The sequence below is a fragment of the Clostridium sp. genome (genome assembly GCF_030532265.1).
Lineage (GTDB): Bacteria > Bacillota > Clostridia > Clostridiales > Clostridiaceae > Clostridium.
Genome location: NZ_JAUNLM010000009.1, coordinates 1 through 57,671, shown reverse-complemented (window position 1 = coordinate 57,671; position 57,671 = coordinate 1). Strand labels below are relative to the sequence as shown.

The following is a 57,671-nucleotide window of genomic DNA, read 5'->3' as shown; positions in this document are numbered from 1 at the left end:
CCTTAGCTTCTTTAAGTTCACTTTGTTTAGAAACAACGGTTTTTAAATTTTTAGAGTTTTCATCATTAAGCTTTAATATTTCACTTTTTTGGTTTATCAAATTTTTTATATCATTTTGTAAGTTGTTTTCATTAGTTTTTAGTTCATTAATTGTATCATTATCAGCACTTACAAGTTTTTCAACTGCTTCAATTCTACCAACTAAATCACTTAGCCCTTTTGACTGAAATAGAAAAGTAATATATGATGAAATGGAGTAGCTACCAGATTTATAAGCGGAACGCAATCTTTGTGATAAGATAGCTTGTCCTTTAGCTATATCTTCTTTTGTTTCATCTATTTTACCTTTTGTAGTATCAATTTCTTTTTCGATTGAATTAATTTTTACTTTATTGTTATCAATGCTCGTATTTATTTTATTTATTTCTGAATCTAAATTTGCTATTTTATTATCTAAATTTTTAATTTCCTCACTTAGTTGTTTGTACTCAGCTTTACTTTTTTCTATGTTATCTTTTGGATCTGCAAATGCAGGAAGTGCCAAATTTATAGTTAAAGCTAACATAGCAAAAAAACATATCAATATTTTTTTCATATGAATACCTCCTTTAGAAGAAAACCCGATATTAAGTAGTATTATAGCACAATAATAAAAAATGAGGAAATTAATTTCAATTATTATCTAATGTTTGAAAATATTGCTGTACACCATTCTTGGCTTTGTAACTTTTCATTCATAACAAAACCATTAGCTTCTACAATAGATTTTAAAGAGTCAAAACTCCATTCTACAAGCCCAGAAACTAACAGTTTACCTGATGGTTTTAAATGTTTATTTATAATAGGCATAAACATTTCGGTTTCAGCTCCTCCTATGTTTATATAAATCCAATCAAATAATCCATCAATTTTTACTTCATTTGATATAGCATCTCCAACTAAAACTTTTATAGTATTTATATTATTTAATGATGCATTTAACATAACTTCATCATAAACATCTCTAATATCTAGTGCTACAACTTCACTTGCACCTTTTATAGCAGTTGCTAGAGAAAGAATTCCAGATCCAGTACCAATATCTAAAACTCTTTTATTAGAAAAGTCTTTCTCAAGTATTACAGATAATAAGTCTTGAGTTGTTTCATGAAGTCCTGTTCCAAAGGCCCCTTGAGATATAAAGTTTATTTTATTTTTCCCTTGAACTTCTTCTTCTGGACTTGCTAAAACCCAATTATCATTTATAACAATAGGTGGTATACTAAATTCTTCATATTCATAATTTACTTCTTCGATTGATGATGGTTCTTTATCTAATATTAAATTTATTCTTTTCAAAAATTCATCAAATTTATTAAGTTCTTCATCATATGCTACTTTTAAAATTATAGGTTCATTATCTTTTTCAATGTAACCATATCCAAATTCATCTGTTGTTATTTCTAATGGATTTTCATAAAATACATTAAAAATATCGTTTATTTGTAATTTTGTAATTATGTCATCTACCTCATTATATTTAACTTTATAAGATAAAATTTTCATCATGTCACCTCTTTAATATTATATATTAGTTATAGTATTACAAAAGACTTTTAATGTAAAGGTTAAAGATGTATAATTTATTAATGTGGAATAAATACAAAGGAGAAAGAGATGGACAGATTTAAACTAAAATTATTAATGGTACTATTTATGGTATTGGATAGTATAAGATTTTTCTTTGATGGAGCACCTTTTTGGTTCACTTATGTAGGAAGAGTTGTTATGCCAATATTTTTCTATCTTTTAGTAGAAGGATATTTTAAAACGTCTTCAAAAAATAATTATCAAAAAAGATTATTAGTAGCAGCTGAAATAATGTTTATAGGAAATTTAATATTATCTGTTTTAATATTAAAAGGGGTAGATGGAAACAATCTAATGTATAGTAATTTTAATTTACTATCATATGTAGTTAGTTTATTAGTTTTAATTTTTATGGTGACTATTTTAGTAATAACTTTAAAATCTAAAATAATATCAGATAAAATGGCATCTATAATTATTTTTTTAATAGTATGTGGAGGATATATTTTAAGGTATGCATTCTATAATAAAGTATATATTATGCCAAATAATATGTTTTTAGCTTTATCAGCTGGATTTATAATGTTAAATGGATTAGTAGAATTTAGAGGTAAGGATTTTAAGAAGGCTTTTGTAAAAGTTTTAGTTGGTACATCACTTGGAATATTTACTGAGTCTTTAATATTAGGACCTGCTTTTGTTTTCATTTTTTATAAATGTTTTAATAATAGAAGAGATATGTATCTTGCGATTTTTGTTTTTTCGGCATTATTTTTCCCAGGATTTAATATTGAAGCTTTATTAAAATATCCTCAGTGGATGATTATATTTACTATACCGTTTATATACATATATAATGGAAAAAAAGGAAAAGACTTTAGATGGTTTTTTTACGTATTTTATCCATTGCAACTATGGATTCTATATTTATTATCAGTATTAATTTAAAATTAAAATAAATATTAAAAGCCCAATTAAAAATTTTAATTGGGCTTTTAATTAAACATTAGCTATTAGAAATATTTTATAATTTTTTAGAGAGGTATTGTTATTACTAAGTATACGTTTAAACTTTAAAATTATGAATATAATTTTACATTACCTTCGGCTATTATATTTATGCCTGTATTACAAATATTTTCTTTTATTATATCTCCATTATTTATAGGAGCATTTACAGTTAAATCTTTTAATTCATTTAAAATAGAAAAAATAAGAGATTTTGGAACTCCTAGTTCACTTTTGACTGTTAATGTTTTTGAAGAGCCGTTATTAACTTTAATAATAGTTTTTACTATGCTAGAGGGAACTATACATCTTTTACTAGCATATAACACTCCTTTATTACATTTATTGCCTTCTATACCTATTAATTTAGAGTTTTCTAAAGTTAGTAATAGAGTACAAGAATAATCACATGCTAAACAAACTAATTCTTTATTTTCCATGAAAATATTGCTCCTTTCTATTTGATTTATATTATGATTTTTGTCAAAAATTTATTTTTTTACACATATGTTTGAAATTTATTCAAAAAAATATGGTAAAATAAAGTTAAAATTCATAAATGAATTGGAGTGATAATTTTTGAAGAGTATAGTAGTTTTAGATGGGAATACTTTAGGAAATATGAACTACAGCTTGCTTGAGGAATTTGGTAGCCTTAAAGTATATGGAATGACTAAAGAGGATGAAGTATTAGAAAGAATTAAAGAGGCTAATATAATTCTTACTAATAAGGTAGTTTTGAATGAAGATAATTTGAAAGAATGTAAAAATTTAGAGCTTATATGTGAAATGGCAACAGGGTTTAATAATATAGATATTGAATATGCTAAAAATACAAATATAGCGGTTACAAATGTAGCTGGTTACTCAACTAATACTGTTGTTCAACATACATTTGCTACATTGTTGCATTTATACGATAAAATAAATTATTATGATGAATTTGTAAAGTCAGGCAATTACTCAAATTCAGGAATGTTTACAAATCTAGATAAACCATATAATGATTTATCAGGAAAGACATGGGGAATAATAGGGCTTGGAGCAATAGGAAGAGGAGTTGCAAAAGTTTGTGAAGCTTTTGGAATGAATGTAATTTATTATTCAACATCAGGTAAAAATAATAATTCATCTTATAAAAGAGTGGAGTTTGAGGAACTTTTGAAAACTTCAGATATAATTTCAATACATGCACCATTAAATGAAAACACAAAAGGATTAATGAATTATGAAAATATATCAAAAATGAAAAGAGAAGCTTTTCTAGTTAATATGGGAAGAGGACCAATTATTGTAGAAGAAGATCTAGCAAGAGCAATTGATGAGGAAAAAATTGCAGGAGCTGCATTAGATGTATTTTCAGTAGAGCCTATATTAAGTGAAAATCCTTTATTATCAGTAAAAAATAAGGATAGATTAGTGTTAACACCACATATTGCTTGGGCGAGTGTTGAGGCTAGAGAGAGATTATTTAATGATTTAATAGAAAATATAAGAGCTTTTAATAAAGGTGAAATTAGAAATAGAGTAGAACTTTAAATAAAAAGGTTGCAATTTAATTGCAACCTTTTTAAGTTTAATTTATTAGTTCATTAATCACTTGAATTACACCATTTTCTTTATTACTTTTAGCTATAAAATTACCATGTTTTTTAACTTCATCTAAAGCGTCTTCCATAACATAACTATAATGTGCTCTCTTAAGCATTTCAATATCATTAAAATAATCTCCAAATACCATGGTTTCTTTAGGAGATATAGAATTTATAGATTGAATTTTTTTTATGGCATTGCCTTTATTAACATTTTTATTAGTTATATCAGTCCAATATTTACCGGCAACAACTATTTTAAATTCATTTCCTAAAATATCATTCATTAGTTTAAATGAATTTGTCATTGCATTATCCATATCACATATAGAAACTTTAAATATTTCATCATCAACAGTTTTTATGTAATCATAAGAATCTATTATAGTATTATCTAAATAATATTTATTTATTTCATCAGTAAATTTTTCAGAACAATCAATATGATAAAAATTTTTAACGCCACAAAATATAGCTACAGAATTTTTAAGTTTTTTACAAGCATCTACAATTTTTATTACAGATGATTTATCCATAACTTCTATAGATTTAATTTTTCCATTTTCAACTACCATTGCACCATTATCTGACACATAGGATATTTCATCAGAAATAGGTTTAAAATTTTCATATAAAGTTTTGTAAGGTCTTCCGCTAGCTACAACAAATTCTATATTTTTTTCTTTTAATTTCTTTAATATATCAAAAAACTCACTAGGAACATTTCCTTCTGGAGTTAATAAAGTTCCATCCATATCAGATGCGATTAATTTTATCATGTATACCACCTTTTCTTTATGTAAATAATAATTATTATAATATCATAAATTATTATTTAATAATAGTAGGATGTTGTTATAAATATCAATATGATAATTTATTTTAAAAAAACTTGATTTATTTATAAGTTATATATATAATTAAATAAAATTAAATACGTTCGGATGAAGGTAGTGGGAGAGAGACTGATTTAATTAGTCCACCGAAGAGGAAAAATCTTTCAGGTTGTAGGACCGCTACTGGACGAGCCTCTGGAGAGACTCAAAAGTTTCTTTTGAGCACCGAAGGAGCAAGGCATAAATTTCTATGCTGAAACTCTCAGGTAAAAGGACAGGGGATTTTTTGAAGCTAATTTTATATATTTTAGCTTTATTTAATCTCCTCCAAAATGATAAATTAGGGGGATTTTTTTATTATGGAAAAAATATTAAGAACAATTGACTCTATTGTATGGGGTCCACCACTTTTAGTGTTATTATTAGGTACAGGAATTTATTTAACATATAAACTTAAGTTTATACAAATTAGAAAACTTCCACAAGCTATAAAGTTTATATTTCAAAAAGAAGAAGGAGCAAAAGGTGATGTATCTAGTTTTGGAGCTTTATGTACAGCACTTTCAGCAACTATTGGAACAGGAAATATAGTTGGTGTTGCAACTGCTATAAAGGCAGGAGGACCTGGAGCTTTACTTTGGATGTGGATTGCAGCATTTTTTGGAATGGCTACTAAATATGCTGAAGGAGTGCTTGCTATAAAGTATAGGGAATTTGATGAAAATGGAGTAGTAAAAGGAGGGCCTATGTACTATATACAAAATGGTATGGGTATAAAGTGGCTTGCAAAACTTTTTGCTTTATTTGGAGTTTTAGTGGCTTTATTTGGAATAGGGACTTTTGCTCAAGTAAATTCAATATCAGAAGGATTAAAAAATAGTTTTAATGTACCAATTATTATAACAGCTATTATAGTTACTGTTCTTGTTACTTTAGTAACATTAGGTGGAATTAAGAGAATATCCAAAGTATCAGAAGCTGTTGTTCCATTTATGGCATTGTTTTATATTTTAGGAGTTATATTAGTAATAATATTTAATTTTAAAAGTATTCCAGAAGCTTTACATATTATATTTGAAAGTGCATTTAATCCAAAAGCAGCTATGGGAGGAGTAACTGGACTATCAATAATTATAGTTATGCAAAAAGGCATTAGTAGAGGAGTATTTTCAAATGAGGCTGGACTTGGAAGTGCACCAATTGCAGCAGCTGCTGCAAAAACAAACTCACCAGCAAGACAAGGATTAATATCAATGACAGGAACATTTTTTGATACAATAATCATATGTACAATGACAGGACTTGTAATTGTATTAACTGGAACATTTAATTCTTCAATTGATGGAGCAAGTTTAACTACTGCTGCATTTGAGGTTGGGTTACCAATTGCTTATGTTGGAAAATATATAGTTAATATAGGATTGGTATTTTTTGCATTTACAACAATACTTGGATGGAATTATTATGGTGAAAAATGTATAGAGTATTTATTAGGTGAAAAAGCGATAATTCCATTTAAAATAATTTACATAATTTTAGTTGCTATTGGAGCATTTATATCATTAGATATTATATTTATATCAGCAGATATAGTAAATGGTCTTATGGCAATACCAAACCTTATTGCTATAATAGCACTTAGAAAAGTAATTTTTGATGAAACAAATAAATTTTTGGATTAAAAAAAGAGTCAATTTAAAATTGACTCTTTTTATTTTATAAAAGTATAAATTTTATATACATAATATATTAGAATATAATGTTTTCAAATTATAATTAAAATATTTAAAAGAAACAGAATTAAATAAGCATTTAAAATTAATTATATGTATTAACCTTTATATAGATTTAAAGAAAATACTATATAAAATTTAATATAAGACTTTAAATTTTTTATCAGAATCAATAGGAGTTAATTCATCAATAGAAATAGATTTAACTTTGCAGAAGCCATTACCTTTTTTTATTTTATTTATGAATTTTAAAATATTATTTTTATCTCCTTGAGCTTCTAAATAAACATTTCCATCAGATAAGTTTTTAACAAATCCAGTTAGATTAAGTAAAGATGCTTCATATTGAGTAAAAAATCTAAAGCCTACACCTTGAACATGACCACTAACTAAAACTTTTATTCTAATCATTATAAAGTACCTCCTAATTAATATATAATTGTAAAAAAGCAATCATATTTCTGATTGCTTTTTTATTATGACCTAACTTTAATCCATGCATCATTATAATTTCTTAACGCTTTAGGACTTAAATCATTAAATACTTCACATCTTTTAAGTTCTTCTTCAGTAGGATATTTATCTTTTACATCTTGAGGAAGCATTTCATAAGCTTTAGTAATAGGTGTTTGGTATCCAATATATTCAACATTTTTTAATGCATTTTCAGGTTCACATAAAAAGTTTATAAATTCTTCAGCTTCTTTTTTATGCTTAGCTCCTTTTGGAATTGCTAAAGCATCATACCAAAGATTAGAACCCTCTTTTGGAATTACATATTTAATATCAGGGTTTTCATCCATTATATACATAGCATCTCCAGACCAAACTGGTGCAACAGCTACTTCACCACTTATTAAAGCATCTTTAACTTCATCTACCATATAAGCTTGAACTAAAGGCTTTTCATTTCTAAGTTCTTCAGCTGCTTTATCAATTTCCTTTGGATTTGTAGTATTTAAGGAATATCCTAGTTTTTTTAATGCAACTGCCATAGCATCTCTAACTGAATCAACCATAACAATTTGATTTTTATAATCTTTATCCCAAAGTATATTCCAGCTATCTACTGGTTTTTTTATTATTTTACTATTATAAGCAATTCCTACTGTACCCCACATATAAGGAACTGAATATTCATTGTGTGGATCATAAGGCAAGTCTTTAAACTGTTTACCTACATATTTATAATTAGGAATATATTTATAATCAATTTTTTCTAAAAGATTTTCTTTTCTCATTTTTTCAATCATATAATCAGATGGAACAATTAGGTCATAATTACTAGATCCATCTTTTATTTTAGAATACATAGTTTCATTTGTATCAAAAGTATTATAGTTTACTTTTATTCCAGTTTCTTCTTGGAATTTATCAACTAAATCAGGGTCTATATAATCTCCCCAGTTATATATATTTAATATTTTTGAGTTTTCTGAATTAGTGCTAGCACTAGAATTGCTACACCCAGTAAAAAGAGTAGTAGCTATTATTCCAAGTAGGGCAATAGTAGTGCATAAAATCTTTTTTCTTTTCATTTAATTCACCTCTACTTTTTTCTTTTTATTAACTATAAGAAGTAGTATAAGAACTGTAACAAACATTAGTGTAGAAAGTGCATTAATTTCTGGTTTAATACCACGTCTTGCCATAGAGTAAATTTCTATTGAAAGATTTGTAACCCCAGGACCTGTTGTAAAGAAACTTATAACAAAGTCATCAATTGACATAGTAAATGCCATTAAAAATCCAGCAAATATTCCTGGCTTAATTTGAGGTATTATAACCTTTCTAAGTGCATACCAAGGAGTAGCACCAAGATCCATTGCTGCTTCTATAGTATTATCAGGAAGTTGTTTTATTTTAGGAAGAACTGATAATATTACAAATGGTATATCAAAAGATATATGAGCAAGAAGCATTGTATTAAATCCAAAATCAAATTTTAAGAATATAAATAAACTCATTAAAGCTATACCAGTAACTATATCTGGATTTATAATAGGAAGGTTATTTATATTAAGTAATAAAGCTTTGCTTTTTCCACGCATTCTACTAATTCCAATAGCTGTTATAGTTCCTACAATAGTAGCAATAATAGAGGCAATTAAAGCAATTAAAACTGTATAGTATAAAGCTTCCATTAATGCATCATTTTGAAAAAGTGATTTATACCACTTTAATGTAAAACCACTCCAATGTCCCATTGATTTAGAATCATTAAATGAGAACACCATTAAAGTAACTATTGGAGCATATAAAAATATAAAAATTATAATCAAATAAAATCTTTTTATAAAATTGTGTAATCTATTTACCATAAACGACCACCGCCTTCAGCTTCTTCACTATCAAATTTAGACATTAAAGCCATTGATATTAATATTAGAATCATAAGTATAATTGCAAGTGCTGATCCAAAGTGCCAATCGCTTAATGTTGTAAATTGTTGTTCTATAACATTACCAATTAACATATCTTTTCCACCACCAAGTAGTCTTGGAATAACAAAAGTTGATACAGCCGGCATAAATACCATAGTTATTCCAGAAATAATTCCTGGCATACTTAAAGGCAATATTACTTTAGTAAAGATTTGCTTTTTGTTTGCTCCAAGGTCATATGCAGCATTTATTAAATTTTGATCAAGCTTAGATAATACTGTATATATTGGTAATATCATAAATGGTAAGAAGTTATAAACCATACCAAGTAAAATAGCACCATTAGTATATAAAAATTGAATTGGTTCAATTCCAAATAACCCTAAAAAGTTATTTACTATACCATTTCTGCTTAATATAGGCATCCAAGCATAAGTTCTAAGTAAGAAATTCATCCACATAGGAAGAATAAATAACATTATTACTAGGTTTCTCTTTGATTCAGGCATTTTTGATATTATATAAGCAACAGGATAACCTATAACTAAACATAATACAGTAGAAATAAATGCCAAATACATTGAACGACCAAATATTCTAATATATATAGGATTCATAAGCCTCTCAAAATTTTCAAGTGAAAATTTATAGCCAGAACCTGTATCTATAGTAAAACTAAAAAATAAAATCATAATTAAAGGAACAACAATAAATAATACGCTCCATACTATGTAAGGATAAGCTGCTAATCTACTTCTTTTATTCATATTCTCTCACCTTTTTCATTACATGAATATCTTCTGGATATATATCTATTCCAATAGTTGATCCAACTTCAGCTGATTTTGTATTATGAATAATCCATTTATCATTACAATTTTCAACTTCTATTTCTATTTCGTAATGAACTCCTTTAAAAATAACAGATATAACTTTTGCTTTAAGCATACCTTCTGAAGCTTTAACCATTTTAATATCTTCAGGTCTTATAACTATATCAACTTCTTCATTTTTATCAAATCCAAAATCAACACTTTCAAATATTTTTCCTAAAAATTCAGTTTTATAGTCACAAAGCATAACACCATCAACTATATTACTTTCACCTATGAAATCAGCAACAAATGCATTAGCAGGTTCATTATATATATCTTGAGGTGTTCCCATTTGTTGAATAACACCTTTATTCATTACAACTATAGTATCTGACATTGTAAGAGCTTCTTCTTGGTCATGAGTTACAAATATAAATGTAATACCAAGTCTTTGTTGAATTTTTTTAAGCTCTATTTGCATTTCTTTTCTAAGTTTTAAGTCTAATGCACCTAAAGGCTCATCAAGAAGTAAAACTTCAGGTTCATTAACTAATGCTCTTGCAATTGCTACTCTTTGCTGTTGTCCACCACTTAAAGAGTCTATTTTTCTATTTTCAAAACCACTAAGAGCAACTAATTTAAGCATTTCAGTAACTTTTTCTTTTATTTCATCCTTTGGTAATTTTTTTATTTTTAAACCAAAGGCTATATTATCAAACACATTCATATGAGGAAATAAAGCATATTTTTGGAACACTGTATTTACAGGTCTTTTATAAGATGGAAGGCTTGCCATATCTTTATCATCAAAAATAACTTTACCACTATCTGCTGTTTCAAATCCTGCAATTATTTTTAGGGTAGTAGTTTTACCACAACCGCTAGGACCTAAAAGTGTTAAAAATTCATTTTTCTTTATATTAAGATCAAGTTTCTTTAGAACCTCGTTATCTTCATATTTTTTACTTATACCTTTTAATTCTAGAATGTTATCTTTCACAATAAACACCTCTTTCTATATAGTCTTAATAAATAATCTAAAATGATGGGGGAGTACTTATCCAAATAACTTTTGCAGTAGTTTTACCTGGATTTGAAAGATAATGATTTAATTTAGGTTTAAAATAAAAGCTTTCTCCTTTTTTTACCTTATATCTTTTTTCGCCTAAGTGTAAAATTATACTTCCATTTAAGACAAATCCAAATTCTTCCCCTTCATGAGGTTCTTCCTCTATATATCTGCCATTAGGCTCTAAAGTTAGCATAATAGGCTCCATATCATTTTTTTGAGCACTAGGAACTAACCATTTTAAGCTGTACTTTAAGTCTTCATCTTCAGTTTCAAACATGTCATCACTTTTATATGTTATTCTTTCTTCTCCTTTTTCACTAAAAAACTCGGTTAAATTAGTTCCAAGGATTTCTAAAATATCAACTAATGTAGCAATAGATGGTGAAGTTAAATCATTTTCAACTTGAGATATAAATCCTTTAGATAATTCACATCTATTAGCTAATTCTTCTTGTGTGAGACCTTTAGCAATTCTAAGACTTCTGATTTTATCGCCTATTTCCATTTTTCACACCACATTTCTGTTTTTAAATATAACTTTTACTAAACATAAAGTTTAAGATTACTAAACAAACAAGAATAATTATAATTATTATATGTTTAAAAATCAATATATTTAATAAAAAAATAAAAAAATTTTTTCTTTAGATTCATTGATAATAAAAGGATACAGCATTTACTGTAAAAATAAGTTTAATAAAAACGTAAATAAAGTTTAGTAATACTAAGATAAAACATTTAACTTTGTATATTAAAAACTTGATATAGTGTCACTTTAAAAAATAATAATAAATTAATACAATTTCTAAAATAATAAAAAATTTATTAATATACAAAAAAACATTAAAAGTTTGATATAATTAATATAAAATAAGTATTGTTCTATAAATTGAGAAGGGTGAATTTTTAGATAAAGGTGATTATAATGAAACTGAGAGACGGATTATATAGAAGGAATGGTAAAAAGGTATATATAAAACAACCTGAGTATAATGAATTATCGTTTGTTAAAGAGCTTTGGGCTCATAAACAAACTATGAAAGATATTGGAGGAGTTTTTTATTTTACAGAAGAAAAGTGGGATATGTTTTATAAAAAAATGGTTAACCCAACTGATGGAAAGAATTTTTATTGTTTAGTATATGATAATAACGATACTCCAATAGGAGAAGTTAGTTTTCACGGATATGATTCTGCAACAAAAATTGCAAGGTTTAATGTGAAAATACATTATAATTATAGAAATAATGGATATGGAGAAGAAGCTGTTAGATTACTTCTAGAATATTATTTTACCGAATTTGGTGGGGACATGCTTATGGATAAAGTATCAACATTAGAAGGGGAAAGGGTAGCTCAAAAAATAGGGTTTGAGGAAGTTAAAAAATTTGGAAACACTACAATTATAAGAATTAGTAAATCAGGATTTTTGAATTTTGATAAAAGCAAAAATACTAACATAGGAGTATTAATGATTAAGAATATGAATATGTTAGATTATACTATGGCAGAGGAATTGTTTTCAAAAGCTAATACTATACTTGGAAGAAAAATGTTTAATGTATATGGTATAGCAATTGATAATAATATAAATATTAGTAAAAATATTAATTTAAGTATAACTGAAAATGACATTAAACCTAATATAATTATAATACCAGGTGGAAATAAAATAATAGATGAAAGTAGTAAAGGAAAGATAATAAATTATATATTAAAGTATTATAAAGAATGTGATTTTATATGTGCTATTAATGAAGGAATATATTATTTAGCAAATTGTAATGAGCTAAAAGGCGTTTTAGTTCCTTATGGAGATTGGATAGATGGACTAGATATAGAAAAAAATGATTTTAGATTAGTAAAAAGAAATTATACAGATAATGGGAAAATAATGTTGAGTAAAAATGTAATGGGAAATATAGAGTTATATTTAAACTTAATTAAAAAAATAGGCGGAAATGATTTAGAAGAAAAATTAGCTTATAATATAGGACTAAAAAATAAGTAGGAAAGTATTTTTCCTACTTATTTTTTAAAAATACTCCTGAAACAATGTTTGCAATATCTCTTACTGTTTCTAAATGTCCTTGTAAATTTTCTTTTGCTACAATAACATCAGCAGTTGCTTCAGTTGCAACATCTGAAATATCTTTTGCATTATCAGAAAAATCTTTTACATTATTAAGTGTAGTATCTATATTTTTTTTATTATTAGTCAAAATAGTATCTACATTAGTTAAAATAGTAGATAATTTTATTAGACAAATTATTAAGAAAACTAATGCAACTATACCTAAAATACCAATAACTATCCAAAATAAATCAAGTAAATTAATATACATTAGTTATTAACCTCTGAATTTGTTTCTTCTTTAACTTCATCTATTAGATGTTCTTCATTTTCTTTAGTTGATAAATCTTGAATATTTTTATTATTTAAATAATCTTTTATTTTGGCTTTAGCTTCTAGTACATTTTCTTTACAAGTATTAGATGCTTTGTTAGCTGCTATTTTTACTTTTTCATTAACATCTTTAGCAGTATCCTTTAAATTGTTTCTTGTTTCCTTACCTGATTTTGGAGCAAATAATACACCGCTTAAAGCTCCAGCTAATGCACCAAAAGCAACTCCAGTTACTAAAGTTTTAGCTGTTTTCTTTTGAGATTGTCTAATTTTTTCTTTTCTTTTTTGTTCAATTAATTTTGATAAGCTCATATATATACCCTCCTAAAATTTGATAGTTTTATTATCTTAATTATACTATAAAAAATATTATGTAATATAGAATTTAACCATAATTATAACAATGTTCATAAAGGTTTAAATTATATTTTCAAAAAGTGAACTATAGTGTAAAATAATTATACAAAGTAATATTTTGTATGGGTGGTAAGATGAGGTATATTAAGGGTAAATGGGTTTATTTATTTATAATATTTTTGTTGTTATTAATTATTCCATTAATTTTACACATTTTTCATGGACAGGGAAATGAAAAAATAGAATTTGGAAATGAGTTTATTAATACATTAAAGGAAAATAATATTATTAAAGAGGAAAAGAAAAACATAAGATTTAATATAGAGAAAAGAAATTTAGAAAAAAGTGATGAAGAGATTTATTTATTAAAAAGCAAGTTTTATATGATAGAAATAAATAAAGATAATAAAATTATAAGTTTTGTTGATAAGAGAAAAACTGATAATAAAATTAATATAACATTAGATGAAAGTGTAAAAATTGCTAAAAAATATATAAATAAAATAGATGGAATCAATTATAAATTAAAAGAAATAGATAAAAATGATACAAATAAAGATTCTAATTTTTATTCTGTTATATTTTTAAAATATGAAGAAGGATACCCATATTTTTCGCAAGAGGTAATTTTGAATATAAATAAAAATACTGGAAAATTACAAGGATATATAAATAAGACTAAGAATAGTGATCATGAAAGTATAAAAATAAATATATCAAAAGATAATGCTGAAAAAATCGCTTTAAACTTTTTTAATAAAGTACAAAAAGAAGGGCATGTAAAGACAAATTCATATTTAGCTTTTTGTAATAGCGCACAAAATGAAAGATTAGAATTGGCTTATGTTGTAGAAGTTTCAAATGAAAAAACTGATAAAATATTTTTTATATCAGCAAAATCAGGTAAAATAATAAATATTATTAGTAATGTTATAGATAAAATAGAAGTTAAATAAAAAGCAGATCAAATGATCTGCTTTTTCTATTTCCATTCAGTAACATTTTTTAAACCAGGTATATTAGATGCTTTAAATAATGGTTCTTTTATACCAGATCTCTTTTGGTCTTGATAATCCTTTAATGCTAAGAAGGCTTGTTTGCTAAGAAGGGTAATTGCTATTAGATTTGTTACAGCCATAAGTCCCATAAATACATCCGCTAAATTCCAAACTATATTTATTTCTGCTATTGATCCAAAGAATACCATTCCAACAACTAAAAATCTATATACATATAATATAACTCTATTTTTACTTAGGAATTCTATATTAGATTCACCATAGTAATAATTACCTACAATTGAACTGAAGGCAAAAAGTAGTATACATATTGCTATAAATGTATTACCCCAAGGGCCTACTTGTGTACTTAAAGCTCTTTGAGTAAGTTGAATTCCAGTAACTGATTTATCTAAATAATTAACACCTGATAAAAGAATTATAAATGCAGTACAACTACAAATTATAATTGTATCTGTAAATACTCCTAATGTTTGGATAAGACCTTGTTTTACAGGATGGCTTACATCTGCTGTTGCAGCTGCATTTGGTGCACTACCCATACCAGCTTCATTTGAGAAAAGTCCTCTTTTAATACCCATAAGCAACGCTCCACCAAGTGTACCACCAACAAATTCTTTAAATCCAAAAGCATTCTCTATTATTAATTTTAATATAGAAGGAACTTCAGTTATATTTATTATTAATATAAATAAAGCAACTGCAATGTATGCTAAAGCCATTATAGGAACAATAACTTCTGATACCTTTGCAACTCTGTGAACACCACCAAATATTACAAATAGTGTTATTAAAGTTAGTATAATACCAACAATTAATCTATCTACGCCAAAGGCATCTTTAAATGCTAATGTTATAGTATTAGATTGAACTGAGTTAAATATTAAACCAAAAGCTATAGTTATAAGTATTGAGAATATAACACCCATCCATCTTTTATTTAAACCTTTTTGCATATAATATGCTGGTCCACCTCTAAAAGAGCCATCTTCAGCTTTTTCTTTATATATTTGTGCTAGAGTAGATTCAACAAAGCTTGATGCTGCACCTATAAGTGCTATAAGCCACATCCAGAATATAGCTCCAGGACCTCCAACAGAAATTGCAATAGCGATACCAGCTAAGTTTCCAGTACCAACTCTTGAAGCCGTACTTATACAAAATGCTTGGAATGATGATATACTTCCATTTTTTTTATCTGCTGAAAATCCATCTCCAAGAAGTCTAAACATTTCTTTTATATATCTAAATTGTACAAATTTTGTTTTAAAAGAAAAATAAATACCTAAAATTAATAGCATAGCTATTAAAATATATGTCCACAAAATATCATTGAATTTTAATATGAAATCATTAAGTAAATTCATTAAAAATCTCCCTTCTAAAATAATATTCTAAATAATTATTGATTATAGTATATAATAAAAAAACATAAAATGCAAGAAGTGATTAACTAAATTTCATATAGATTAAAATAATCAGTAAAAATAAGTAAAAATCATTGAAAATACAACAGTATTGCAAGAAAAAGAGATGTTTTATTCATATGTATATAAAAAATAAGCATCTTTAAAAAGATGCTTATTTAAACTGTTAATTGTTAGGTTTATTAGAGTTATTTTGAGTATTTGATGGTTTATTATTATTTTGATTATTGTTTTGCTCAGGAGTAGTTCCTTCATTTGGTTTAGTGGTTTCATTATTATTTTCATTTGAATCAGGCTTTTTATTTTCATTTGGTTTTTTATCTTTTTCGTCTTCCTTGTCTTTCTTATCTTTATCCTTTTTATCTTCCGTAGGTGTATAGGTTGAATTATCATAAGAAGTTGGAAGTATATATTTATAATCGGCAGTAACTGGATTTTTATAATCTTTTGTTATAAAAATTCTAGTTGCTGCTAAACCAGCAGGGGTGTTATTTGTAGCTAATAAACCACTAGCACTATTAATTTGAGCACTTACATGAGTTTCACAGTAACTTGAAGGTTGAGTTCCTTCAATAAATAATTCAGTATAAACTTGATTTCCTCTAGGATCATTTTTACAAAGATCAGTAGGAAGTAATCCAGAATCTTTACATACAGAAACTTCTACAATTCCAGATGGTTTATCAATATCTTTTGTACTTAAACCTTCATTTGCTTTTCTCATAATTTTTCCCCAAAGATTTGATGCAGTAGCACCAGATCCACCACCTTTTATGGAAGCTTGATTATCATAACCAACCCAAACTGCACCACTAAGATGAGGAGTTAATCCAACAAACCAATAATCTTTATTATCAGTAGTAGTACCAGTCTTACCAGCAGCAGGCATAGCTCCAAGTTGAGCATATGTAGCATTGTAAGTTAAAGGTCCTTTCATCATATCATAGATTATATAGGCAGCTTGAGAGGATAATATTCTTTTATCTTCTTTTTTGCTTTCTAATAATACATTTCCATTAGAATCAACAACTTTAGTATAAAGTCTAGGTTCAACATATACTCCATCATTACCAAAAGTTCCAACAGCAGATGCCATTATAAATGTGTTGGCTCCATCTGGGTCAGTAGAACTATTATCAAATTGTCCTAAAGCATAAGTGGAAGGGAATTTTGAACCATTTGAATATTTAATTCCGAATTTTTCTCCATATGAAAGTGAAGTTTCATCTCCAACCATTTTTTGAGTTAAAGCAGAACCTACATTACTTGAAATTCTTAAAGATTCTCTTAAAGGAATTAATCCTTTATAGGTTTTACCTGCATTACTAGGTCTATATGATGATACTGATTCAGGAATTGGTGAATCATCAATTGTAGTAGCAGCAGTTGCTTTTTTTGTGTCAATTGCAGGTCCATATACAGTAAATGGTTTTGTAGTAGAACCTATTGATCTTAATGAACTATAAGCTCTATTTAATGAACGAGCACTTTGACTACCTCTTCCACCAACTAAAACTAATACTTCACCATTTTTATAATCAGTTATAGTAGCAGATGATTGAAGTAGTGGAACACCATCTTTATTTAATTTATCATAACCTGGAATATTGTAATTATTATAATTATCTAGTACTTTTTGAGTATAATCTTGTAAGCTTCTATCCATTGTTGTATAAACCTTAAGTCCACCAGCTTGAATTAAGCTTTCAACTTGCTCATCACTATATTTATATTTTTTCTTTAAATCTTTTTTTACTTGATCTACAGAAGCATAAATAAAATCTTCATATGGTAATCTGTAGTCTACTTTAGATTTCTTAAATTTAAGTTTTCCATTATCTAAATCCTTTATTGCTTTATCATATTCTTGTTGAGTTATATATTTATGCTCAAGCATTTTAGATAACACAAGTTTTGTTCTGTTAATATAAACAGAAGGATTTTTTTGTGTATAACCACTGTAAGTTGTTGGTGCTTGAGTAACACCAGCTAAGTAAGCACATTCTATAAGATTTAAATCTTTAGCATTTTTATTGAAATACATTTTAGCACCAGCTTGAGCGCCGTATGCTACACCACCTACGGGGAAATGATTAAGATATGCTGTTAGTATTTCATCCTTTGATAGCATTTTTTCGATTTGAAGTGAAAGATAAATTTCACGAACTTTTCTTTCAATTGATCTTTCGTTGGTCAAAAGAGTATTTTTAACTAATTGTTGAGTTAAAGTAGATGCTCCTTGAATTCCGCCTTTTCCTGTAACTATATAAACAACGTCATTAACAGCAGCACCAAGTATTCTTTTAACATCTATACCATCATGTTCATAAAACCTTTCATCTTCTATAGCAACTAATGCATTTTTAAGATTTTTAGGTATATTTTTTGATTCTATTTTTTGATAATCTTCTTTTCCATGTAAAGAGGCCATAAATTTTCCGTTATTATCATATGCTTGTAGGGTTTGGTCGACATTAACAACTTTATTAATATCTATAGGTGGAGTGTTTTTCACAACAGCTACAACATATCCAACTCCTATTACGGCTACGGCTAATATTAAAAATAATATGCTAAGCCCTACCCATTTAAAAATGTTCTTTTTAGTAGATTTTTTCTTTTGTGGAGCTTGGCTATTAGTATTATCTTTATCTTTTTTTAAGTCTTTTTTATTTGCCATCTCATCCTCCCAATTATTTTAAAATTAATAAATAATATTCTTATCCATTATAGCATAATTATAATATTATTAAACCAATAACTCAATAAAAAGGTGTTTTATGAAATATTATACAAGAACACGAAAAAACAAGCGTAAATCAGTTATAGCAGTTAGTATCACCATTTTTATATTTTTTAATCTTATGGTTATAGTATTTGATAAAAAAGTCATGCCTTCTGTATTAGCTATTTCAGAAACTTTAATGAGAGCAGAAGCTGTTAGAGCTATAAATGAAGTTAGCATGGACGTTTTTGATGAAATAGTTGGATCAGAAGATATAGTAATTATAGAAAGGGACGATAAAAATAGAATAAATCTAATTAAATCTAATACTCAGCTTATAAATAAAGTATCTGGGAAAATTGCAATTAGATGTAATGAAAAATTAGAACAACTAGGTGTTAAAGGAATTGAAGTTCCTCTTGGATGGATGACTGATAAAAGTATATATTATAATTTAGGCCCTAAGATAACTATACAAATGGAACCACTTGGTAATATAGAAACATCTTATGATTCTATATTTGAAAGTGCTGGAATAAATCAAACTAGACATAAAATATATTTAAATGTAAAAGCAAGAATAAAAATAATAATACCTATGTATAGCAAAGAAATGAATGTCGATGCGCAAATACCATTATCTGAATCTATATTAGTTGGTGAAATTCCAGATACAGCAATAGAATTAAATGATTAAAAAAAGAGACAAGTCTGACTTGTCTCTTTTTAGTGAAAATAGTTTTAGTTAGTTTCCCAATTGAAAACATAAGGTACGTTTCTGTAATGATCTCCATAATTTAAGCCATAACCTACAACGAATAAATCTTCTATTTCAAAACAACAATAATCAGGAGTTATATCAACTTTTCTTCTTGAAGGTTTATCTAGAAGAACACAAGTTTTAACTGATTTAGCTCCTAGTTTTTTTGCGTGATTTACAACGAAATCCATTGTTATACCACTGTCAACTATATCATCAACTATTAAAACATCATAACCTTCTATATTATCTGGAATATCATTTACAACTTTAACTGTTCCAGAACTTGTTTCTTCATGTCCATAGCTTGAAGTTGTCATAAATCCTATTTTAGCTTTTGTATCTATGTATCTAACTAAATCAGCTGCATATATAAAGCTTCCTCTTAATAAAGATAAAACATAAAGATTTTTATCTTTATAATCTTCTGTTATAACCTTTCCAAGCTCAGCTATTCTTTTTTGAATCTGCTCTTCTGAAAATAAAATATTACGTTTCTTATCATCCATTAATAAAACCTCCAAGTATTTTTAAATATCAATTTCTTAATAAATAAAATACTTTATTATAGAAGAAAAATCAAGTGCAAATTTAATTGATTTAGTTTACAATAAGTATTTATTAGTATAGAATTATATTCAAAATTAATTATATAGATAATAAAAAGGGTGATTTAATGATACATGGAAATACAGAAGGAATAAGGAATTCTATTCTTTCAGAATTAGACAGTTTATATAATATAAAAACTCAAAAACAAGAAGTATGTAATGTAGAAATTATAGATATAATTACTAATGTTTCTTCAAAAATAGAGAGAGAAGTAAGTGTTGCTATTGATAGAAAAGGAAAAGTTACATCTGTAGCAATAGGCGATTCAACATCAGTAGAACTTCCTATTTTAGATATATATGAAAAAAGACTTTCAGGAGTTAGAGTTATTCACACACATCCAAATGGATACAGCAATTTATCAGCACTTGATTTAACGGCTCTTATAAAGCTTAAATTAGATGCAATAGTTGCAATTGGAATAAATAATGGTGAAATTGTTGATTTTTCAATAGCAAATTTAATGGTATTAGATAAAGATTTAGTATATGAAGAAAAAAATAATCTTAACATTGAAGAGTTAATGAGAATAGATATATTAGATAAAATAAGATATGTTGAAAAACTTATAAAAGAAAATGATGTTATAGAAAATGATGAAGAAAAAGCTATATTAGTAGGATCAGATACTAGAGAAAGCTTAGATGAATTAGCAGAACTTACTAAAGCTTGTGACATACCAGTTCTTACAAAAGTATATCAAGGTAGAAATAAAATAGATCCAGCATTTTTTATAGGTAGAGGAAAAGTTCTTGAAATTGCTCATTTAAGACAAACAGAAAGAGCTAATGTTATTATATTTGATGATGAATTATCAGGTTCACAAGTTAGAAATCTTGAAAATGCAATTGGGGCTAAGGTAATTGATAGAACTACATTAATACTTGAAATATTTGCAAGAAGAGCAAAAAGTAAAGAAGCTAAAATACAAGTAGAGCTTGCTCAGCTTAAATACAGATTAGGAAGACTTCAAGGTCTTGGTACAGTTCTTTCAAGAACAGGTGGTGGTATTGGTACTAGGGGACCTGGAGAAAAGAAATTAGAAACAGATAGAAGACATATAAGAGAAACTATATATGACTTAAATAGAGAACTTAAAAAAATAAAGAAAACAAGAGAAGTTCAAAGAGAGAAAAGAAATAAAGAAAGCATACCTAAAGTATCTTTAGTTGGTTATACAAATGCAGGTAAGTCAACACTTAGAAATGCTCTATGTAAAATAGCTGCATCAAAAGATAATAGAAATAAAGAAGAGGTTTTTGAAGCAGATATGCTTTTTGCTACTTTAGATATAACAACTAGAGCAATTATACTTAAAAATAAAGGTCTTATAACTTTAACTGATACAGTAGGATTTGTAAGAAAGCTTCCTCATGATTTAGTAGAAGCATTTAAGTCAACCTTAGAAGAAGTTATTTACTCAGATCTTTTATGTCATGTTGTAGATGCTTCAAGTGATGATGCTTTAGAGCAAATAAAAGCTGTTGAAGAAGTGTTGTCAGAACTTGGATCTATAGATAAAGATACAATATTAGTTTTAAATAAAATAGATAAAGCAACAGAAGAACAAATAGCTAATATAGAAGAAAAAATTTCTTATTATGACCACATTATAAAAGTTTCAGCTAAAGAAGAAATAAATTTAGATAATTTATTAGAAGAAATAGAAGAAAAACTTCCATATAAATTAAAGAAAGTAGAGTATATAGTACCTTATAATAGAGGAGATATTCAATCGTTACTTCATAGAAGTGGTAGAGTTTTAGAAGAAGAATATGTAGAAACAGGTACTAGAATGATAGTTGAAGTAGATGATGAAAGTTTTAATAGAACTAAAGATTATATGATAAATATATTACAATAATTATTTTAAAATTCCTAGAATAGCTTTTGTTCTAGGAATTTTTATTTATTATAAATAATATTTTAACATATGAAACAGTTTTGTTATAATAAAAATAGCAATATAAAATTGTGGGGGCGAAGTTTTATGAAAGATATAATAATAGAATATCAAAAAGCATTTAATATTATGATGGAGACTTTTGAAAGTAATGAAAATGTTATAGCAGTTTTTACTTTTGGAAGTATGGTTTCAGGAGATATATGGAATGAATCAGATATAGATTTTTTTGTTATATATAAAGATGAGTTTAATAAGGTGAGAGATGTATATTCTGAGGTGAATAATATTCCAGTGCATACTAAGTTATTAAGCAAAGATAGTTTTGTGTATTCATATGAAAATGAGGGCAAAAGGGGCATAGTAAAAAGTATACTTAGTTTTTCAAAGTTAGTATTTTCAAGAGATAAGGATATAAATGTTATATATAATAAAATTATATATGGAATTGATGAGTATGCAGGAATAGGAAAGTTAGAATATTTAAGTAAAGTAATTAAAGATGTAAAGATAGCAAAAAAATATATAAATTTAGGAAGAATGTATACAGCATATGAAGTTATGGTTAGAAGTTTAGATAGTTTTTCAAAACTTTATTTAAGTTTAAATGGATATACAGTTAGTAAAGATGCAATTAGAATGGTTATAAATTTAGATGATTCATTTAAAAGAATTATTGATGAGAAGTTATTTGGTAAAATGAATAAAGAAGATATATCTTATATAATAAACTATATAGAAAATTTTATAGATAAACATATAGCTATATCAGCAAAAGTTATAATTGATATATTAAAGAGTAATAAAGATTATTTAAGTTCAACGGAAATTAAAAAAGATGAAATGCTTGTAGGATATAATATAAAGGTTGAACAAATACTTAAAAAGCTTTTAGAACAAGGAATAATAAAACATAAAAAAAGAAACGTTTATGATAAAAAAGGTAATTTAATACTTACTCAAAATGTTTATGGTATTTTATAAAGGTGATGATATTTTTTGGAAAACATAAAAGATATAGTTTATTTAGAAGATAAACCTAAGTATATTCAAATAGCAGATAAATTTAAAGAACTTATAGATAGTGGAAATATAAAGGACGGCGAAAAATTACCTCCAATTAGAGAACTTACAAAAATACTTAATGTAAATAAAATTACCGTAGTAAATGCATATAAAAAATTAAATAATGAAGGGTTTGCATATCAAAAAATAGGGAGTGGAACTTTTGCTAAGAAAAAAGAGTTACACTCTAATTTCATGAAAATTTATTCTAATACTTTTAAATTTCTTAAAAATTGTAATTTAGATAATTATGTTGATTTCTCTGGTGAAACAACTAGGGAAGTATTTTTCCCAATAAAAGATTTTAAAGATATAATAACAACTGTTTTAGATAGAGACGGAGAAGAAGTTTTGCTTTCTCAAAATACATTAGGGTATAACCCTTTAAGAGAAACAATAAATAAAGAATTTTGGAATAATAGGTTAAATGTTGAAGATATAATAATTGTTTCAGGTGCACAACAGGGAATTGATATAGCATCTAAAGCAATGATAAATATAAATGACAATGTTATAGTTGAAAAACCAACTTATGGTGGTGCTCTTTCAGTTTTTAAATGGAGAAGAGCTAATATATTTGAAGTTCCAATAGAAAAAGATGGAATAAATATGGAATTGTTTGAGGAAATTTTAAAAAAGAATAAAATAACTTTATTTTATGCAATGAGTTATTTTCAAAATCCAACAGGAATTTCATATAGCTTAGAAAAAAAGAAGCGTTTAATAGAATTATCTAAAAAATATGATTTCTATATAATAGAAGATGATTATTTATCAGAACTTGTTTATGAAGAAGATATTGAATATACACCATTTAAAAGTTTAGATAAAGATGATAGAGTAATATACATTAAAAGTTTCTCAAAAATATTTATACCTGGTATAAGACTAGGATACATGGTAGTTCCTGAAAGATTTAGGGAGAGGTTTTTAAGTACTAAATTAAATACTGATATTACAACTTCAACTTTAATGCAAAGAGCTTTAGAATATTATATTGCAAATAAAAATTGGAAAGAAAATATTAAAAAATTATCTAATGAATATAAAAAGAGATATGATATTATGGGTAAGCTTATAGAAGAAGAACTTTCAGATTACGTTTATTGTAATAAACCTAAAGGTGGACTTAATTATTATTTAGAAATTAAGAATAAGAAAATTTCTTCTAGAGAGTTATTTTTAAAATTAAAAAAGAAAAATGTTTATATTACTCCTGGGGTTTTGTTTTTTAGAAATAGTAGAGAGGGAGACGGATTTTTTAGAATAGGCTTTTCACAGACAAATTGTGAATCTATAGAAGAAGGAATTAAAGCAATTAAGGAGGAATTAAGGTTATGGCATATATAACTATTAGAGATAGAGGAGAAGATAGATTTGAAGAAAAAAAGTCTGAGTTTATAGGATATGCTAAAAGAGTAGAAAATGAAGAAGAAGCTAAAGCCTTTGTAAATGAAATAAAAAGTATGCATAAACAAGCTAGACATAATTGTTGGGCATATGTTATTGGAGAAAATTATGGAATACAAAGATACTCAGATGATGGAGAGCCACAAGGAACAGCTGGAATTCCTATACTTGAAGTTATGAAAAAACAAGGAATAACAGATTGTGCTGTAGTTGTAACTAGATATTTTGGAGGAATACTTTTAGGTGCAGGGGGATTAACTCGTGCATATACTAAAGGGGCAAGTATTGCAGTTACTGCAGCTGGAGTTGTTGAAAAGGTACATGGATTTAAAATTTCTATTGAAATAGATTATGATTTAATAGGAAAAATACAGTATCTTTGTGGACAAAATAACTGGTATATAGAGGACTCAGAATATACAGATAAAGTTATTTTACATATATATGCAGAAAATAGTATAATTCCTTTAATAGAAAAAGAAGTTACAGAAGCTACTAATGGTAAAGCTATTATATCAAAAGCAGAAGAAGGAATATATTTTAAAGAAAATAATAGATTGTTTAAAGTTATTTAATTGTAAAGAAAATATAAATAAGCATTATAAAATGGTTACTATATTGAATAAAACTAATTTAGTATGATATAATTTTAAAGTATAATTTATAAATTTATAGTTTAACACAATGTAAGGAGGAATAGACATGTCAGGACACTCAAAATGGCATAACATCCAAGCTAAAAAGGGCAAAATGGATGCAAAAAGAGGAAAGATTTTCACAAAAATCGGTAAAGAAATTATGGTTGCAGTAAAAAGCGGTGGTCCAAGTCCTGAGTCTAATGCAAAACTTAGAGACGTAATAGCAAAAGCAAAGGCAGCAAATATGCCTAATGATACTATACAAAGATCAATAAAAAAAGCATCAGGTGAATCAGGATCAGTAGATTTTGAAAAAATAGTCTACGAAGGATATGGTCCATCAGGAGTTGCTGTAATTGTTGAAACATTAACAGATAATAAAAATAGATCAGCAGGTAATGTAAGAAGTGCATTTACTAAAGGTGGAGGTAACATGGGTACATCAGGCTGTGTTGGATTCATGTTCCAAGAAAAAGGAGAAATCGTTATTGAAAAAGGCGATTTAGATGAAGAAGAAGTTATGATGATGGCATTAGATGCTGGTGCTGAAGATTTCCAAGCTGAAGATGAAGTATTTGTAGTTTATACAACTCCAGAAGACTTCGGATTAGTAAGAGAAGCCTTAGAAGGAAATGGAATAGAATTTTTAGAAGCAGGAGTTAAAATGATTCCAGATACAACTTCAGAATTAGATGAAGATAATGCTAAAAAATTCCAAAAAATGCTTGACTTACTTGAGGATGATGATGATGTTCAAGAAGTTTACCACAATGCTGAATTCCCTGAAGGATGGGAAGAATAGGGCATAAGGCCAGTAATATCAACAGATTGAATGAATTAAATTTTTGTTAAAATAAAATATTTATTATGATATACATCAATTAAGTTTTTGTTAATGGTGTATAGAAGAAAAGGCTATTTTCTATTTAAGATAGGAAGTAGCTTTTTTATTTTAAAAAAGTATTAAGTGATTTTATTAAAATTATAAATAGAAAAATTTATTAAAAGAGAATTAAAATGTTATAAAAATAAAATTTGAAAGTGAGTTTGTTAAAAATATACTTAATTTCACTATAAATTATTATTATATTGAAAAAAATATGTAAAATAAATGTTATAATTAGGCATATAGATTAAGGGGGAGAAGTCTTGGAGTCAAATAGAAAATACAAACTATCCTTTAGAAATATGATTAAATTTGGAAATAAGATATTTAAAAAATATTTTCTTTTGTTCAATTTAGTAATATTAATATATATAGGAGTTATATGCTACTTTGGACATTATAATATAAACAAAATATTAGATTTTAATAGAATCATTATTAACGGTTTATTTTGGTTAGTATGTATGTCTATATTATGGATTGGATGTTTGTCGAGTTATGTTATAAATATTTTAAAAGCAATTTTAATTGAGATTATTTATGAAGAATATGAAGAAGATGAACAAAAAGAGGTAAACAATATATTTAAAATAATTTTATTTACAGTAGTTTTTGCATTAATGGAGTTTTTTATATTAAATCTTGTTAAGCTTAAATCACTAGAAAGTGACCATATTTTTTATCTTTATTCAATGGGAGTTTTTGTAGGGTGTTATTTTGGAATAGTTAAAAATATTAAATAAATCTTTAAAGAATATAGTTTATTCTTAATTTAGATCAATTATAATATAAATTTAAAAATACTCTTAAATAGTATTTTTTAAAATATAATTTATATAAAATTTAGCTATTAAACTTAAATATAAAATATAAGTATTTATTGATTAAATTTATAATATATAATTTAAATTTAATTTAATAAAGTAAAAACATTTTACATATAGTATGAAAATTATTATAATTAAGTTTGTACTAAATTTAAAATTACAATATAAAAAAGAAAGGTGAGTTTAAGGTGAAAAAATCATTTTGGACAAAAGTTATAATTGCTATAGCAATTGTTGTTGTAGGTTTATTTGCTTATAGTTATATAAATAAAACTACAAATAATTCTTCTGTAGGAAATAAAACTTTAACAGTAACAATAAAAGATGCAGTAGATAATAAAACTATTATTGAAAATGAAAAGTTTAAAACTGATGCAAATACATTAGCTGATTTTTTAAATGAAAATACAAAAACTTTAGGAGTAAAGATGGAAAATGGTAAATATGGATCATTTTTATTAGCTCTTAAAGGTTTAGAAACAAAAGATAAAAATAAAGGACCATGGTGGACTTATGGATATAAATCACCATCACAAAATTTAGACTATAAAGTAGGTAGTGCACCTGTTATGGACAAAATAAATGTGCATGATGGAGATAGTGTAGAATTTGTATTTACTAATACATTTTAATGAATGCTAGAAAATTAACTCAATGTGCGTTGCTAGCGGCTATATTATATATAGTTTACTTTATGGGTTCTTTTGTAACGTATTTTGAACTTGTAAGTTTTGTAATTTTATTATATGGAACTACACTTCCTAAAAAAATATCATGGTTTTCTATAGTTGTGTTTTGTATTTTAGTAATGTTAACTAAAGGAATTGCTCCGTGGAGTATAATGTATTTATTAGTACTTCCTCAGTATGCACTTATATATAATCTTTTATCAAGAGTGACAAAATCTGAGTATATATATGGAATAGTAGGAGCTATCTTATCTTTTTGTATGGGAACTATTATAGATCTTCCATATCTTTTAACAGCTGGACTTGGAGCAAAATCTCTTTGGATTACTTTACTTTTAGGATTTCAAGTTTCAATAGGAAATGCTATCTGTACATTTATAGCTACTTTATTTTTATATAAAACTATGAGCAAAGTTTTAAATAGAGTTATTATGTAAAATAAAACCTTAGAAGAATTCTTCTAAGGTTTTATTTTTATAGTAAGTATTTTACAGTATACATACTTTAATTAAGTCTAATACTATTATTGATATTTTAAAGAAAAGGAGAGGTTTTAATGTCTCATAAAAATAACAAAAATAGTAAAGACAATAAAAAAGTTTCACAAAAAACTAAAAAAGAAGTTCAAAAAATGAAAATTGAAACTGCAAATGAAGTTGGATATTCAAAAGAATCAAGAAAACTTGGAAAAGACAAAGAAAGAAATTCTCCTCATAAAAAATAATTAGTAAAACTACACTAATTTTATAGTGTAGTTTTTTGTTGTTTTATAATAAAATATTATTGAAAAAAATAAATAATATGTTAAAATATAGGAGAAAATATTTTTATTATAAAGGGTGAGAGGGGTTTAAAAATGAATAAGAGAATAGAATTAGAAGCTAGAAAAGAAGCGTTAATTAACAAAGGTAACCATAATTCAGCATTAATAGCAAAGGTTAATAGAAAAATTAGAAGATTAGATAATAAATAAAAATAATAATTAATTTATTAAATTTTTATGATAAAATATATTTAATTTAATAAAAACAATTCGTATAATCCTTAAAATACGGTTAAGGAGTTTCTACCAAGAACCAATAATTCTTGATTACGGAGAAGATATTTAATTATTTTCTTCGTAACCAAGAATTTTTTTTATAATTTTTTATAATAAATCTTTTTATAGGTAGAAAATTTAAAAATTTAAAATTTTTATTACAGGAGGACGTTATGAAATTTGAAAATTTACCTAAAATAGAATTGCATTGTCATTTAGATGGATGCTTAAGGCCAGAAACAGTAAAGGAATTAATAGTTAAAGAAAATTTAAATTTAGATTTATATGATATTAATAATATAGAAAATGAGTTAATAGTTCCAGATAATTGTTCATCCTTAAATGTATATTTAAAAAGATTTGATATTCCAGTAAAGGTTATGCAAAGTAAAGAAAATTTGAGAAGAATATCATATGAACTTATAGAAGATGTTAGTAAAGAAAATGTTAAATATATAGAAATAAGATTCGCACCACTTTTACATAAAGAAAAAGGTCTTGAGATTAAAGAAATAATTGAAAGTGTTTTAATAGGACTAAAAGAAGGGGAAAAGGATTTTGGTGTTAAAAGCAATTTAATCCTTAGTATTTTAAGAAATATGGATATTAAAACTGCTTATGAAGTAATTGAAAGTGGAAAAGAATTTATAGGAAATGGGGTTGTAGCAGTAGATTTAGCGGGAAATGAAGAAAAAGGTTTTTGTAAAAAGTTTAAAGATGCATTTAATTTAGCTAGGGAATATGGATATAAAATTACAATTCATGCTGGAGAGACAGGGCATTCAATTAATGTTAAAGAAGCGATAGAATTATTAGGAGCAGAAAGAATTGGACATGCTGTTGCAATAGAAAAGGATATTAATATATATAATTTAGTTAAAGAAAAAGAAGTAATACTTGAAATGTGTCCAAAGAGTAATGTACAAACAAAAGCAGTAGAAAATTATAAAAAACATCCGATAAAAAGATTTTTAGAAGATAACCTTTTAGTAAATTTAAGTACAGATAATAGAACAGTATCTAATGTAACACTTACAGAAGAACTTAATGCTGTAGATGAAAATCATATATTAAGTATAAATGATGGTAAAAAAATATATACAAATAGTATAAAAGGTGCTTTTTGTGATAAGGAAACAAAAGAGTGGTTAAAGACATTTATTGAATGTTAATTTTATAAAAAATACTATATTAGATTTAACTTCTAATATAGTATTTTAAAATGTTTTTATTAAAACATATATTTTAATAAATTTAAATTTTCTTTCATGTTTTTAATTTATAATTTTCTAATAATATATATTGTTTATATTTAAAGTAATAAGCTAAAGAAAATATAATAGTTATAGCTTCTGCAATTGGTATAGCAAGCCAAATTCCATTTACACCAATAAAATAAGGTAATATTATTATACAAATACTAACAAACACTAATGATCTACTTATAGATATTATGGCTGATATTTTTCCGTTTCCTATTGAAGTGAATAGATTTGACATAAATATATTAACACCTATAATTAAGAATCCAAAAGAAAACAATTTAAGACCAAAGTATGCTATATTATATACATTTAAATCATTAGTAAAGAATAAAATTATATATTTTCCAAGAAAAAAAGAAACTAAAAAGATAAAAATCGATGACCAAGCTATAGTTATAAAACTATAATTTAAGCTTTCTTTTATTTTATTTTTATTTTTTGCTCCAAAATTATAACTTATAATAGGAGATACTCCAACTGAAATTCCAAAAAACATGGCTATAAAAAAATAATAAATGTAAGTTATTATAGACATAGCAGCGATACCATTTTCACCATGGAATTTAAGTATACTTACATTAAATAAGAATGTAGTTATTCCAGTTGAAAATTCAGTAAACATTTCAGAACTTCCATTAAAACAAGAATTCCATAAATCCCTTAAATAAATGTTAGGTTTTTTAAATGATAAAAGAGAATCGTTGCTTAAAAAATGAAATAATCCAATAAATGCAGATATAGTTATTGATAAAAATGTTCCAAAAGCAGCTCCTAAAATACCTAGATTTAAAATTACTATAAAAATATAATCTAATATTATATTTAAAATTAAGCCAACTGATGACATTAGAAGTGATAGCTTTGGCTTTCCATCTATACGAGCATAATACTCAAAATACAATTTAAACATCATAGGTATAGTCATTAAAATTGTTATAAATCCATACTTTAGTGCGTAGGGCATAAGAACTTTAGTTGCACCAAGTAATGATAGAATTGGTTTTAAAAAAATTAATCCAATAAAAGTTAAAATTAAAGAAATTACAAGTAGAGTTAATGTTATGAAAGAAAATAGCTTATTAGCATCATCTTTTTTACCTTCACCGAGTTTTATAGAAACTAAGGCGCCAGATCCAGTTGCAAGCATTACTGCTATCCCAAATATTACACAGGTTATTGGAATAATAATATTTATTGATGCTAATGCATCAGATCCTACAAATCTTGAAACAAAAAATCCATCTATAGTAGTATAAAATGATAAAAATACCATAGCTACAACAGAAGGGAGAATATACTTAATAAATTGTAAATAAGTTTGGTGTTTAGTAAAATTGCTGTTCATATATAGTACTCCTTATCTAACATAATTATTTACAATAATTAGTTTAAAGGATATAGTAACTATATGGTCAAGAGAATATTAAAAGTTTTATGGAGGAAATATGGATATAAAATTTACTATTGGTGAAGTGGCGAAGTTTCATAATTTATCAAAACAAACTTTGATATTTTATGATAAAATAGGTCTATTTAAACCTAAAATAGTTGATGCTTCTAATAATTATAGATATTACACTGCAGAACAATTAGAAGTTTTAGATAGTATTTTAATACTTAAGGAAATAGGTGTACCTTTAAAAAAAATAAAAGAGTTTTTAGGACATCGTAGTTTAAATTCAACTTTAAATTTGATGGTTGAACAAAAGAGAGAGTTAGAAAAACAAAAAGAACATTTAAATTTAATAATTAAAAGAATTGAAAAAAAGATAGAAACTATAGAGCATATAAGTGAATTTGAAGAAAAAGTTTATTTTAAATACTTAAAAGAAGAATTTTTAGCAGTACAAGAGGTAGAAAGTCCATACGATTTAATAAAAACTAATATAGCTATAAAGACATTATTAAAAAAGGCGACTTTAAATTGTTATGTATATAATTATCAAATAGGAGTTATGATTTCAGCTAAAAATTTAAAAAAGGGAAACTATACTACGGCAGATTATGCTTTTGTACCTTTAAATAATAAGATATCTGATAAAAACGTTATAATAAAACCTGAAGGTTTATATGCAATTATCTATCATCAAGGTAGATATGAAGATATAGGTACAAGCTATAAAAAATTATTAAATGAGATAAATAGAATGGGATATATTATAAAAAGTCATTCTTATGAATATTGTGTATTAGATAGTCTAACAAGTAAAAATCCAAATAATTACATTACAAAAATATCTATTAAAATAGAAAAGGAATAAAAAAAACCGATATAAATTTTTATATCGGTTTTTAGTTTTATTTTAAGAATTAATGTATCTTTTTAAAAACTGTTTTGTTCTATCATTTTTAGGATTATTAAATATTTCATCTGGTGTACCTTCTTCAACAACTAAACCATCTGACATAAAGATAATTCTATCACCAACATCTTTAGCAAATGACATTTCATGAGTGACAATTATCATAGTTCTATGTTCCTTTGCTAAATTTTTTATTACTAATAAAACTTCATCAACAAGTTCTGGATCTAATGCTGACGTTGGCTCATCAAAAAGTATAACATTTGGATTTATAGCCATAGCACGTGCTATACTAACTCTTTGTTTTTGCCCACCTGATAAAGTATTTGGATATACATCTTTTTTATTTTCCATTCCAACTTTTCTTAGTGCATCTAAAGCTAATTCTGAAGCTTTGGTTTTGTCTATTTTTTTTACAACTATTAATGCTTCTGTTACATTTTCTAATACAGTTTTGTTATTAAAAAGATTATAATGCTGAAAAACCATAGCAGATTGTTTTCTTAATAAATGAATTTGCTTTTTATTTATTTTATTTGTATCTAAAGAAATATCACCAATTGTTATTTTACCTTCATCTGGAGATTCAAGATAATTTAAGCATCTTAGAAAGGTTGATTTACCAGAACCAGATGGTCCAAGAATTACTACAACTTCTCCTGTTTTAACATTTAAATTTATATTTTTTAAAACTTCTATATTATTAAATTTCTTTTTTAAGCCTTCTATTTTTATCATAATATCACCTCTAATATACTGAAATCTTTCTTTCTAAAACTTTTTGTAAATAACTGAAGAACTCTATGATTATCCAGTACATTATTGCTACTACAATATAACTTTCGAAAAATTTGTAACTAGATGATGCAGCCATTTGAGCTTTTGCTAATAGTTCTACAACACCTAAAGTGAAAGCAAGTGAAGATCCCTTTACAGTATCAACAAATATATTACCAAGAGGTGGGATAGCTATTCTGAATGCTTGTGGAAGTATTATTCTTTTAAGTCCTTCTCCTTTTGTCATTCCCACTGATAAACATGCTTCCATTTGTCCTTTATCTATTGCATTTATTGAAGATCTTAATATTTCGGCAATATATGCAGATGCATTTAATCCAAGCCCAATAAGAGCTGCTGTATAAGCTGTCATATTTTGAAGGGGTGGTATAACTTGTGGAATACCAAAATATAATAAAAATAATTGAACTAAAAGAGGAGTACCTCTAAAAAATGAAATATATATTTCGGCTAACTGTTTAATTATTGGGATTTTGTAAATTCTTATTATTGCAAGTGCTATTCCAATAATAAGTCCTAAAATCATACCAAATACTGATAATGAAATAGTAGTTTTCATAGCTTTAATTAGCATAGGAATTAATTTTAATGAATACATAAAGTCAAAGGATAATGTTCCTTTAGAGCTTTTTAAAGATTCTGTATCAGATTCGTTATTATTTGGAGTTGTAACATTAGTTCCAAGCCACTTTTCTGAAATTGCTTTTAAAGATCCATCATTTTTCATATCTAATAAAGCTGAATTTATATCTTTTATTAGATTTTCATTTTCTTTTGTTTTTAAAAATGGATAAGCATTTTCTATTTTATCAATAGGCTTACCTGCAAGCTGTAAATTTAAATTTTTTTCTTTAATTGCAGCTATTGCTGAAACTTTGTCTATAACAACAGCATCAATTCTACCAAGTAAAAGCTCATTAAAAGCAGCATCAGTATTTTGATAAGTTATAATTTTTATATTACCATTTTTATCTTTATCTTTGACTATTTGCTCATAATTACTTCCAAGGTCCACACCTACTTTTTTACCAATTAAATCATCAAATGATTTAATTGAATTATTATCTTGTTTTACAATTATTTGTGCACCACTATATACAGTAGGATCAGTAAAAAAGTATTTTTCTTTTCGTTCGTTAGTTAAAGTTATTTGATTAGCTAAAGTATCAACTTTTCCACTTTCAAGCATACCAAAAAGCCCACTAAATGAAGCGGTCTTAAATTTTATATTGTAATTTAATTTTTTCCCTATTTCATTCCATATGTCAATTTCAAATCCTTCAAGGTTTCCGTTATTTGAATATGTAAAAGGATAATATGTACCTGATGTACCTATAGTAATAGTTTTTTTATTTAAATCTGTAGAATTAGTTTTATTATTTAAATTACTACATGATACTAATGATATTACTATAATTAGCAATGATAATATAAGCAATGTAAAACGTTTTTTCATTTGAAATCCTCTTCCTATAAATAAATTCTTTTTTAAAATTATAAGAATTCCTATCTGAATTGTCAAGATTAATACTTTTATAAAAACATAGGATTATTATGTGAAGAATATTAATAAATAATTATTTTTCAATAAAATAATTAGTAAACATAAATATAATAAATTATTAGATATATAATTATATTAGGTATATATAGGAAAAATTTAAGAGGGTAGGTACGTATGAATAATATAAGTGGAATTTTAATTAGAAAAGAAGATTATATACAAATTAAACTGAATAAAACAGAAAGTGGAAAAATATTTTATAAAAATAAATTAGAAGAAAAAGAAATATTTTTAATGGATTTTTATAATAAAAATACAATAAAATTTAAAGATCCAAAACCTTTAAATAGAACTTTTTATAAAATTGTATGCAAAAGTGGAGAACTTATTCTTGCAGAAAGAATATTACCTCTTGAAAAATTTAGTAATTTTAGAGATTTAGGAGGATATATAGATAAAAAAGGAAGAATGATTAAATGGGGATTATTTTATCGTTCAGAAGATCTTTCAAATTTAAAAAATGATGATTTAAAATATTTTGAGACTTTAGGAATAAAATATGTATTGGATTATAGATCAAAAGAGGAAGTACTTGAAAATCCAGATATACAAGTAAAAGGAGTTAAGAATATAAATATATCTGGAATGAATATTGAAGAAAAAATTAGCAAAAGTGAAAATTTAGATATGATAAGTTATATTTCCGAAATATTAAAAGGAAAAGAAATTACAATAACTCCAGAACAGTTACTTAAAGATGCTTATAAAAATATGCCAATTAATAATCCTGCATACAAAGAATTATTTGAGCTTTTTAAAAACCCAAAAAATACAGCTATATTACAGCATTGTACTGCAGGAAAGGATAGGACAGGAATAGGATCTGCTCTTTTATTATTAGCATTAGGAATAGATGAAGAAACAGTAATAGAAGATTATTTACAAAGTAATGAGAATAGAGAGCAATTTAATAAAAAAGTAATTAATATGTGTAGTAATTATATTAAAGATGAAAAAACAAAGAAGTTAATAGAAGAAATTTTAGGGGTTAATAGGTCGTTTATACAATTAAGTTTAAATTCCATAAAAGATAAATATGAAACTTATGAGAATTACTTTGAAAAAGAGTATGGACTAACTTCTTTTGATTTGGAAGAATTAAAAGATTTTTATATGTATAAATAAAAATAAATTTTTATAAAAAATGAATAAAACTCTTTATTGTGGTAAAAATACCCAATAAGGAGTGATAAGAATGAAACATAAAAGAAAAATTTATTTAAGTATAGTGTTTTTAGGTATTATAATTCTTTTTAGTGGAACATATTATTTAACATCAAAAAGTATTAAGAATAGAGAACTTGAAAAGCAAAATAGTATGCAGGTAGAAGAAGTTAATTCATCTAGTATAGCAAAAGGAAGAACACTTAGAGATGATTTGATTATTTCTTTCTATACTAATGAAAAGAGAGATAAAACAACAACTGTTAAAGAATTAATAAAAATTAATAATTTGAAGGATGGATTAACAGAAGAATTACTAACAAAACAAGCATTGAAAGACGGATATGAATTAGTAGAAAAATCAAATGATAGATTTATATATAGAAGAAATAGTCAAGATAAAGTTAGTAGTGATTTTGAGAAAGATACTTATTATATTGGTGAAAGTGATGGATATTTAGCTATATATAAAGCTGATAATAATGGGGAACTTAAAAAAGAAAAAGTTTATTCAGATGAAATGTCTATAGATATGTTTAGAGATACTGATGCTGAAAAAATTAAAAATTTTAAATATTTTAGTAGCAAAAATATAGAAGAAGTAGAAAATAAAATAATGGAACTTATTACGTAAAAATTAGGACTAATTATATAGTCCTTTTTTTATTGTTATCATTTCTTGAAAGATTTTAATTAAAATGATAAAGTAATAAGTAGACTTGTATGGGAACATACTTTCATCCAGCATATTGGAAAGGGGGAGTATAAATGTATGAATATATAAAAGGAAAATATATAGGAATAATAAAAGATTATTTAATCATTGAAAATAATGGTATAGGATATAAAATATTTTCTTCAGGAATAACTATGTCAGAAATGCCATCTATTGGTGAAGAAGTTATGCTTTATTTAGAACAAATAGTTAGAGAAGATTTTATTGGATTATATGGATTTTTATCAAAAGAAGAATTAAATATGTTTAAATTATTACTTGGAATAAATGGAGTTGGTTCAAAGGCTGCACTTTCACTTTTATCAATTAGTAGAATAAATAATTTGAAGTATGCAATAATGACTGAAGATGATAAACATCTTTGTAGAGCTCCTGGAATAGGTAAAAAGACTGCTTCAAGAATAATATTAGAACTTAAAGATAAGTTAAAACCAGATGAATTATTTGAAGATGGAGATATAAATGAAAATATACCTTCAGTAGATGATGATTATGCATTTAAAGTTTCAGAAGTTTTAGGAGCACTTTTAGCATTAGGATACAGTGAAAAAGAAGCAAATATGGCTATTAAAAATATAAGTAAAGAAAATACTGTAGAAATAATGATAAAAGATTGCTTAAAAGTTTTAATGGGGTAGGTGAGATTTTTGGAAAGAATTATTACACCTAATGAACTTAATGAAGATTTTGGAGAATTAAGTTTAAGACCTCAAAAAATAAATGAATATATAGGTCAAGATAAAGTTAAAGAAAGATTAGATATATTTATAAAAGCAGCTAGAAATAGAAATGAAGCATTAGACCATGTTTTATTATATGGCCCCCCAGGACTTGGAAAAACTACATTAGCTAACATTATAGCTAAAGAAATGGGTGGAAATCTTAAGGTTACATCTGGTCCAGCAATTGAAAGAGCTGGTGATTTAGCTGCAATATTAACTACTCTTCAAGATAATGATGTTTTATTTATTGATGAGATTCATAGATTAAATAGAAATGTTGAGGAAATTCTTTATCCTGCCATGGAAGATTATGCTCTTGATATAGTTATAGGAAAAGGAGCAGCTGCTAAATCTATTAGACTTGATTTGCCACAATTTACTCTTATAGGTGCAACTACAAGAATAGGAATGTTAACATCACCTCTTAGAGATAGATTTGGGGTTTTATGCTCTATGGAATATTATACAGATGAACAACTAAAGGATATAATAGTTAGAAGTGCTTTAGTTTTTGGTTGTTCTATAACAGAGGAAGGTGCTTTTGAAATAGCTAGAAGATCAAGAGGTACGCCAAGAATAGCTAATAGATTATTAAAAAGAGTTAGAGATTATTCTGAAGTTAAATCTGATAATTTAATAAGTTATAAAGAAGCAAGAGAAGCTCTTAAACTTTTAGAAGTAGATAGTCAAGGATTTGATAGAGTTGATAATAAAATATTAGAAGCTATAATAGATAATTTTAAAGGTGGACCTGTTGGTATAGAAACTTTATCTTATTTTATAGGAGAAGAACTTGGAACATTAGAAGATGTATATGAACCTTATCTGTTACAAAAAGGATTTATAGTAAGAACACCAAGAGGAAGAGTAGCAACTGAAAAAGCATATAAGCACTTAGGAAGAAGTATTAGTGCTCATAATAAAGGAGAACAAAAAAAGTTTTTTTAAATATAGTAAGGAGACGAAACAAATGAAAGTAAGCGATTTTGATTTTTATTTACCAGAAGAATTAATAGCACAACATCCATTAGAAAAAAGAGATACTTCAAGACTTATGGTTCTTGACAAGAAAACAGGTGATATAGAACATAAAGTTTTTAAGCATATAATAGAATATTTAAATGAAGGTGATACTCTTGTTTTAAACAATACTAGAGTAATGCCAGCAAGACTTATAGGTGCTAAAGAAGGTACTGGTGGTAAAATAGAATTTTTACTTCTTAAAAGACTTGAGGGAGATAAGTGGGAATGTTTAGCTAAGCCTGGAAAAAGCGCAAAACCTGGAAGAAGATTTGAGTTTGGAGATGGAAAACTTAAATGTGAAGTTTTAGAAGTATTAGATACAGGTAATAGAATTATAGAATTTGAATATGATGGAATATTTGAAGAAGTTCTAGATTCATTAGGAGAAATGCCACTTCCTCCATACATACATGAAAGATTAGAAGATAGAGAAAGATATCAAACTGTATATTCTAAAGAAAAAGGTTCAGCCGCTGCACCAACTGCAGGACTTCACTTTACAGAAGAATTACTTAAAGAAATAAAGGAAAAAGGAGTAAATATAGTTTATTTAACTTTACATGTTGGTCTTGGAACATTTAGACCAGTTCAAGTTGATGATATAAATGATCATATTATGCATTCAGAATTTTATCAATTATCAAAAGAATCAGCTGATATAATAAATAATACGAAGAAAAATGGCAAGAGAGTTATAGCAGTAGGTACTACATCAACAAGAACATTAGAAACTATAGCAGGAGATGATGGTACAGTTAAGGAAGCAAGTGGTTGGACAGATATATTTATATATCCAGGATATAAATATAAAGTGGTAGATAATTTAATAACTAATTTTCATTTACCAGAATCAACATTAATAATGCTTGTTTCAGCATTAGCAGGAAGAGATAATGTATTAAATGCATATAATGAAGCAGTTAAAGAAAAATATAGATTCTTCTCATTTGGAGATGCTATGTTTATTAAATAAAAAGCAATTGACTTAGAAACTAAAGGAGTGAAATTTTTGAGCAAAAGATATACTTTGTTAAAGAAGGACGGGAAAGCAAGAAGAGGTAGATTTGTAACACCACATGGAACTATAGAAACACCAGTATTTATGAATGTAGGAACATTAGCTGCTATTAAAGGTGCGGTTTCAAGTATGGATTTAAAGGAAATAGGATGTCAAGTTGAACTTTCAAATACATATCATCTTCATTTAAGACCATCAGATAAAGTTGTTAAGGAAATGGGTGGACTTCATGAATTTATGAATTGGGATAGACCTATACTTACAGATTCAGGTGGATTCCAAGTATTTTCATTATCAGGAATTAGAAAAATTAAAGAAGAGGGTGTATACTTTAATTCTCATATAGATGGTAAGAGAATATTTATGGGACCTGAAGAAAGTATGCAAATACAAAGTAATTTAGCCTCAACTATAGCTATGGCATTTGATGAATGTATAGAGATACCATCACCTAGAAAATATGTTGAGCAATCAGTTGAAAGAACTACAAGATGGCTTGAAAGATGTAAAAAAGAAATGGATAGATTAAATTCACTTCCTGACACTATAAACAAAGAACAAATGTTATTTGGTATAAACCAAGGAGCCACATTTAAAGATATAAGAATAGAACATGCAAAGACTATATCAAAGATGGATTTAGATGGATATGCTATTGGAGGACTTGCAGTTGGAGAAACTCATGAAGAAATGTATGAAACAATAGATGCAGTTGTACCACACCTTCCACAAGATAAACCTATCTATTTAATGGGAGTTGGAACGCCTGAAAATATTTTAGAAGCTGTAGATAGAGGAGTAGACTTTTTTGATTGTGTACTTCCAGCAAGAAATGGTAGACATGGTCATGTGTTTACAGGAGAAGGTAAGATTAATCTAATGAATAAAAAGTTTGAATTAGATAAAAGACCTATAGATGAAGGATGTCAATGTCCTACATGTAAAAATTACACAAGAGGATATATAAGACATTTATTTAAAGCTAAGGAAATGCTTGCTATGAGACTTTGTGTACTTCATAATCTTTATTTTTACAATAAGTTAATGGAAGATATAAGAAATGCCATTGATGAAGATAGATTTAAAGAGTTTAAAGAACAAAAATTAAGTGAGTGGAATAGAAATAAAAAATAATAGTATTTAATAATAGTTTTAAATGTTTTGTTGACAACAAAATGAAATAAATGTAAACTCATTTTAGGGATATAAGTTCCAAATGATACTTAAACAAGGAAAGGGTGTACAAAATGCCAATTTTATATCAAATACTACCATTGGTTTTAATATTTGGTCTTTTCTTCTTTATGATAATTCTTCCAGAAAAGAAGAGAAAGAAGCAATATGGACAAATGATGGATTCATTAAAAGTTAATGATGAAATAATGACAAGAGGCGGAATCGTTGGTAAAATAGTTAAAATGTCAGATGAGCATGTAGTAATAGAAACAAGCTCAGATAGAACAAAAATAAAATTAGTTAAAAATTCAATTGCAACTAAGTTAAATAAAGAGGAAGCTGAAGTTAAATAAAAATAATTTAAAAAGTAAAAACACCACAAAAGTGGTGTTTTTTATTTAATAAGATTGAATTAATCACAAAGTGAAATGTTTACATAATACTTTATTATGATATTATATTATGGTATAATTAAAAGCGATTTATAGAAATTTATACCAATAAATGTAAAATTATAAAAAGAATATTTAAGTATTAGTTTGGGCACTATACAATAGTGTTTATACTGAACCGAAGGGGGATAAAAATGAAAGGAAAAGGAAAAAGTACATTTATTTTTACGCTTTGTACCCTAGTTATAATAGTTTTAGCAATAGTTTGCTTCAGAGGAGTTAAAATTGGAGGCTGGGAGATAAAATCTTTCAATCAAGCTATAACTAAAGGGTTGGATTTACAAGGTGGAGTTTCTGTGCTTTTAGGAATTCAAGATGAAAATGTAAGTCATGAAGATTTACAGAAAACAAAAGATTTAATAAAATTAAGAGTTGATAAGCTTGGAGTAGCTGAGACTGTAGTTACTACAGAAGGTGATAATAAAATAAGAGTTGATATACCTGGAGAATATAATTCACAAGGTATAGTAGATGCTTTAAGTAAAACAGGAGAGCTTACTTTTAAGGCGCCAGATGGAAAGGTAATTTTAACTGGTAAGGATGTAAAAAAAGCTACATCTATGCTTGATCAACAAAATGGAAAGCCTGTTGTTTCACTTGAATTAAATAATGAAGGAACTAAATTATTTTCAGAGGCTACTCAAAAATATTTAGGAAAACAAATATCAATTAATATGGATGATCAACAACTTACAAATCCTACAGTTCAAAGCCAAATAACAAATGGTGAAGCTGTAATTACTGGTATGAGTAGTGTTGAAGAAGCTAAAAATTTAGCAGGACTTATAAATTCAGGAGCATTACCTGTTAGTATAAAAGCTTTATCACAACAAACTGTTGGAGCACAACTTGGTGAAACAGCATTACCAAATGCCGTTAAAGCAGGAGTGATTGGAATAAGTTTAATATTCATATTTATGATTTTATATTATAGAGTTCCAGGTATAATAGCATCAATTGCTTTAACATTATATGTTACATTAGTTCTTCTAGTGTTTGTTGAAATTGGAGCAACACTTACACTTCCAGGTATAGCTGGATTCTTACTTACTATAGGTATGGCAGTAGATGCCAATGTACTTATATTTGAAAGAATAAGGGAAGAACTTAGAAATGGTATTTCACCAAAATCAGCAGTTAAGAAAGGCTTTGATAATGCACTTTCATCAATAGTTGATTCAAATGTAACAACAATAATAGCTGCATTGGTTCTTTATTTTGTAGGGTCTGGATCAGTTAAAGGATTTGCTATAACATTAATGATAGGTATAGTTGTAAGTTTATTTACGGCTCTTATAGTAACAAAATTCTTAATGAATCAAGCGTTAGCTGCTGGCTTCTTAAGCAAACCATCTCTGTTTAGAGTGAAAGTGAAAAGGGGGTAGAGCTATGTTGAAAATAATAGAACATGCAAAAATATGGATTACTTTATCCCTTATTTTTATAGTTGTGGGATTAGGCTTTATGTTCACAAGAGGTCTTAATTTTGGTATAGATTTTAAAGGTGGTACACAAGTTGTATTTGATTTTGGTAAAGAATTTGATAAACAAAAGGCAGATGAAATTGTTAAAAAATATGATAAAGATGCAATAACTAATACTGTAAATTCAACACAATATGAAATAAAATCACCTAATTTACCATCAAAAGAAGTTAATGAAATTTATGATCAATTTAAGAAAGATTTTAAAATTGGTGATAAAGCATTAGTTTCTCAAAATGAAATAGGTGCATCAGTTGGTAAAGAATTAACAGATAAAGCTATTATAGCAATTGGTATAGCATTTGTGTGCATGCTTATATATATAGCAATAAGATTTGAAATAAGATTTGGAATTGCGGCTTTAGTAGCCCTAATTCATGATATATTAGTAACTCTTAGTTTTTATGCTATATTTAATATAACAGTTAACTCACCATTTATAGCGGCTATATTAACTGTTGTAGGTTATTCAATAAATGATACTATAGTTATTTTTGATAGAATAAGAGAGAATTCAAAGATTATGAGAAGAAGTTCTCCAACTGAAATAGCTGATAAGAGTTTAACACAAACTATGTCAAGATCAATTAATACAACAATTACAACTCTTATAACAATTGTAGCAGTTAATATTTTTGTGCCAACTGTTAGAGAATTTTCTCTTCCACTTATAATTGGTATAGCTACAGGAGCTTATTCATCAATATTTATAGCATCACCTTTATGGGTTGCTCTTCAAAAAAGAAGAAATAATAATAAAAAACAAAAGCATAACTTATAAAATTATGTCTAAATATAAAAGCCTTCAAAATAAATTTGAAGGTTTTTTAACTTTTTTACATAAATATTTGTCAAATGCTCTGTTTTAAATTATAATATTATTGTTTTCTAATTTTGTGGAGGAGATAGTAAGTGATGCGTAAGTTTTGGGAGAGTATATATTGCCCTAATTACATAAAAGGATATAATCCCTTTATTATGAAAGATATGAACAAGTCAATAGAACGTCTTGTTACAGCAATTAATAATAGGGAAAAGATCATTATATATGGAATAAACACTGTTGATGGTATTTGTGCAATTGCTTCCTTAAGCTTAGTTTTAAGATACTTAAATGCAGATGTAGAATATTTAATACATGATGGTGGAGACGAATGTAAAAAGGTAGATTCTTTTGATATAAAAACAAAAATAGATTTTTTAGGGGGAGAATTACTAATTACATTAGGAGTGGATTTAGCATCACAAGAAGAGGTTGAACTTTGTGATAGGCTTGGAATAGATTTAATAGTTATAGAGAATAAAATTATTAATGAAAAGAAAGATTATATTTATATAAATCCTAATCAAAAATGTTGTCAATATAGATATAAAAATTTATCATTAAGTGCTTTAACATTTAAATTAATGCAAGCTATAGCCATTTATTACAATATGAAAAGTATTAATAAATATTTGGATTTGATTTTAATTGGTACAAAGTGGGCAGGTTCTAAAGGTAGTGGAGAAAATGCTATTTTTCTAAAAGAAGGTAAGAAATTTTTAGACAATACAAATAACATTGGATTAAGAGCTATAATTAACTTTAATAATATAGAAGAACTTGATGACGAGAATATAGAGAAAATTATAAATTTAATAACTCCAACTACAAGTGCTGTTGGAAAATTAAATAATGCTAGAATAGTTCTAGAACTAATTACGACTGATGATGAAGATAGAGCAGAGCAAATAGCAAAATATTTATATAATACAAGAATAAGGCAGTTTTAAATGCATTATAATGTATTGTTAGGATGTAATTCTTAAAATATTGGAGGAATCAAAATGGATTTAAAAGAAAAAATAAGAATAGTTGAAGATTTTCCTAAAGAGGGAATAAGTTTTAAAGATGTAACTACATTAATTTCAGATGGAGAAGGATTAAGAGAATCTGTTAATAAGATAGTTGAGCATTTAAAAGACAAAAAGATAGATGTAGTTGTAGGTCCAGAAGCTAGAGGGTTTATATTTGGAGTTCCTGTTGCTTATGCATTAGGTGTTGGATTTATTCCAGTTAGAAAACCTGGTAAGCTACCAGGAGAAACTATATCAATAGCATATGATTTAGAATATGGTACAGATAATTTAGAATTACACAAAGGTTCTATAAAGAAAGGACAAAGAGTTGCAATAGTTGACGATTTATTAGCAACTGGAGGAACAATAGAAGCAGTAGCAAAACTTGTAGAACTTGCTGGTGGAGAAGTTGTTTCATTAGATTTTGTAATAGAACTTACAGAATTAAAAGGAAGAGATAAACTTAAAGGTTACGATGTAATGTCATTAACACAGTATGATGTTTAAAATCATTGAAAATGTTTTGACGGTATTATATAATAATAGATAATGGCTGGTTAAAAAACCAGCCTTTGATTTTAAATAATTATAGTTTAATACTATTTTAAGGGGCGTATTCCTAATGATAGAGAATTTAGTTAATTATATAGAAAAAAATTGCAATAATGTTGACATTGAAACGATAAAAAAAGCCTATAACTTAGCTAATGAAGCTCATAAAGATCAAAGTAGAGAATCAGGTGAACCTTACATAATACATCCAATAGACGTAGCATGTATATTAGCTGAACTTGGTATGGATACTAGCACTATTGCTGCAGGTCTTTTACATGACGTTATAGAAGATACAGATTATAGATATGAAGATATGGCTAATGAATTTAATGAAGAAATAGCAAATCTTGTTGAAGGTGTAACAAAACTTGGCAAAATAGAATATAAGACAAAAGAAGAACAGCAAGCTGATAACGTAAGGAAAATGCTTTTAGCTATGGCTAAAGATATAAGAGTAATTATAATAAAATTAGCAGATAGACTTCATAATATGAGAACTCTTAAATATATGAAAAAAGAGAAGCAAAAACAAAAAGCAAAAGAAACTTTAGATATTTATGCACCTCTTGCTCATAGACTTGGTATGTCTAAAATTAAGTGGGAACTTGAAGATTTAAGTTTTAGATATTTGCATGAAGAAGAATATTATGATTTAGTACATAAAATTGCTGAAAAGAGAGTAGAGAGAGAAGCTTACATTGATTCTGTTATAGAGGATCTTAAAGGAAAATTAGATGATGCAGGAATTGATGCTGATATAGAAGGAAGGCCAAAACATTTTTATAGTATATATAGAAAAATGGTAAAAAAACATAAAGATATAGAACAAATATTTGACTTAACTGCAATAAGAATTTTAGTTGATTCAGTAAAAGATTGTTATGGAGTACTTGGTATAGTTCATACTATTTATAAACCAATACCAGGAAGATTTAAGGACTATATAGCTATGCCAAAGCCTAATATGTATCAATCACTGCATACAACCGTTATAGGACCGCAAGGTAAAACTTTTGAAATTCAAATAAGAACCTTTGAAATGCATAAAACAGCAGAATATGGTATAGCAGCTCACTGGAAATACAAAGAAGGAAGCGAAGATGATAAAGGTGCTGACTTTGAAATGAAGCTTGCATGGCTTAGAGATATGTTAGAATGGCAAAAAGAAACATCAGATGCTGAGGAATTTATAGAAGGATTTAAAATAGATTTATTTTCTGATGAAGTATTTGTATTTACTCCAAAAGGTGTAGTAATAAATTTAGCAAGTGGTTCTACACCAATAGATTTTGCTTATAGAATACATACTGATATAGGAAATAAATGTGTTGGTGCAAAAGTTAATGGTAAAATAGTACCTTTAGATTATAAGTTAAAGACTGGAGAGATAGTTGAAATAATTACTTCTAAAAGTACAAAAGGTCCTAAGATGGATTGGTTAAATATTGTAAAGAGTAATCAAGCTAAGAGTAAAATTAGACAATGGTTTAAAAAGATAAAAAAAGAAGAAAATATAGAAAAAGGAAAAGAAATCCTAGAAAAAGAACTTAAGAAACAAAGTGTTGTATTTAATGATATTGCAAAGGGAGATGTTTATAACAAACTTCTTAAGAGATACAATATACATAATTTAGAGGATTTATATGCTAATATAGGAGTTGGAGTAATAACAGCATCATCGTTTGTATCAAGGCTTAAAGAAGATAATATAGATGATAAAGCAGCTAAAGAAGCTTTAGAAAAAAATATTGAAGAACAAATACAAAAGCAAGAAAAGAAACATGAAAAAGATAACCAAAAAACTTATGGTGTTACTGTAAAAGGTCTTAGTAATATAATGGTTAGATTTGCAAAATGTTGTAATCCAGTGCCGGGTGATGATATAGTTGGATATATTACAAAAGGGCGAGGAGTATCTGTTCATAGAAAAGATTGTAATAATGTAAAATCATTAATTAAAAATGAACCTGAAAAAATAGTTGAAGCTAGCTTTGGAAAGGCAAAGGGCTCAGCTTATATAGCAGAGGTTCAAATAAGAACAGAAGATAGAACTGGAATATTAGCTGAAATAATGAGTGTTATTAGTGAAAAAGGATTACCTTTAAATTCATTAAATGCGAATTCATCTAAAGGAAATGTTGCAACTATAAATATAAAAATAAAAATAAACTCAATAGAGCAATTAAAGGAGTTTATGAAGGTTATTAGAAAAATTAGAGGGGTAATTGATATATATAGAGTTAATAATTAAAGAAGGACGTGTTCATTTTGAGAGCTGTAGTACAGAGAGTTTCTTCATCTAGTGTAAAAGTAGATGGTGAAGTAGTAGGAAAAATAAATGAAGGATTAAATATTCTTATTGGAATATCAAAAGAAGATACTATAGAGGATTTAAAATATATAAAAGATAAAGTAGTTAATCTTAGAATTTTTGAAGATGAAAACTATAAAATGAATCAATCTTTATTAGATATAAAAGGAGAAATTTTAGTTATATCACAATTTACACTTTATGGTGATTGTAGAAAAGGTAGAAGACCTAATTTTATGAATGCTAAAGGTGGAGAAGAAGCTAAAATTCTTTACAATGAGTTTGTAAATATGTTAAAAGAAACAGGATTAAAAGTAGAAACTGGAGAATTTGGAGCGGATATGAAAGTTGATATACAAAATGATGGACCTGTAACAATACTTTTAGATAGTTTCAAACAATTTTAATAATAAGGAGATGATTTTTGATGATAGTTAAAACAATACCAGCAGGTATATATGATGCAAATTGTTATTTAATAATAGATAATGATACTAAAGAAGCAGGAATTATAGATCCAGGTGGAGATGAACTAAAGTTAAAACAAATAATAGAAGGACTTAATATAAATCCAAAATTTATATTATTAACACATGCTCATTTAGATCATGTTGGAGCTGTTGAATACTTAAGTCAATCATTTAATATTCCATTCTATGTAAATGAAGCAGAAATGAAATATGTAGAAAATGATAATTATGTATTTGGAAATATAAGAAAACCAGATGGATTCTTAACAGAAGATTCTAATCTTTATATAGGGAAAACTAAAGTTAATGTTATATGTACTCCAGGCCATACAGAAGGTGGAGTTTGTTTTCTAATTGGAGATGATTTGTTTTCAGGAGATACATTGTTTCAAGGGTCAATAGGAAGAACTGATTTTTCAGGTGGAGATTTTGGAAAAATAATTAATAGTATAAGGGTTAAATTATTGCCACTTGGAGATTATATAACTGTATATCCAGGACATGGACCAAAAACAACTATAGGATTTGAAAAGAAAAACAATCCATTTTTAAAGTAAGGAGAAAATATGAAAATTAATATAGGATTGAATGATTTAAAATACAGATATGATGTATATCAAATGTTTAATTTATATTTTCCTTTAGATGAAATAAAATTTGAAAATGAAAATGAATTTGATTACACTGTAGATATTAATAAAGATGAAGTTGTTTTTAAAAGTGGTAATTTTGAAGAAAAAGATAAAATAGAAGAAAATATAAAAGATACAATAAAGAAAACTATTTTTAAAGGACTTAAAAGTTTAACGGGAGATATTTATCCATGGGGAACTTTAGTTGGAATAAGACCTTCTAAAATTGCATTAAAACTATTAAATGAAGGAAAAAGCGAAGAAGAAATAATAAAATATTTTTATGAAAAACATATGGCTTTAGAAGAAAAAGCAAAACTTTGCATTGATATTGCAAAGGTAGAAGAAAAGTTTTTAGATATAAATAATAAAAAAATAGCTATATATATAGGAATGGCATTTTGCCCTACTAGATGTCTATATTGTTCTTTTGCATCAAATCCTATATCAGGAAATAAAAAACTTGTAAAACCATATTTAGATGCACTTTCTTATGAAATAGAGAAAATTAAAGAATATGTAGATAAAAAAGGGTTAGAGATAGAAACAGTATATTTTGGTGGAGGAACTCCTACATCAGTATCTAATGAAGAGTTTGAAGAAATAATGAATAAGGTTTATAATGCATTTGTGGTAAATAGAGGTATATTAGAATTTACTGTTGAATGTGGAAGACCTGATTCAATAACTTTAGAAAAACTTAAAACTATGAAAAAATATAATGTTTCTAGAATAAGTATAAATCCTCAAACTATGAATGATGAAACATTAAAGTTAATTGGAAGAAATCATAATTCAGAAGATGTAAAAGAAAAATTTAAAATTGCAAGAGAATTAGGTTTTAAAGATATTAATATGGATATGATAATAGGACTTCCAGGAGAAGGTATTAAAGAAGCTATAAAAACTGCAAATGAAATAAAAGAACTTAATCCAGATAGTTTAACAGTTCATGGACTTTCATTAAAAAGAGGCTCTAGACTTTATGAAAATTTCATACTTAAAAAAGGACTTGGAATTAAACCACAAGATGAAATTTCAAAAATGTATGAAGAAAGCAGAAAGCTAGCAAATGATTTAGAACTTATACCTTACTATATGTATAGACAAAAAAATATGGTTGGAAATATGGAGAATATAGGATATTCTAAAGCGGGAAAAGAATGTATATATAATATGCAAATGATTGAAGATACTCAAAGTATAATAGCACTTGGAGCTGATGCTGTATCTAAAGTTGTATTTAGAGAAGAAAATAGAATTGAAAGATTTCCAAATGTTAAAGATGTTAGAGAATATATAAATAGAATAGATGAAATGATTGAAGGTAAAATAGATTTACTAAATACGTTGTATAAGTAGGAGGAAAGATAATGGAAATACAGGCACCTAAAGGTACTAAAGATATGTTACCAGTTGATGCTTATAAATGGCATTACGTTGAAAATATATTTAGAGAAATATCAAAAAATTTTGGTATAAGAGAAATTAGAACTCCAATGTTTGAACATACTGAGTTATTTTTAAGAGGTGTTGGAGAAACAACTGATATAGTTCAAAAGGAAATGTATACTTTTGAAGATAAAGGTGGTAGAAGTATTACTTTAAAACCTGAAGGAACAGCTCCAGCTGTTAGAGCTTTTATTGAAAATAGATTATTTAATGAAGCACAACCAACAAAACTTTTCTATATAACACCATGTTTTAGATATGAGAAAGCGCAAAAAGGAAGATATAGACAATTCCATCAATATGGAATTGAAATGTTTGGAAGTGAAAAGCCTTCAATAGATGCAGAAGTTATGGCTCTTGCTATGACTATATTAAAAAAGATAGGGCTTAAAGGATTAAGTCTTAATATAAATAATTTAGGATGTCCAAATTGTAGACCTAAATATAATGATGCATTAAAGAAATTTTTAGAAGAAAATTATGATAACTTATGTCCAACTTGTAAAACAAGATTTAACAAAAATCCAATGAGAATATTAGATTGTAAAGAACATAAGTGTAAAGAAATAACTAAAAGTGCTCCAATAATATTGGATTATATTTGTGATGAATGTAGTGATCATTTTGATAAGGTAAAGGAATATTTAGATATTTTAGGTATACCTTATACAGTTGATCCAGGAATTGTTAGAGGACTTGATTATTATACAAAAACAATATTTGAAATATTAAATTCAGACTTCACAGTATGTGGAGGGGGAAGATATGATAAGCTAATAGAAGAAATTGGTGGACCAGAAACACCAGCAGTTGGATTTGGTATGGGAATAGAAAGACTTATACTTGCTATTGAAAAAGAAGGTATAGTTATAAATGAGGATCCAACAGTAGAACTTTATTTAGCAGCTAGGGGAGAAGAAGGGGCTAAGGAAGCATTTAGGCTAGCTCATGCTTTAAGAGAAATTGGAGTAAGTTCAGAAATAAATCATGCAGGAAGAAGCTTTAAAGCAGAAATGAAATATGCGAATAAAATAGGGGCAAAATTCAATGTTGTTTTAGGTGATGATGAACTTCAAAATAGAAAAGCTAAATTTAAGAGAATGAGTGATGGAGAACAATTTGAATTAAGCTTAGATGATTTAGAAAAAATAAAAGAGCTTATTAAAGCTTAAAATTTGTTTTAGCTTGCAGAGAAAAAATAATATAGATATGGAGGAATCACATATGGCAGAATCACTTAGTGGATTAAAGAGAACAATGATGTGTGGTGAACCTAGAGAAGAGCATGTAGGTAAGAAAATTACCTTAATGGGATGGGTTCAAAGAAATAGAAAACTTGGAGGCTTACAGTTTATAGATTTAAGAGATAGAACTGGAATAATGCAAGTAGTATTTGGAGATGATGTTACTGAAGAAGTTTTCGAAAAAGCAAAAGGAGTTAGACCAGAATATTGTATAGCAGTTACTGGTGAGGTAGTACTTAGAGAAGCTCCAAATAAAGAATTACCTACAGGACTTGTAGAATTAAAATGTGAGGATATAAGAATTCTTTCAGAATCAGAAACACCTCCAATATATATAAAAGAAGGACTAGATGCAGCTGAGAATATAAGATTAAAGTATAGATATTTAGACCTTAGAAGACCAGATATGCAAAAAATATTTATGATAAGAAATAGGACTACTAAGGCAATAAGAGATTATTTAGATAATTGTGGATTTTTAGAAGTTGAAACTCCAGTACTTACAAAAAGTACTCCAGAAGGTGCAAGAGATTACTTAGTTCCTTCAAGAAATTATCCAGGAATGTTTTATGCACTTCCACAATCACCTCAAATATTTAAGCAATTATTAATGGTTTCAGGATTTGATAAATATTATCAAATAACTAAATGTTTTAGAGATGAAGATTTAAGAGCAAATAGACAACCAGAGTTTACTCAAGTTGACTTAGAAATGAGTTTTGTTGAGCAAGAAGATGTAATGGCTTTAAATGAAGGATTAATAGCTCATGTATTTAAAGAAGTTTTAGGTCATGAAGTTAAACTTCCAATTAAGAGAATGACTTTTAAAGAAGCAATGGAAAGCTACGGATCAGATAAACCAGATTTAAGATTTGGAATGAAGATACAAGATATATCAGAAGTAGTTAAAGATGTTGATTTTAAAGTATTTAAAGAACCTTTAGAAAATGGTGGGTCAGTTAGATGTCTTTGTGTAGAAGGTGGAGCTTCTATGGGAAGAAAAGATATTGATAGACTTGGTGAATTTGTAAAAACTTATAAAGCTAAGGGACTTGCATGGATTAAAGTTAAAGAAGATGGAATACAATCTCCAATAGCTAAGTTCTTAACAGAAGAACAAATGACTAATCTTTTAGAAAAAGTTTCAGCTAACACTAACGATTTAGTTTTAATAGTTGCAGACAAAAATTCAGTAGTATTCCAAAGCTTAGGAGCATTAAGATTAGAACTTGCTAAAAAGCTTGATTTAATAAAAGATAAAAATGAATTTAATTTCACTTGGATTACAGAGTTCCCATTATTTGAATATAGTGAAGAAGAAGAAAGATACACTGCATGTCACCATCCATTCACAGCACCAATGGAAGAAGACTTAAAGTATTTAGAAACTGAACCAGGAAAAGTAAGATCAATTGCATATGACTTAGTTTTAAATGGAGAAGAGTTAGGTGGAGGATCAATAAGAATTCATGACACTGAACTTCAAGAAAGAATGTTTAAAGCTTTAGGATTTACAATGGAAGAAGCTTGGAAGAGATTTGGTTTCTTACTAGAAGCATTCAAATTTGGTCCACCACCACATGGCGGATTAGCATTTGGATTAGATAGAATGATAATGTTCTTAGCAGGAACTGATAATATAAAAGATGTTATAGCATTCCCTAAAAACCAAAATGCATATTGTTATTTAAGTGAAGCTCCAAACATTGTAGATGAAAAGCAATTAAATGAGCTTGGAATATCAATAAATTTAAAAGAAGAGAATGAAGAATAATTAAAATCACACCCAGAAAATATTAATTTTCTGGGTGTTTTTATATTAACTTAAACTTATTATAATACATAGTATTCCACTAAGCATTAATTCAGCACTATGGAATTTAACATCAAATATAGTAGTTCTTAGAGCATTATTTGCCCTATCAAGTGATTCTTTTTCATGGTGAACCATTTCTAAATTAGTTTTAGATACGTATTGAGAATTGCTTTGACCTAAAGTGTTAATACCGTTTCCAATATGAAATCCACCAGAAATAGAAAAACCACCAATTATAGAGAAAATAATTCCTAATATAAGAAGTACATCAGAATATACAAAATTAGAAATGATTGATATAAAAAATGCTAAAAAAATTAAAATTAAAGAGTATAAAATTAAACATTTACCTCTTTGAAATATTTCATATTTTTGCATATTAAATTATTCTCCATAAAAGTAATATTAGTATATTATATACATTTGGTAAGTAAACGTTTCCTATGATAGGGATGAATATTAAAATAAACTTAAGGTAAAAATAACTTTTGTATTATTAAGTTAGGAGGAAAATATATGAGAAAACAGTTAAAAAAATACATAGTATTTATAGCCTTATTTTTAAGTATGTTTAGTATTTCTGCATCTGCTAACCAACTTAAAAATCCTATTATTATAGGAGAAGTTAAACAGGTAGAAGAATGTAAAGATACTAAAAATGTTAGAGTACTTATTGATGGATATTTAAAAGGATGCAATATATATAAAGGAAAGGTTATTCTTTTAATAAATAAAGATACTAAAATTTATACAGAGTGCAATAAACATACAAAGTGTGATTCTGTAAAGTGCGAAGTTGGAGACTATATATGTGCTTCATTAGATGAAAAGATGACTAAATCAAATCCACCTCAAGTAAATGCAAAGAAGATTTATATATCAAAAAGTAATATAAATTTAGAAAAGGAAACAGATAGTAAAGAGGATATAGATGAAAAAGATATAAATAAAATAGAAAAATAAAAAATTAACAAAAAAGCTAGAAGGAAGATGTTTCTTTATAGCTTTTTTATATGTACAATTTTATATATAGATGAATAAATTAATTGTATATGTAATTTTATAAGGAGAAATTGTTTTGAAAGGAGATTTTCACATACATTCTAGTTATTCAGATGGAGAATTATCTCCAAAAGAAATAGTTATATTAGCTAAAAGAGTTGGTTTAGATGTAATATCAATATCTGATCATAATACTGTAGATGGAGTAGAGGAAGCTATTAAGGAATCTAAAAAAGTAAATATTAAAGTTGTTCCAGCTATAGAGTTATCTACTAGATATAAAGGGAATAGGGTTCATATACTTGGATATTTTAATTCAAAAATATATAAAAATAAAAAGTTCCTAGATGGATTAAAACTTTTAAAGCTTAAAAAAATAAATGAATTTAAAAATAAAATTTTTGATGAAAAAGTCACTTCTAAGAAAAAGAGTAAAATTTCTTTAGAGGATGGAATTAAGTTTTTAAAAATGTTTAATGGTAAAGTTATATTAGCTCATCCTGTATGTTTGAGAAAAAGAATATTAAATGAAGTTTTAAAGTTTGACTTTGATGGAATAGAAGCAATACACTCTAGAAATACTATTAAAGATACAAAATACTTTTTGAATTTGGCAGAGGAAAATGGGTATATATATACAGCAGGTTCAGATTTTCATAAATTATTTGATAGTCATGAGAAGCATGGGATGATAGGAAACGTTTATTTAGAATTAAAAAATATTGACAAATTATTTGGTTTTTGAAAGAATAATTAGTAATACTAGACAGAAGAGGAAGGTAAAAATGAGAGAAATAGATTATATTTTAATGAGATATCCAAGTTTTATAGATATAGATAAAAATAATAGATATAGAAATAATTTTAGTAAAGAAAGGGCATTAGATAACTATAATAATTTACTTAATATATTAACTGAAGAAAATATTAAATTTAAGTTTTTAAATACAGAAAGATGTATTAGTGAGTTATTTACTAGAGATTTAGGATTTTCTTTAGGTAATATTATGTTTATATGCAATTTAAGAAATGCATCTAGAAAAAGTGAAACTAAAAAATTAGTAAATTATATAGAAAGAAATAGAACAAATTACTATATATTTGAAAATAATATAGAGGGCGGGGATATTATTATATGTGGTAATACAGTTTTTGTTGGAATAAGTCAAAGAACAACAGAAGCTGCAGTTTATGAATTAAGAGACTATGTAGAAGAAAAAAATTTAAAATATGAAATAGTTCCAATAAGATTTGATAGTGAAAATAACTTACATTTAGATTGTGTATTTAATTCTATAGATAGAAAGTCAGCAGTAGTAAGTGATTATGTATATGATATTGATGAAATAAAAAGTAGAATAAAAAATTTATATTATATATCAAAAGAGAGTGTAGATAACTTAGGGCCTAATTTTGTAGTTTTAGATAAAAAGAGAATAATAGCTACAGATATAGAAGTTACAAGAATATTAAGAAAAGCAGGTTATAAAGTTATATTTTGTGAATATGATGAAATAGTTAAATTAGGTGGGAGTGTTTGCTGTAGTACATTACCAATGAGACTTTAATTTACAAAAAATAAGTAATTTAGGTTAATAAGTTAACAAAATGTTTTAAATTGGAAAAAGAAATAAAAATTTCTTTAAAAATATGTTAAAATAAAGTAGAATTAATTTGTAAGGTGTTATACTTGGTTATATGGGAGTGATATAATGGATAAGAAAAAAATTGTGGCATTAATGCTTGCAACATCAGCTAGTGCTGGAACTATTTTACTTCATGATGGAGTTACTGCTCATGCAGATGAACATAAAGTAGGTTATGTTGTAAATGTTGAAACTAATCTTAGAGTAAGATCTAAACCAAATACAGATTCAAATATATTAGGATATTTACGTAATGGAGAAAAAGTAAATATTATTAAAAAAGTAGGAGCATGGTATGAAATTGACTTTAGAGGTCAGAAAGCTTATGCACATGGAGATTATATAAAAGAAGGTTCAAATAATTCAAGTCCAGAATCATCACAATCAGGAAAAGGAAAAGTGGTTAATGTATCATCAAGCCTTAGAATAAGAAGTGGTGCTGGAACTAATAATTCAATAGTTGGATATTTATATGAAGGAAATACTTTTGATATATTAGGAAAAAGTGGTTCATGGTATAAAATAAAGCATAATGGAATAACTGGATATGTTCATGAAGATTATGTAAGTAAAGTATCAGGAAGCAATAATAGTAGTAATAGTTCAAGTAATGAATCTTTAGGTGGAAAAGTTGGACAAGTAGTTAATGTATCATCAAGTCTTAGAATAAGAAGTGGTGCTGGAACTAATACTTCTGTTATTGGATATTTATATAACGGAGATAAGTTTAATATTACAGGAAAAAGTGGTGCTTGGTATAAAATAAATTCAAGAGGTACAAGTGGTTATATTCATAGTGATTATGTAAAAATAGTAGGCCAAGGAGAAGATAATTCATCAAGTAATAATAGTAGTGAAAGCAATAGCAATGTAGCTGGAAAAAGAGGACAAGTTATAAATATTTCATCTAACTTAAGAGTTAGAAATGCACCAAGTACAAGTAGCTCTGTTGTTGCGTATCTTTTATCAGGACAAACTTTTGATATATTAGGAAAAAGTGGTTCATGGTATAAAATAAAACATAACGGAACAACTGGATATGTTCATCAAGATTATGTAAAAATAGTTGGAAATTCAACAGTAGATAGTAATTCAAGTAATAATAGTAGCAGTGAAGCTTTAGGTGAATATGGAAAAGTAGTAAATGTATCAACAAGTTTAAGACTTAGACAGTCACCAAGTACAAGTAGTTCTGTTGTTGGATACTTATTCCCAGGAGAAACTTTTAAAATTACAGCAAGAAGTGGAAGCTGGTATAAAGTAAATGCAAATGGAAAAGTTGGTTATGCAAGTTCAGAATATATAAAAATAATTGATAAAAATGAAGTTAATAGTTCAGGATCTACATCAACATCAGCATCTTTTGAAACTGTGTTTAATATATTAAAACAACAGATAGGATCTCCATATATATGGGGAGGTAAAGGGGAAATAATAACACATGACAGTTTGAAAATGTTTAAAAATATGTTCCCTGATGCAGCAGCTGCTGGAAAATATAATATACCTTCTAAATATATAAATAATGGATATAGAGCATTTGATTGTTCAGGATTATTATATTGGGGATTTAGACAAATTGGAATAAATATTGGAGGATCAACATATTCACAAATAAATGCTGGTAGAGAAGTATCATTAAATGATGTAAGACCAGGTGATTTATTATTTTATGGAAATCTTCAACATGTTGGTATGTATATAGGAAATGGTCAATGGATTGAAGCTCCAAAATCACATGATTATGTTAAAATAGCAAGTGTTCCTTGGAGCCGTATAGGTAGAGCAAGAAGAATATTAAATTAAAATATTAAGCTTAGTTTTGTAAATAAAAAACTAAGCTTTTTTCATATATAAATATGGAAAAAAATTACATTAGAATATATAATATTGTGTAAGGGAATGTTTTTAAATTAAGGGGGATAAATATGGGGAATAAAATTGCATTAATAGGTTTTAATAATATTACAAAAAAGCTTTTATCTAATAAAAATATAGAAATATCAAAAATTTTAGTTAAAAATATTAATTCAATAAAGGAGTATGATATTAGTTTATTAGAAGATATTTTAATTACAAATATAAATGAAATACTAAAAGATGATGACATAAATTTAGTTGTGTATTTAGAGGAAAGTATTTTAACTTTAGATAATTTAATAAAATGTATAGAGAGTAGAAAGCATTTAATTATTTTAGAAAATAGTCTAAATTATAAAGATTATA

57 protein-coding genes, 1 pseudogene and 2 riboswitches (1 of these 60 running past the window's edge) are annotated in these 57,671 nt (G+C 26.5%); of the genes and pseudogenes, 39 read left to right on the top strand and 19 right to left on the bottom strand.

What is annotated here, in order from left to right:
- A protein-coding gene (locus Q4E08_RS03935; protein WP_303128710.1) for a 3D domain-containing protein crosses the window boundary here: on the bottom strand, nucleotides 1-595 show its 5' portion. 590 nt of this gene lie to the left of the window's left edge; only the first 595 of its 1,185 coding nucleotides appear in the window; its start codon is at nucleotides 593-595; the stop codon falls past the left edge of the window.
- An 83-nt stretch (nucleotides 596-678) separates the two neighbouring features.
- On the bottom strand, nucleotides 679-1,545 hold the full coding sequence (locus Q4E08_RS03930; protein ID WP_303128718.1) for a 50S ribosomal protein L11 methyltransferase: 867 nt from the start codon (nucleotides 1,543-1,545) through the stop codon (nucleotides 679-681).
- Between the two features lie 111 nt (nucleotides 1,546-1,656).
- Here Q4E08_RS03930 and Q4E08_RS03925 point away from each other — a divergent pair, with 111 nt between their 5' ends.
- Complete coding sequence (locus Q4E08_RS03925; RefSeq protein ID WP_303128709.1) at nucleotides 1,657-2,517, top strand: TraX family protein; 861 nt, start codon at nucleotides 1,657-1,659, stop codon at nucleotides 2,515-2,517.
- A gap of 131 nt (nucleotides 2,518-2,648) precedes the next feature.
- On the opposite strand, the gene Q4E08_RS03920 is transcribed toward Q4E08_RS03925, so the two are convergent.
- Complete coding sequence (locus tag Q4E08_RS03920) at nucleotides 2,649-3,017, bottom strand: DUF1667 domain-containing protein (RefSeq protein WP_303128708.1); 369 nt, start codon at nucleotides 3,015-3,017, stop codon at nucleotides 2,649-2,651.
- Between the two features lie 139 nt (nucleotides 3,018-3,156).
- Here Q4E08_RS03920 and Q4E08_RS03915 point away from each other — a divergent pair, with 139 nt between their 5' ends.
- A complete protein-coding gene (locus Q4E08_RS03915) occupies nucleotides 3,157-4,116 on the top strand; it encodes a D-2-hydroxyacid dehydrogenase (RefSeq protein WP_303128707.1) in 960 nt (319 codons plus the stop codon).
- A 37-nt stretch (nucleotides 4,117-4,153) separates the two neighbouring features.
- Here Q4E08_RS03915 and Q4E08_RS03910 read toward each other — a convergent pair whose 3' ends face one another.
- Nucleotides 4,154-4,948 carry an HAD family hydrolase gene (locus Q4E08_RS03910; RefSeq protein ID WP_303128706.1) on the bottom strand — a complete coding sequence of 265 codons (795 nt, stop codon included), beginning with the start codon at nucleotides 4,946-4,948 and terminating at the stop codon, nucleotides 4,154-4,156.
- A 242-nt stretch (nucleotides 4,949-5,190) separates the two neighbouring features.
- Nucleotides 5,191-5,293: riboswitch (glycine riboswitch) on the top strand.
- A 71-nt stretch (nucleotides 5,294-5,364) separates the two neighbouring features.
- On the opposite strand from Q4E08_RS03910, the gene Q4E08_RS03905 reads away from it, so the two are divergent.
- Nucleotides 5,365-6,687 (top strand): sodium:alanine symporter family protein, encoded by a 1,323-nt coding sequence (locus Q4E08_RS03905; RefSeq protein ID WP_303128705.1) that lies wholly within the window; start codon nucleotides 5,365-5,367, stop codon nucleotides 6,685-6,687.
- A gap of 189 nt (nucleotides 6,688-6,876) precedes the next feature.
- Here Q4E08_RS03905 and Q4E08_RS03900 read toward each other — a convergent pair whose 3' ends face one another.
- The 6 genes from Q4E08_RS03900 to Q4E08_RS03875 all read right to left on the bottom strand — a co-directional run bounded on the left by Q4E08_RS03900 (nucleotide 6,877) and on the right by Q4E08_RS03875 (nucleotide 11,514).
- Nucleotides 6,877-7,149: an acylphosphatase gene (locus tag Q4E08_RS03900; protein ID WP_303128703.1), complete on the bottom strand. Its 273-nt coding sequence runs from the start codon at nucleotides 7,147-7,149 to the stop codon at nucleotides 6,877-6,879.
- 65 nt (nucleotides 7,150-7,214) lie between these two features.
- Complete coding sequence (locus Q4E08_RS03895) at nucleotides 7,215-8,276, bottom strand: PotD/PotF family extracellular solute-binding protein (protein ID WP_303128702.1); 1,062 nt, start codon at nucleotides 8,274-8,276, stop codon at nucleotides 7,215-7,217.
- Nucleotides 8,277-9,059: an ABC transporter permease gene (locus Q4E08_RS03890; RefSeq protein WP_303128701.1), complete on the bottom strand. Its 783-nt coding sequence runs from the start codon at nucleotides 9,057-9,059 to the stop codon at nucleotides 8,277-8,279. It lies immediately after the preceding gene.
- Nucleotides 9,053-9,889: an ABC transporter permease gene (locus Q4E08_RS03885; RefSeq protein WP_303128700.1), complete on the bottom strand. Its 837-nt coding sequence runs from the start codon at nucleotides 9,887-9,889 to the stop codon at nucleotides 9,053-9,055. The genes Q4E08_RS03890 and Q4E08_RS03885 overlap by 7 nt, the downstream gene beginning before the upstream one ends.
- A complete protein-coding gene (gene potA, locus Q4E08_RS03880; RefSeq protein ID WP_368410156.1) occupies nucleotides 9,882-10,940 on the bottom strand; it encodes a spermidine/putrescine ABC transporter ATP-binding protein in 1,059 nt (352 codons plus the stop codon). The genes Q4E08_RS03885 and potA overlap by 8 nt, the downstream gene beginning before the upstream one ends.
- Before the next feature lie 34 nt (nucleotides 10,941-10,974).
- Nucleotides 10,975-11,514: a helix-turn-helix domain-containing protein gene (locus Q4E08_RS03875; protein ID WP_303128698.1), complete on the bottom strand. Its 540-nt coding sequence runs from the start codon at nucleotides 11,512-11,514 to the stop codon at nucleotides 10,975-10,977.
- Nucleotides 11,515-11,934: 420 nt separating this feature from the next.
- On the opposite strand from Q4E08_RS03875, the gene Q4E08_RS03870 reads away from it, so the two are divergent.
- On the top strand, nucleotides 11,935-13,020 hold the full coding sequence (locus Q4E08_RS03870) for a GNAT family N-acetyltransferase (RefSeq protein ID WP_303128695.1): 1,086 nt from the start codon (nucleotides 11,935-11,937) through the stop codon (nucleotides 13,018-13,020).
- A 13-nt stretch (nucleotides 13,021-13,033) separates the two neighbouring features.
- On the opposite strand, the gene Q4E08_RS03865 is transcribed toward Q4E08_RS03870, so the two are convergent.
- Both Q4E08_RS03865 and Q4E08_RS03860 read right to left on the bottom strand, forming a co-directional pair.
- On the bottom strand, nucleotides 13,034-13,354 hold the full coding sequence (locus Q4E08_RS03865; protein WP_303128692.1) for a hypothetical protein: 321 nt from the start codon (nucleotides 13,352-13,354) through the stop codon (nucleotides 13,034-13,036).
- Nucleotides 13,354-13,728, bottom strand: coding sequence for a YtxH domain-containing protein (locus Q4E08_RS03860; RefSeq protein WP_303128691.1), 375 nt, complete (start codon nucleotides 13,726-13,728; stop codon nucleotides 13,354-13,356). Before Q4E08_RS03860 ends, Q4E08_RS03865 begins: the two co-directional genes overlap by 1 nt.
- A 179-nt stretch (nucleotides 13,729-13,907) precedes the next feature.
- Between Q4E08_RS03860 and Q4E08_RS03855 the strand changes: the two genes are divergently transcribed.
- Nucleotides 13,908-14,729 carry a hypothetical protein gene (locus Q4E08_RS03855; protein ID WP_303128690.1) on the top strand — a complete coding sequence of 274 codons (822 nt, stop codon included), beginning with the start codon at nucleotides 13,908-13,910 and terminating at the stop codon, nucleotides 14,727-14,729.
- A 26-nt stretch (nucleotides 14,730-14,755) separates the two neighbouring features.
- On the opposite strand, the gene Q4E08_RS03850 is transcribed toward Q4E08_RS03855, so the two are convergent.
- Nucleotides 14,756-16,159: a sodium:alanine symporter family protein gene (locus tag Q4E08_RS03850; protein WP_303128688.1), complete on the bottom strand. Its 1,404-nt coding sequence runs from the start codon at nucleotides 16,157-16,159 to the stop codon at nucleotides 14,756-14,758.
- A gap of 226 nt (nucleotides 16,160-16,385) precedes the next feature.
- Nucleotides 16,386-18,899, bottom strand: coding sequence for a transglycosylase domain-containing protein (locus Q4E08_RS03845; protein ID WP_303128686.1), 2,514 nt, complete (start codon nucleotides 18,897-18,899; stop codon nucleotides 16,386-16,388).
- 100 nt (nucleotides 18,900-18,999) lie between these two features.
- Between Q4E08_RS03845 and yunB the strand changes: the two genes are divergently transcribed.
- Entirely contained in the window at nucleotides 19,000-19,641 is a 642-nt protein-coding gene (yunB, locus tag Q4E08_RS03840) for a sporulation protein YunB (protein WP_303128683.1), read from the top strand.
- Nucleotides 19,642-19,685: 44 nt separating this feature from the next.
- On the opposite strand, the gene hpt is transcribed toward yunB, so the two are convergent.
- Entirely contained in the window at nucleotides 19,686-20,213 is a 528-nt protein-coding gene (gene hpt / locus Q4E08_RS03835) for a hypoxanthine phosphoribosyltransferase (protein WP_303128681.1), read from the bottom strand.
- A gap of 167 nt (nucleotides 20,214-20,380) precedes the next feature.
- Here hpt and hflX point away from each other — a divergent pair, with 167 nt between their 5' ends.
- The 10 genes from hflX (at nucleotide 20,381) to add (ending at nucleotide 29,945) form a co-directional block, all read left to right on the top strand.
- Nucleotides 20,381-22,180: a GTPase HflX gene (hflX, locus tag Q4E08_RS03830; RefSeq protein WP_303128678.1), complete on the top strand. Its 1,800-nt coding sequence runs from the start codon at nucleotides 20,381-20,383 to the stop codon at nucleotides 22,178-22,180.
- 126 nt (nucleotides 22,181-22,306) lie between these two features.
- On the top strand, nucleotides 22,307-23,203 hold the full coding sequence (locus Q4E08_RS03825; protein WP_303128675.1) for a nucleotidyltransferase domain-containing protein: 897 nt from the start codon (nucleotides 22,307-22,309) through the stop codon (nucleotides 23,201-23,203).
- Nucleotides 23,204-23,218: 15 nt separating this feature from the next.
- Nucleotides 23,219-24,634: a PLP-dependent aminotransferase family protein gene (locus Q4E08_RS03820; RefSeq protein ID WP_303128673.1), complete on the top strand. Its 1,416-nt coding sequence runs from the start codon at nucleotides 23,219-23,221 to the stop codon at nucleotides 24,632-24,634.
- Nucleotides 24,622-25,269 carry a YigZ family protein gene (locus Q4E08_RS03815; RefSeq protein ID WP_303128670.1) on the top strand — a complete coding sequence of 216 codons (648 nt, stop codon included), beginning with the start codon at nucleotides 24,622-24,624 and terminating at the stop codon, nucleotides 25,267-25,269. Before Q4E08_RS03820 ends, Q4E08_RS03815 begins: the two co-directional genes overlap by 13 nt.
- A gap of 127 nt (nucleotides 25,270-25,396) precedes the next feature.
- Nucleotides 25,397-26,134 (top strand): YebC/PmpR family DNA-binding transcriptional regulator, encoded by a 738-nt coding sequence (locus Q4E08_RS03810; protein WP_303128667.1) that lies wholly within the window; start codon nucleotides 25,397-25,399, stop codon nucleotides 26,132-26,134.
- Nucleotides 26,135-26,481: 347 nt separating this feature from the next.
- Nucleotides 26,482-26,961, top strand: coding sequence for a hypothetical protein (locus Q4E08_RS03805; protein ID WP_303128664.1), 480 nt, complete (start codon nucleotides 26,482-26,484; stop codon nucleotides 26,959-26,961).
- Nucleotides 26,962-27,233: 272 nt separating this feature from the next.
- Nucleotides 27,234-27,677 carry a hypothetical protein gene (locus Q4E08_RS03800; RefSeq protein WP_303128662.1) on the top strand — a complete coding sequence of 148 codons (444 nt, stop codon included), beginning with the start codon at nucleotides 27,234-27,236 and terminating at the stop codon, nucleotides 27,675-27,677.
- Nucleotides 27,677-28,171 carry a hypothetical protein gene (locus tag Q4E08_RS03795; RefSeq protein WP_303128659.1) on the top strand — a complete coding sequence of 165 codons (495 nt, stop codon included), beginning with the start codon at nucleotides 27,677-27,679 and terminating at the stop codon, nucleotides 28,169-28,171. Before Q4E08_RS03800 ends, Q4E08_RS03795 begins: the two co-directional genes overlap by 1 nt.
- Before the next feature lie 119 nt (nucleotides 28,172-28,290).
- Nucleotides 28,291-28,458, top strand: coding sequence for a small, acid-soluble spore protein, alpha/beta type (locus tag Q4E08_RS03790; RefSeq protein ID WP_303128656.1), 168 nt, complete (start codon nucleotides 28,291-28,293; stop codon nucleotides 28,456-28,458).
- 289 nt (nucleotides 28,459-28,747) lie between these two features.
- Nucleotides 28,748-28,847: riboswitch (purine riboswitch) on the top strand.
- 99 nt (nucleotides 28,848-28,946) lie between these two features.
- Nucleotides 28,947-29,945: an adenosine deaminase gene (add, locus tag Q4E08_RS03785; protein ID WP_303128653.1), complete on the top strand. Its 999-nt coding sequence runs from the start codon at nucleotides 28,947-28,949 to the stop codon at nucleotides 29,943-29,945.
- Between the two features lie 94 nt (nucleotides 29,946-30,039).
- Here add and Q4E08_RS03780 read toward each other — a convergent pair whose 3' ends face one another.
- The gene (locus tag Q4E08_RS03780; RefSeq protein ID WP_303128651.1) at nucleotides 30,040-31,383 is read right to left on the bottom strand and encodes an MATE family efflux transporter; all 1,344 of its coding nucleotides are present in this window, start codon (nucleotides 31,381-31,383) and stop codon (nucleotides 30,040-30,042) included.
- 100 nt (nucleotides 31,384-31,483) lie between these two features.
- Here Q4E08_RS03780 and Q4E08_RS03775 point away from each other — a divergent pair, with 100 nt between their 5' ends.
- Nucleotides 31,484-32,299: a MerR family transcriptional regulator gene (locus tag Q4E08_RS03775; protein ID WP_303128649.1), complete on the top strand. Its 816-nt coding sequence runs from the start codon at nucleotides 31,484-31,486 to the stop codon at nucleotides 32,297-32,299.
- 42 nt (nucleotides 32,300-32,341) lie between these two features.
- On the opposite strand, the gene Q4E08_RS03770 is transcribed toward Q4E08_RS03775, so the two are convergent.
- A complete protein-coding gene (locus tag Q4E08_RS03770; protein WP_303128647.1) occupies nucleotides 32,342-33,079 on the bottom strand; it encodes an amino acid ABC transporter ATP-binding protein in 738 nt (245 codons plus the stop codon).
- A gap of 10 nt (nucleotides 33,080-33,089) precedes the next feature.
- Nucleotides 33,090-34,595 (bottom strand): ABC transporter permease subunit, encoded by a 1,506-nt coding sequence (locus tag Q4E08_RS03765; RefSeq protein WP_303128645.1) that lies wholly within the window; start codon nucleotides 34,593-34,595, stop codon nucleotides 33,090-33,092.
- A 222-nt stretch (nucleotides 34,596-34,817) separates the two neighbouring features.
- On the opposite strand from Q4E08_RS03765, the gene Q4E08_RS03760 reads away from it, so the two are divergent.
- The 17 genes from Q4E08_RS03760 to aspS all read left to right on the top strand — a co-directional run bounded on the left by Q4E08_RS03760 (nucleotide 34,818) and on the right by aspS (nucleotide 52,755).
- Nucleotides 34,818-35,828, top strand: a complete 1,011-nt coding sequence (locus Q4E08_RS03760; protein ID WP_303128643.1) for a tyrosine-protein phosphatase — start codon at nucleotides 34,818-34,820, stop codon at nucleotides 35,826-35,828.
- Between the two features lie 70 nt (nucleotides 35,829-35,898).
- A complete protein-coding gene (locus tag Q4E08_RS03755; protein ID WP_303128641.1) occupies nucleotides 35,899-36,501 on the top strand; it encodes a hypothetical protein in 603 nt (200 codons plus the stop codon).
- 134 nt (nucleotides 36,502-36,635) lie between these two features.
- Nucleotides 36,636-37,241, top strand: a complete 606-nt coding sequence (ruvA, locus tag Q4E08_RS03750) for a Holliday junction branch migration protein RuvA (protein WP_303128639.1) — start codon at nucleotides 36,636-36,638, stop codon at nucleotides 37,239-37,241.
- Between the two features lie 9 nt (nucleotides 37,242-37,250).
- A complete protein-coding gene (gene ruvB, locus Q4E08_RS03745) occupies nucleotides 37,251-38,273 on the top strand; it encodes a Holliday junction branch migration DNA helicase RuvB (RefSeq protein ID WP_303128637.1) in 1,023 nt (340 codons plus the stop codon).
- Between the two features lie 22 nt (nucleotides 38,274-38,295).
- The gene (gene queA, locus Q4E08_RS03740) at nucleotides 38,296-39,321 is read left to right on the top strand and encodes a tRNA preQ1(34) S-adenosylmethionine ribosyltransferase-isomerase QueA (protein ID WP_303128635.1); all 1,026 of its coding nucleotides are present in this window, start codon (nucleotides 38,296-38,298) and stop codon (nucleotides 39,319-39,321) included.
- 36 nt (nucleotides 39,322-39,357) lie between these two features.
- A complete protein-coding gene (gene tgt, locus Q4E08_RS03735; RefSeq protein ID WP_303128633.1) occupies nucleotides 39,358-40,500 on the top strand; it encodes a tRNA guanosine(34) transglycosylase Tgt in 1,143 nt (380 codons plus the stop codon).
- Nucleotides 40,501-40,613: 113 nt separating this feature from the next.
- Nucleotides 40,614-40,895 (top strand): preprotein translocase subunit YajC, encoded by a 282-nt coding sequence (gene yajC, locus Q4E08_RS03730; RefSeq protein WP_303128631.1) that lies wholly within the window; start codon nucleotides 40,614-40,616, stop codon nucleotides 40,893-40,895.
- 233 nt (nucleotides 40,896-41,128) lie between these two features.
- Nucleotides 41,129-42,379 carry a protein translocase subunit SecD gene (secD, locus tag Q4E08_RS03725; RefSeq protein WP_303128629.1) on the top strand — a complete coding sequence of 417 codons (1,251 nt, stop codon included), beginning with the start codon at nucleotides 41,129-41,131 and terminating at the stop codon, nucleotides 42,377-42,379.
- 4 nt (nucleotides 42,380-42,383) lie between these two features.
- Nucleotides 42,384-43,259, top strand: coding sequence for a protein translocase subunit SecF (gene secF / locus Q4E08_RS03720; protein ID WP_303128627.1), 876 nt, complete (start codon nucleotides 42,384-42,386; stop codon nucleotides 43,257-43,259).
- Between the two features lie 134 nt (nucleotides 43,260-43,393).
- Nucleotides 43,394-44,251 (top strand): DHH family phosphoesterase, encoded by an 858-nt coding sequence (locus Q4E08_RS03715; protein ID WP_303128717.1) that lies wholly within the window; start codon nucleotides 43,394-43,396, stop codon nucleotides 44,249-44,251.
- Between the two features lie 54 nt (nucleotides 44,252-44,305).
- Nucleotides 44,306-44,824, top strand: coding sequence for an adenine phosphoribosyltransferase (locus tag Q4E08_RS03710; RefSeq protein ID WP_303128625.1), 519 nt, complete (start codon nucleotides 44,306-44,308; stop codon nucleotides 44,822-44,824).
- Nucleotides 44,825-44,939: 115 nt separating this feature from the next.
- Nucleotides 44,940-47,123, top strand: coding sequence for a bifunctional (p)ppGpp synthetase/guanosine-3',5'-bis(diphosphate) 3'-pyrophosphohydrolase (locus tag Q4E08_RS03705; RefSeq protein ID WP_303128623.1), 2,184 nt, complete (start codon nucleotides 44,940-44,942; stop codon nucleotides 47,121-47,123).
- A gap of 17 nt (nucleotides 47,124-47,140) precedes the next feature.
- Entirely contained in the window at nucleotides 47,141-47,590 is a 450-nt protein-coding gene (gene dtd, locus Q4E08_RS03700) for a D-aminoacyl-tRNA deacylase (RefSeq protein ID WP_303128618.1), read from the top strand.
- Nucleotides 47,591-47,610: 20 nt separating this feature from the next.
- On the top strand, nucleotides 47,611-48,210 hold the full coding sequence (locus Q4E08_RS03695) for an MBL fold metallo-hydrolase (RefSeq protein ID WP_303128715.1): 600 nt from the start codon (nucleotides 47,611-47,613) through the stop codon (nucleotides 48,208-48,210).
- A gap of 9 nt (nucleotides 48,211-48,219) precedes the next feature.
- Nucleotides 48,220-49,647: a coproporphyrinogen III oxidase gene (locus Q4E08_RS03690; protein ID WP_303128614.1), complete on the top strand. Its 1,428-nt coding sequence runs from the start codon at nucleotides 48,220-48,222 to the stop codon at nucleotides 49,645-49,647.
- Nucleotides 49,648-49,658: 11 nt separating this feature from the next.
- Nucleotides 49,659-50,909: a histidine--tRNA ligase gene (gene hisS / locus Q4E08_RS03685; protein WP_303128611.1), complete on the top strand. Its 1,251-nt coding sequence runs from the start codon at nucleotides 49,659-49,661 to the stop codon at nucleotides 50,907-50,909.
- Between the two features lie 52 nt (nucleotides 50,910-50,961).
- Complete coding sequence (aspS, locus tag Q4E08_RS03680) at nucleotides 50,962-52,755, top strand: aspartate--tRNA ligase (protein ID WP_303128608.1); 1,794 nt, start codon at nucleotides 50,962-50,964, stop codon at nucleotides 52,753-52,755.
- A 45-nt stretch (nucleotides 52,756-52,800) separates the two neighbouring features.
- On the opposite strand, the gene Q4E08_RS03675 is transcribed toward aspS, so the two are convergent.
- On the bottom strand, nucleotides 52,801-53,175 hold the full coding sequence (locus Q4E08_RS03675; protein WP_303128606.1) for a hypothetical protein: 375 nt from the start codon (nucleotides 53,173-53,175) through the stop codon (nucleotides 52,801-52,803).
- Nucleotides 53,176-53,313: 138 nt separating this feature from the next.
- On the opposite strand from Q4E08_RS03675, the gene Q4E08_RS03670 reads away from it, so the two are divergent.
- From Q4E08_RS03670 to Q4E08_RS03650, 5 genes and pseudogenes are all read left to right on the top strand, one after another.
- A complete protein-coding gene (locus tag Q4E08_RS03670; RefSeq protein ID WP_303128604.1) occupies nucleotides 53,314-53,760 on the top strand; it encodes a hypothetical protein in 447 nt (148 codons plus the stop codon).
- A 115-nt stretch (nucleotides 53,761-53,875) separates the two neighbouring features.
- Nucleotides 53,876-54,544: a PHP domain-containing protein gene (locus Q4E08_RS03665; RefSeq protein WP_303128601.1), complete on the top strand. Its 669-nt coding sequence runs from the start codon at nucleotides 53,876-53,878 to the stop codon at nucleotides 54,542-54,544.
- Nucleotides 54,545-54,584: 40 nt separating this feature from the next.
- Nucleotides 54,585-55,367: a dimethylarginine dimethylaminohydrolase family protein gene (locus Q4E08_RS03660; RefSeq protein ID WP_303128599.1), complete on the top strand. Its 783-nt coding sequence runs from the start codon at nucleotides 54,585-54,587 to the stop codon at nucleotides 55,365-55,367.
- Between the two features lie 144 nt (nucleotides 55,368-55,511).
- Nucleotides 55,512-57,251 (top strand): SH3 domain-containing protein, encoded by a 1,740-nt coding sequence (locus Q4E08_RS03655; protein ID WP_303128597.1) that lies wholly within the window; start codon nucleotides 55,512-55,514, stop codon nucleotides 57,249-57,251.
- A gap of 122 nt (nucleotides 57,252-57,373) precedes the next feature.
- Nucleotides 57,374-57,671: pseudogene (locus tag Q4E08_RS03650) on the top strand (hypothetical protein); the annotation flags it as partial.

Coding starts and splice junctions, on each gene's coding strand:
- Q4E08_RS03910 (WP_303128706.1), bottom strand. CDS start 4,948: ATGATAAAATTAATCGCATCTGATATGGATGGAACTTTATTAACTCCA.
- Q4E08_RS03825 (WP_303128675.1), top strand. CDS start 22,307: ATGAAAGATATAATAATAGAATATCAAAAAGCATTTAATATTATGATG.
- Q4E08_RS03710 (WP_303128625.1), top strand. CDS start 44,306: ATGGATTTAAAAGAAAAAATAAGAATAGTTGAAGATTTTCCTAAAGAG.
- Q4E08_RS03925 (WP_303128709.1), top strand. CDS start 1,657: ATGGACAGATTTAAACTAAAATTATTAATGGTACTATTTATGGTATTG.
- Q4E08_RS03900 (WP_303128703.1), bottom strand. CDS start 7,149: ATGATTAGAATAAAAGTTTTAGTTAGTGGTCATGTTCAAGGTGTAGGC.
- Q4E08_RS03845 (WP_303128686.1), bottom strand. CDS start 18,899: ATGGCAAATAAAAAAGACTTAAAAAAAGATAAAGATAATACTAATAGC.
- Q4E08_RS03865 (WP_303128692.1), bottom strand. CDS start 13,354: ATGTATATTAATTTACTTGATTTATTTTGGATAGTTATTGGTATTTTA.
- Q4E08_RS03755 (WP_303128641.1), top strand. CDS start 35,899: ATGAAACATAAAAGAAAAATTTATTTAAGTATAGTGTTTTTAGGTATT.
- Q4E08_RS03660 (WP_303128599.1), top strand. CDS start 54,585: ATGAGAGAAATAGATTATATTTTAATGAGATATCCAAGTTTTATAGAT.
- hpt (WP_303128681.1), bottom strand. CDS start 20,213: ATGGATGATAAGAAACGTAATATTTTATTTTCAGAAGAGCAGATTCAA.
- queA (WP_303128635.1), top strand. CDS start 38,296: ATGAAAGTAAGCGATTTTGATTTTTATTTACCAGAAGAATTAATAGCA.
- hisS (WP_303128611.1), top strand. CDS start 49,659: ATGGAAATACAGGCACCTAAAGGTACTAAAGATATGTTACCAGTTGAT.
- Q4E08_RS03675 (WP_303128606.1), bottom strand. CDS start 53,175: ATGCAAAAATATGAAATATTTCAAAGAGGTAAATGTTTAATTTTATAC.
- Q4E08_RS03810 (WP_303128667.1), top strand. CDS start 25,397: ATGTCAGGACACTCAAAATGGCATAACATCCAAGCTAAAAAGGGCAAA.
- yajC (WP_303128631.1), top strand. CDS start 40,614: ATGCCAATTTTATATCAAATACTACCATTGGTTTTAATATTTGGTCTT.
- Q4E08_RS03705 (WP_303128623.1), top strand. CDS start 44,940: ATGATAGAGAATTTAGTTAATTATATAGAAAAAAATTGCAATAATGTT.
- secF (WP_303128627.1), top strand. CDS start 42,384: ATGTTGAAAATAATAGAACATGCAAAAATATGGATTACTTTATCCCTT.
- Q4E08_RS03905 (WP_303128705.1), top strand. CDS start 5,365: ATGGAAAAAATATTAAGAACAATTGACTCTATTGTATGGGGTCCACCA.
- Q4E08_RS03890 (WP_303128701.1), bottom strand. CDS start 9,059: ATGGTAAATAGATTACACAATTTTATAAAAAGATTTTATTTGATTATA.
- aspS (WP_303128608.1), top strand. CDS start 50,962: ATGGCAGAATCACTTAGTGGATTAAAGAGAACAATGATGTGTGGTGAA.
- Q4E08_RS03715 (WP_303128717.1), top strand. CDS start 43,394: ATGCGTAAGTTTTGGGAGAGTATATATTGCCCTAATTACATAAAAGGA.
- Q4E08_RS03895 (WP_303128702.1), bottom strand. CDS start 8,276: ATGAAAAGAAAAAAGATTTTATGCACTACTATTGCCCTACTTGGAATA.
- Q4E08_RS03885 (WP_303128700.1), bottom strand. CDS start 9,889: ATGAATAAAAGAAGTAGATTAGCAGCTTATCCTTACATAGTATGGAGC.
- Q4E08_RS03875 (WP_303128698.1), bottom strand. CDS start 11,514: ATGGAAATAGGCGATAAAATCAGAAGTCTTAGAATTGCTAAAGGTCTC.
- Q4E08_RS03655 (WP_303128597.1), top strand. CDS start 55,512: ATGGATAAGAAAAAAATTGTGGCATTAATGCTTGCAACATCAGCTAGT.
- Q4E08_RS03860 (WP_303128691.1), bottom strand. CDS start 13,728: ATGAGCTTATCAAAATTAATTGAACAAAAAAGAAAAGAAAAAATTAGA.
- secD (WP_303128629.1), top strand. CDS start 41,129: ATGAAAGGAAAAGGAAAAAGTACATTTATTTTTACGCTTTGTACCCTA.
- Q4E08_RS03775 (WP_303128649.1), top strand. CDS start 31,484: ATGGATATAAAATTTACTATTGGTGAAGTGGCGAAGTTTCATAATTTA.
- Q4E08_RS03765 (WP_303128645.1), bottom strand. CDS start 34,595: ATGAAAAAACGTTTTACATTGCTTATATTATCATTGCTAATTATAGTA.
- Q4E08_RS03920 (WP_303128708.1), bottom strand. CDS start 3,017: ATGGAAAATAAAGAATTAGTTTGTTTAGCATGTGATTATTCTTGTACT.
- Q4E08_RS03780 (WP_303128651.1), bottom strand. CDS start 31,383: ATGAACAGCAATTTTACTAAACACCAAACTTATTTACAATTTATTAAG.
- Q4E08_RS03760 (WP_303128643.1), top strand. CDS start 34,818: ATGAATAATATAAGTGGAATTTTAATTAGAAAAGAAGATTATATACAA.
- Q4E08_RS03790 (WP_303128656.1), top strand. CDS start 28,291: ATGTCTCATAAAAATAACAAAAATAGTAAAGACAATAAAAAAGTTTCA.
- Q4E08_RS03850 (WP_303128688.1), bottom strand. CDS start 16,159: ATGAATTTACTTAATGATTTCATATTAAAATTCAATGATATTTTGTGG.
- Q4E08_RS03690 (WP_303128614.1), top strand. CDS start 48,220: ATGAAAATTAATATAGGATTGAATGATTTAAAATACAGATATGATGTA.
- Q4E08_RS03855 (WP_303128690.1), top strand. CDS start 13,908: ATGAGGTATATTAAGGGTAAATGGGTTTATTTATTTATAATATTTTTG.
- Q4E08_RS03670 (WP_303128604.1), top strand. CDS start 53,314: ATGAGAAAACAGTTAAAAAAATACATAGTATTTATAGCCTTATTTTTA.
- Q4E08_RS03870 (WP_303128695.1), top strand. CDS start 11,935: ATGAAACTGAGAGACGGATTATATAGAAGGAATGGTAAAAAGGTATAT.
- Q4E08_RS03815 (WP_303128670.1), top strand. CDS start 24,622: ATGGCATATATAACTATTAGAGATAGAGGAGAAGATAGATTTGAAGAA.
- hflX (WP_303128678.1), top strand. CDS start 20,381: ATGATACATGGAAATACAGAAGGAATAAGGAATTCTATTCTTTCAGAA.
- yunB (WP_303128683.1), top strand. CDS start 19,000: ATGAAATATTATACAAGAACACGAAAAAACAAGCGTAAATCAGTTATA.
- ruvA (WP_303128639.1), top strand. CDS start 36,636: ATGTATGAATATATAAAAGGAAAATATATAGGAATAATAAAAGATTAT.
- Q4E08_RS03795 (WP_303128659.1), top strand. CDS start 27,677: ATGAATGCTAGAAAATTAACTCAATGTGCGTTGCTAGCGGCTATATTA.
- Q4E08_RS03770 (WP_303128647.1), bottom strand. CDS start 33,079: ATGATAAAAATAGAAGGCTTAAAAAAGAAATTTAATAATATAGAAGTT.
- Q4E08_RS03930 (WP_303128718.1), bottom strand. CDS start 1,545: ATGAAAATTTTATCTTATAAAGTTAAATATAATGAGGTAGATGACATA.
- add (WP_303128653.1), top strand. CDS start 28,947: ATGAAATTTGAAAATTTACCTAAAATAGAATTGCATTGTCATTTAGAT.
- Q4E08_RS03695 (WP_303128715.1), top strand. CDS start 47,611: ATGATAGTTAAAACAATACCAGCAGGTATATATGATGCAAATTGTTAT.